Below are 57671 nucleotides of genomic sequence, written 5' to 3' on the forward strand. Positions count from 1 at the left end.
GACGTCCACCGAGACCTACCGCTGTCTACGACGCCAGCTCGCCCGCACCGTCTACAACACCCTCAACCACGGCATGGCAGCGGCACCCGACGCAGCCATGCCCGCCGCCGCTTGACATAGGAGATTCACGTGGACGACGTGACGCCGGACGAGAACGCCGGGCCGGGCGCGGCGGAGGACACCGGGGCGAGGGGGCAGCCGGTCGGCAGCGTCCCCCGCCTGGGCCAGGCCGTCCGCCTCGTGCGGCAGGGGCCCGTCGGGCGCGCGGCGACCGGGGGCTACCGGCACTGGGCGCTGCACCCGCAGTGGTCGATCGCCGCGAAGGGTGCCGTCGCCGCGGCGCTGGCGTGGTACGTCGGGCTCCTCGCTCCCGAGCCGTTCTCCGACTACCCGTACTACGCGCCGCTCGGGGCCGTGGTGGCGTCCACGAGCACGCTCGTGCGCTCGGTGCGCGAATCGGTCCAGGCGACCGTCGCGATCCTGCTCGGGGCCGCGATCGCCCGCCTGGTCGACCTCGTGCTCGTCCCGGGCGCGCTCTCGATCGCGGTCGTGGTGGGCCTCGCGCTCCTGGTCTCGGGCTGGGCGCGGCTCGGAGACATGGGCTTCTGGGCGGTGACGTCGGCGTTGTTCGTGCTCATCATCGGCAACACCGACAAGTTCGGGTTCGTCGGGGCGTACGCGGGCCTGGTCGCCGTGGGCGCGCTCGTCGGGGTCCTCGTGAACCTCGCCATCCCGCCCCTGCCGCTCCTGCCGTCGGAGGTCGCCATGGACCGGCTGCGCGACACCCTGGCGGCCCAGGCCGACGACCTCGCCGAGGGGCTCGAGCAGAACTCCCCGCCGTCGCGCGAGGAGTGGGAGGAGCGTCGGCAGGCCGTGGACGCGACGCTCGGGCAGGCCCGCGTCGCGGTCGCCCGCACGCGGGAGGCGACCCGCGCGAACCCGCGAGCACGCCGCTACCGGGAGTGGGCGCGGGCGCAGGTCCGTCGTGGCAGAGCGCTCGACGAGTCGGCCGACGTGACGGACACGCTCGTCCGTCTCGTGGCGGAGTGGGAGAACGCCGGGCGTGACGACCTCGCGCTGGGACCGCACCTGCGGCCCGACGCCGCGCGTGCGCTCCGGGCCTATGCGGACGCGCTGCGGGCGCCGTGGTCGCCCTCGTCGGACGAGCGCGGGGCGGACACCCCGAGCGAGAACGAGACGCGAGGCCGGCTGGACGACGCGACCGAGGGACTGCGCCGCGCGGTGCGGCGCTCGCGGCAGGGGGTCCAGGCCGACGGTGACCTGGACCCCCAGCACGACTACTTCGTCGCCGGAGCGATCGTGCTCGCGCTGCGGCGGGGCCACGAGGCGCTCGGACGCGGACTGGACGCGGTGTGAGCGACGACGGTGTCCTCGACGGTCCGTCCCGGCTCTACCCGTGCTGCCGAGGAGTGCGACCGACCGAGGACGGTTCCGTGGGGCTGACCACGTAGCTGCGCCCGTCGGGCCCGGTGACCCGCTCGAAGCTCGTGCGCAAGGCTCTCTCCCGTTCGCGCTCGAGCTCGGACACACCCCGGCCGTCGGCGTCGAGCCGGCTGATCTGTGCCGGACCGAGGATCGGGAGGAACCGGACGATGATCCGCGTGCGCAGCGGCCGGTCGTCGGCCTTCCTCGACCTGCGTCTCGTCATGCCTCACCTTCCTTGGTGCACCAATGGTTGGCACCCCAAGCATAGCCCGTTCGCGGTTAGGCTGACCACGTGACCGAGAACCCACCGGACCACGGGTCCGTCGACCCGCTCAGCCTCGAGGCTCAGGTGTGCTTCGCGCTCTCCGCGTCCGCGCGGGGGCTGGTCGCGCTCTACCGTCCGCTGCTCGCGCCGCTCGGTATCACCCACCCCCAGTACCTCGTCCTGCTCGCGCTCTGGGAGGACGACGCCGCGAGCGTGTCGACGACCGTGACCGCGCTCGCGCACCGGCTGCACCTCGATCCGGGGACGCTGTCCCCGCTGCTCAAGCGACTCGAGACGATCGGCTTCGTCGCGCGCGAGCGCTCCGCCGAGGACGCGCGACAGGTGCGGGTCGTGCTCACCGACGAGGGCCGTGCGAGGCGCCGGGACGCCGAGCGCATCCCGCCCGCGATCGTCGCGGCGACCGGGCTCGGGCTCGACGAGCTCGCCCAGGTGCACGCCGCCGCGTCCAAGGTCGTCCAGGCCGCCGTGCGGGCCGGCGTCTACTGACCCGCTCCCGCCTGCACGCGGTTCAGGCGTCGACGATGCGGATCCCCTCCGGCCCGGTGACGAACCGTACGACCGCGAGACCGGTCGCCACGGCGTCGGGCGCGGGGTCGGTGCCCGCGAGCTGGTCCGCGGTGTGCGTGCCCGTGACGGCCAGGACCGCGCAGCCGGCGGCGCGGGCGGAGGTGATCCCGGCCGGGGCGTCCTCCACGACGAGGCATCGGGTCGGGTCGACGCCGAGCAGCTCGGCGCCGAGCAGGAACGGGTCCGGGTCGGGCTTGCCGTGCGCGACGTCGTCCGCCGTGACGACCACCGGAGGAGGCACGAGCCCCGACGCGGCCATGCGGGCCGCGGCGAGCGGACGCGTGCACGAGGTGACGATCGCGTACCGCCCGAGCGGAAGCTCCGCGAGCACCCCCAGGGTCCCGGGCAGGATCGTCACGCCCGCGTTGTCGGTCAGCTCGAGCTCGTGGAGCCGGTCGAACGCGGGCAGGACGCGGTCGGGGGGCAGGAGCTCGGCGATGACGGTCCGAGCGGGCGTGCCGTGCGGGATCACGAGCTCCTCGGGTCCCGTGATCCCGTGCTCGGCCGCCCAGCGCCGCCAGCTCCGCTCCACGGCCGGCACGGAGTCGATGAGCGTGCCGTCCATGTCGAACAGGACGGCGTCGAACGTGCGGTCCGCGAACGCCGCACCGGGCGAGGGCAGGAGGAGGGGATCCGGCATCCACCGAGCCTATCGCCGGCCTCTCACCAGCCTCTCACCAGCCTCTCGCCGGCCTCTCACCGGCCCGTCCTCGCGGCCGTCGCCCGCCCGACCGCCACGTGTCCGACGTCGCCGCTATCGTGGTCGCCGTGAGCGCACCCGGGTACTTCATCTCGTTCGAGGGCGGCGACGGCGTCGGCAAGTCCACCCAGGCGCGGCTCCTGGGGCAGTGGCTCGGCGAGCTCACGGGGCGGGAGGTCGTGCTCACCCGCGAGCCGGGCGGCACGGCCCTCGGCAAGGAGCTGCGCGCCGCGGTCCTGCACGGGCAGGACATGGGCGCGCGGACGGAGGCGCTCATCTACGCGGCGGACCGGGCGCACCACGTCGAGAGCCTCGTGCGGCCCGCGCTCGCCCGTGGTGCCGTCGTCGTCACGGACCGCTACCTCGACTCCTCGGTCGCCTACCAGGCGGGCGGGCGAGAGCTCGGCGCCGACGAGGTCGAGCTGATCTCGCGCTGGGCCGTCCAGGACCTCATGCCCGACGTCACGGTCCTGCTCGACCTCGACCCGGCGGAGGCGTCGCGGCGGATCCGCCGCGAGCACGACCGGCTGGAACGTGCGGGCGCCGACTTCCACCGCCGCACGCGTGCTGCGTTCCTGGCCCGGGCCTCGGCCGACCCGGACCGCTGGCTCGTCCTCGACGCGACGGCGTCGATCGACGACCTCCAGGCGCAGATCCGGGTCGACGTCGTCGCGCGCCTCGCGCTGACCCCGGTCGTCGGGGAGGTGGAGGGCTCGGTCCGGTCGGAGCCCGACGACGGCCTCGACGAGCCGGACGTCGTCGAGGCGCACCCCGCATGAGCGTCTGGGACGACGTCGTCGGGCAGGAGCAGGCCGTCGCGACGCTCCGCGCCGCCGTGACCGACCCCGCCGCGATGACCCACGCGTGGTTGCTCACCGGACCACCCGGCTCGGGCCGGTCCAACGCCGCGCGCGCGTTCGCCGCCGCCCTGCAGTGCGAGGAGGGCGGCTGCGGGCGCTGCCAGGCGTGCCGCACCGTGCTCGCCGGGACGCACCCCGACGTCACGCTCGTCGCGACCGAGCTCGTGACGATCAAGATCGAGGAGGTCCGGGACCTGGTGACGGTCGCGAGCCGCACCCCGTCGCAGGGCAGGCGCCGCGTGATCGTGGTGGAGGACGCCGACCGCATGGTCGAGCGCACCACGAACGTCCTGCTCAAGGCGATCGAGGAGCCCGCGCCGCACACGGTCTGGATCCTCTGCGCACCCAGTCCTCAGGACGTGCTCGTCACGATCCGCTCCCGGTGCCGCGGTGTGGTGCTGCGGGTGCCGCCCGTCGAGGCCGTGGCCCGCCTGCTCACCGAGCGGGACGGCGTCGAGCCCGTGCTGGCCGAGCAGTGTGCGCGGGCCGCGCAGAGCCACATCGGCCTCGCGCGGCGACTCGCCCGGGACGCGGGTGCACGCGACCGACGCAGCGAGGTGCTCGCGCTCGCGCGCCGGATCCGGGGCGTCGGGGACGCCGTGCTCGCCGCGGGCGACATGGTGGACGTCGCGCAGTCCGAGGCCAAGGCCGCGACCACCGAGCGTGACGCCGCGGAGAAGGTGGAGCTGCTGCGCGCGCTCGGCGCCGTCGACGGCGAGACGCTGCCCCCGCGCCTGCGCTCGCAGGTGCGCGAGCTCGAGTCGGACCAGAAGCGCCGGGCGACGCGCTACCAGCGCGACGTGCTCGACCGCTCGATGGTCGACCTGCTCTCGCTCTACCGCGACGTGCTCGTGGTCCAGCTCGGCGCCGAGGTCGAGCTCGTCAACATCGCGATGGCCGACGCCGTGCGGTCGCTCGCGCAGGACTCCACGCCCGAGCAGACGGTGCGGCGCATGGACGCGATCGGCGTCGCGCGCGAGCGGCTGGGTGGGAACGTGGCCCCGCTGCTCGCGGTCGAGGCCATGGCGATCGCGCTGCGCCCGCAGGGCTGAGCCCGGCCGACGGGCGCAACCCCGCGGTCACGACGACGGCGCCGCCGCGCGCAGCGCCTCGAGCAGCGGGCCGGCCGCCTCGTCGAGGAACCGCTGCTGCGACTCGTCGCCGATCTGGACGAGCGCGACGTCGGTGAACCCCGCCTCCCAGTAGGCCGAGACGGACTCGACGATCGCGTCGAGGTCCGGTCCGCACGGGATGGACTCCGCGACGTCCTCGGGCCGGACGAACGCGCTCGCGCGGCGGAACGACTCCGTCGTCGGCAGGTTGGCGTTGACGGGCCAGCCGAGCCCGAACCAGCGGAACTGATCGTGCGCACGACGGACCGCGGCGTCGCGGTCCGGGTCCCAGCAGATCGGGATCTGACCGATGGCGCGCGACGGGTCGAGCGACGCGTCGGTGCGCAGCGCTCCCCACTGCTCCACGAGCTCGGCCTTCGGCTCGGTCGCGATCAGGTGGTCGGCGACGGTCGCGAACTGGCCGACGGACTGCTCGCCGGACACCGCCACCCCGATCTGCGGAGGAGAGTCCGGGAGGTCCCACAGCCGCGCGGAGTCGACGTGGAAGTGGTCGCCCACGTAGGTGAGGAGCTCGCCCGTGAACAGCTCGGTGATGATGTCGACGGCCTCGGCGAGCATCGCGTGCCGCTCGTCCACCGCGGGCCACCGTTCGCCGACCACGTGCTCGTTGAGATTCTCACCGGCCCCGAGCCCGAGGGTGAAGCGACCGTCGGAGAGCACCCCGAGGGTGGCGGCCTTCTGCGCGACGACGGCCGGGTGGTAGCGCACGGTCGGGCAGGTCACGTACGTCATGAGGTCGACGCGCTCGGTCGCGTGCGCGACCGCGCCCAGCACGGACCACGCGTAGCCGGAGTGGCCCTGCGTGTCGAGCCACGGGAAGTAGTGGTCGCTCGACACCTCGAAGTCGAAGCCGACCCGCTCGGCGGCCACCGCGTACTCGACGAGCGACGCGGGGCCGGACTGCTCGGTCATGAGGGTGTAGCCGAATCTGGTCATGCTCCGAGCGTGGGACGGGCCGGGGTCGCCCGCACGTCGTGCGGCGGCCCCGGCCCGTCGTGGGCTCGCGAGGAGCCCTGGTCGTGCCTCGGCGTCAGGCGAGCGCCTTCGCCTTGAGCTGGTCGAACTCCGGCTGCGAGATCGTCCCGGCGTCCAGCAGGGCCTTCGCGCTCGCGATCTGGTCGGCCGGCGAGCTCTTCGTCGCGACGTCCCGGATGTACGAGTCGGTGTCCTGCTTCGCCGCGGCGACCATCGCGGCCTGGCGGCGGGCCATCCCGCGCCCGCGCGCGATCAGGTAGATCAGCGCGGTCAGGACCGGCAGGAAGATGAGGAAGATGATCCACACGGCCTTCCACCAGCCCGACAGCTCCGTGTCGCGGAACAGGTCGGCGATGATCTGGAAGAGGACCATCAGGTACGCGATGAAGAAGAAGCTCCAGACGAGGAGCCAGAAGTACTGCCAGAAGTCCACGGCGGGGCCGCCCTTTCTCGACGTGCTCGGGTGCGCGGCGGGACGCCGCGCATCAGGGTCTACAGCGCAGAACCTAGCGGTTCTCTGCACGGGACGCGCACTGGCACGCCGCCCTTGTCCGCTTCGTCACACGGCATCTGCGCCGATCTGGGTGTCTCGTCCTATTGATCCCGTGTCGCGCACCCGACCCGGTGCGCCGAAGATGGAGAGCAGGAAGCCGACGACGACGAGGAGATCCCGTGGAGCGACGTCCGGGTACGCCGACCTGGCGCGGGCGGCCGGGTCGATCCGGCGCGCAGGCGCGGCGGGTCCTGCCTCGGCGAGGAGCGGGGTTGGTCTGTGCGGTCTGCGTGGCGTGTGCTCTGGGGGCGTGCGCGTCCCCGACCGACCCCGGCGCCGAGACGCCCTCGGGCTCGACCACGACCGCGGACCCGACGTCCGAGCCGACGTCCGACGGCTCGGACGAGGGAGCAGGCCCGATGCCCGAGGCGGCGACCATGACCCTCGAGGCGGGCGCGCGGGGCCGCGGCCTCCCGCCGGGGGTCGACGGGCCGGCCGACGGCGGCACGGGTGCGGCATGGTCGGCGGAGCCCGGTCTGCTGTACGTCGTGACCTCCGGGTCGAGCACGTGCCCGCTCGTCGCGGAGCCGGACGCGTCGGTCCGCGAGGGCGAGGTCGTCGTCACGTTCGAGGACCTGCCCGACGGCCCCTGCACCATGGACTACGTGCCGACGACGTCCGTCGTCGCGGTCCCGGACGAGGTCGACGCGAGCACCGGGGTCACGATCGTGCTCGGGCGCGAGGGGACCGTCGCCGTGGGACCCGCGGTCCCCGGCGCGACCGGGGAGGCCACCTGGGTGGACGCGCCGTCGCTGCCCTGAGCCGGTCGCGGCCGCGCCGACGGCGCGTCGGCGTCTCGCGGTGAAGAGGCCGTGAAGGGCCCGAGGGCCTCCGGTCCGACGGCCGACCGGGCCGGCCCGAACCGCTACCGTGTCCGGGTGAGCTCACCCACCGTCCGGCGTGCCGTCGCGTGCGCGTCGACCCTCGTCCTCGCCGTCCTGGTCGCGTCCTGCTCCCCCCAGCCCAAGCTGCAGACGCCCGCGGACGAGGCCGGCTCCGCGCCATCGGGCACGAGCACGCCCGGGGGCGGCGCCCCCGAGGGGTTCGAGGACTACTACACGCAGTCCCTGGCGTGGGAGGACTGCGGCGGGGGCTTCGAGTGCACGACGGCGCGTGCCCCCGTGTCGTGGGACGACCCCGGTTCGGGAGACGTCGAGATCGCGCTCAAGCGGATGCCCGCGGCCGGGGAGCGGATCGGGTCGCTGCTCACCAACCCCGGCGGACCGGGCGCGTCGGGCGTCGACTTCGTGAGCGGCCTCGCCACCACCGTCGGGGAGCCCGTGGCGGACGCCTACGACCTCGTCGGGTTCGACCCGCGCGGCGTGGGTGAGTCGACCCCGGTCGTCTGCCTCGACGACACGCGCAAGGACGAGGCGCTGTCGCGGGACTTCGCGACCGACGCGGCGGGGCTCGAGGAGAGGGCCGCGGCGAGCGAGGAGTGGGCTCGGGCGTGCGACGAGAACACGGGTGACCTGCTGGGCGAGGTCGACACCCAGAGCGCGGCGCGGGACATGGACATGCTGCGCGCGGCTCTCGGCGACGAGACGTTGAGCTACCTCGGGTACTCCTACGGGACACAGCTGGGAGCGACCTACGCGGGTCTCTTCCCGGACCGCGTGGGCCGGCTCGTGCTCGACGGTGCGATCGACACCTCGCTCACCCCCGACGAGATCTCCGAAGGGCAGGCCGTCGGCTTCGAGAACGCGCTGCGCGCCTACGTCGCGGACTGCCAGGCCGGCGCCGAGTGCCCGCTCTCCGGTGGCACCGACGCGGGCATGGCGCAGGTGCGCGCGCTGCTCGACCGCGCGAAGGCGAACCCGCTCCCCACGGACTCCGACCGCCGCGTCACCCAGACGCTCGCGTTCTACGGCATCGCCCTGCCGCTGTACAACGACGCGAGCTGGCCCGTCCTCACCGAGGCCCTCACCGAGGCGATCGGTGCGGGGACGGGCAACAGCCTGCTGTACCTCGCCGACTACTACAACGACCGCAACCCGGACGGGACGTACTCGTCGAACTCCGCCGAGGCGTTCCGCGCCGTCAACTGCCTCGACGGGCGTCAGGACGACGACCCCGGGGCCATGCAGGACCAGCTCGAGCGGCTCGAGGAGACGGCGCCGACGATGGGCTCGTTCTTCGCCTACGGCGGGCTCGTGTGCGAGGGCTGGCCCTACCCGGCGGTGGCGCAGGACTTCGACCTGCACGCCTCGGGCGCGGCGCCGATCGTGGTGATCGGCACGACCAACGACCCGGCGACCCCGTACGTGTGGTCCGAGGGGCTGGCCGACACGCTCGACTCGGGCGTCCTGGTGACCTGGGAGGGCGAGGGCCACACCGCCTACGGTCGGTCGAACGCGTGCATCGGCGACGCCGTCGACGCCTACCTCGTGGAGGGTACGGTGCCCGAGGACGGCCTCACCTGCTGAGCGTCCGGGTCCCGCCGGTCCGCTTTGGATTCTGGGTCGATCGCCAGGTACAGTTGGCGATCGTTGCGCCGGACCGCGAGAGCGGCTCGTACCGCAGCACGCCGCCTTAGCTCAGTCGGTAGAGCGATTCACTCGTAATGAATAGGTCATCAGTTCGATTCTGATAGGCGGCTCCATCAGTGCAGGTCAGGCCCGGTCCTCGGACCGGGCCTCTTGCGTTGCCGGACATCGACCCACCGAAGACCCACCGCTCTCAATCCGAGAGGCGCTGCCGGACGTCGCTCTCACATCCGGCACTAGGTCGGCGGTCTCGACGTAGTGCCGGGTCGTGATCGGGTGTGAGCCGGGCCGCAGCGTCGCCGGTCGGCAGCTCCCGATAGCCGACTGTCGCGACCGTCTTGCGGAACGTGTGCGGCGGCGCCCACTTCCATGCGCCGTTTCGCTCACGGAGCATCCGCCACCTGCCCACGGCTCAGCGCCAGCGGGACCTGCGCGACCACACCGCTGGAGGCTGACGGTCACCCACGACAAGACTGAGACCAGCACGACGGCAGAGATCACGTCGAGCACCATCGACGCACTCTGCCGAGAGGTACACGGACTCGGCGTCCGACTCAACGGATTCCCGAACCCGATGCCGGCAAGAGTGCCGAGCCGCGGTCGTAGACGGAGTCCTGGTCAAGGTCCCCGAGTGGTAGATGCCGAGCTGCAACCTCAAGTCGTCGCTTCCCGCGCAGGCGTACGCCCTGCGAGGCGACCAAGGCGAACGACACAGATCCCAGCGAACCCCAGCGGGAGTAAGAGGAGCAGCCCGATGCTTGTCCACCCACTCGTCGCGCCCGAGGGGTGAATCTCCGGTTTCACCCGGTATCGACGACCTCCTCGCCATTGCGGTGCGGCACCCTCGTTGTACACCTGCACTGAAGGAGAAAGTTGATCATGACCACCCCGTCCGTTCCGCCTCCGCCGCCCGCTTCCAGCGTCGCCGAGTCCCCGGCCTCGCTCAACCAGAAGCGCGGCCGCGGTGGCACGGTGGCCGCCCTCCTCGCCCTGTTCCTCCTCGTGACGACGATCATCGCAACGTCGCTCTGGATCTGGAACTACAACAGCGCCAGGTCGTGGGAGGAAGCAGCGGCGGATGCCCGTGTGGAGCGCGATGTGGCCGAGAGCGAGCTCGCTGGCGCCGAGAGCAAAGCCGAGACGCTCGAGGCCGCGTCCAGCACCATGCGGGACCAGATCAGCACGCTCGAGGGCGAGGCGGCAGGCGTGGCCAAGCAGGCGGCCGACCTCGAGGAGCAGGAGGCGCGGCTCGCGGAACGTGAGGCCGCGGTGACGAAGACCGAGGACCAGGTCGCAGCAACCACCATCACTGAGGGTGTCTGGACCGTTGGGGTGGACATCGAAGCGGGTAACTACCGGGTCAAGGAGTCACCAATCGATTGCTACTGGGCGATCTATACCACCGGCACGAACCAGGACGACATCATTCAGAACGACATCGTGACTGGCGGCATGCCCACGGTGACGATCCGCGAGGGCCAGGACTTCGAGAGCAACCGATGCGGCTCCTGGATCAAGCAGTGAGATCGTGTCGAGCGTTGGCGATGGTGCTCTGCACGACCATGCTCTCTGCGGGCTGTTCCGCGAGCTCTTCGGCGGCGCCTGGGTGACTTGCAGCAAAGGCATGGGCGAGCGTCTCGCGGCTCGATGCCGGTCCGCGAGGCTCTGGACCCACCGTCTACCGGCGGAATCGACGGGGTAAAGCAGGAACCGCTGGGAACGATCGTCCACCGGGCTCGTGCGTCAGCGAGCGCGGCGCAGGAGCAGCATCGCGCCGGCCGCAGCCGCGGCGAGGCCGCTCAGACCGACGACGGCGAGCGTCGGGAACGTGCCCGCCGGTGGGGGCGGGGGAGCCGCCCGTTCGTCGGAGCGCAGCAGGCGCTCCGCGCCGGTGGCCACCGGGTCGTCGGAAGCGGTCGTCGAGGCGGTGGCGGGCTCGGGTGTCGTCGGCTCGTCCGTCGCGGTCGCCGTCGCCGTCTCGGCCGGGCTCGACGTGGCTGACTCGGCTGACTCGGCCGGCTCGGTGGGCTCGGCGGTGCCAGGCGTCGCCGCCGGAGCGGGGTCCGCAGCGGAGGACGCGCTACCGTCCGCAGCGGCGTCGGCGGGAGTCCGGCCGGCACTGCCCGCGCCCGTGGGGTCGTCGACCGTGTCGTCGGGGTCGGCGCTGTCGGTGCCCTCGGGGGACGGAGCGACCTCCGGCGGCTCGGGCTCGACCGTCGCGACGGGCTCGGGCTCGGCGCCGGTGCCCGTGCACGCGGGCCGGTCCCCTGCCCACGCCGCGAACTGGTCGTCCACGCCCGTGAGGTGCACCCAGGCGATGCAGTAGCCCTCCTCGTAGGCCCGTCCGGGTGCCTCGAACGACAGATGGCCGTCGCTCGTGTCCCGGCGGGAGTACGTGTCGCCGAGGTAGCGGGGCCTCGAGCCGTCGAGCCTCGTGACGGCGTAGCCGAACCAGCCGCCGTCGTCGCTGAGGCGCGCGGCGTCGAACGACACGCCCTCGGCGGACACGACCAGCTCGCCGCCGCGGTCCCGGTCCGCCGCCGCGGCGGGCGCCGCGACGAGTGCGGCGAGCGCTACCGAGCACGCGATCGGCGCAGCACAGGTCGCGACGCGCATGCTCACCTCCGGGACGGTTCGGGTGGTCGGTCGCCGCACATCGTACGCAGTTCGGGCGCGGCCGTCGGCAGCTCGTCGCCCGGTCGGGACGCGCTCGGGCGACGTGCTCAGCCGACGGCGTCGGGCAGGTGCTCGAGCCAGGACACGAGCGCGCCGCACACCGCGGCGTCCTGGCCCCTGAGGTCGTGCGCGCCGGGCAGCTCGACCCGCGTGACGCGGCCGGGGATCGCCGCCGTGTGCTCGACGAGCTCCTCGGGGGTGGCGAACGGGTCGGTGCGGCCGGAGACGAACAGGACGGGGACGTCCAGGCCGGGCAGGTGCTCGGTGCGCAGCCGCTCCGGCCTGCCCGGCGGGTGCAGGGGATAGCTGATCAGGGCGAGGCCTGCGGCGGACAGCCCTTCGGCCACGGCCATCGAGCACATGCGCCCGCCGTAGGAACGTCCACCGAGCACGAGGTGGTCCGTCGTGGTGCCCAGCTCGTCGGCGAACGCGGCGGCCTGCTCGCGCAGGTGCGCGACGGCGACGGGTGGTCGGTCCGGCATGCGCCGGCCCGCGATCCGGTACGGGAAGTCGACGCGTCGCACCGGGACGGGGTCGGCCAGCGCGGCGAGCGCGTGCTCGATCGCGACGAGCGTGCGGTGGTCGCGGCCCGCGCCAGCACCCGGCGTCAGCAGGACGCCCTCGACGGGCCGGGCCGGCGTGCGCGGGGTGGCGTGCATGGCACCAGTCTTCCAGCCTGGTCGATGCGGCGGGGAGCTCGCGGTTGCCGGGACCGGCGCCGCGGCGCACGGTAGGCGCATGCCCGGCGATCCCTCCCTCGTCCCCACGCTCGTCCGTGCCGTCGCGCTCGGGGCTGCCGCGGGTGCCCGCGCCACCCTCGGCGTGGCCGCCCCCGTCCTGGCGTCGGCCGTCGCGCCCGGTGCGGGCGGGTCGGACGGCGCGACCGCCCGGTGGCGCACGGCGGGTCGCGCTGCCGCGGGGCTCGCGGTCGTCGGTGAGCTGGTGGGCGACAAACTGCCGCGCACGCCGAGCCGCCTGGAGGGGACCGGGCCGGCCGGGCGGTTGGTCAGCGGCGCCGTCGGTGGTGTGCTGCTGGCCCGACGCCGCGGGCAGGGCTCCGTCGCCGGGCTCGCCGCGGCCGCGGCGGCCGGCGCGACCGGCGCGGCCGCCGGGACGTGGGGCGGCGCCGCGTGGCGACGGCTCGCGGTGGACCACGGACGGGACTGGCCCCGCGCGATCGTGGAGGACGCGTCGGCGATCGCGCTGGCGGCCTGGGCGACGACGCGCTGAACCGGCGGCGCTCAGGGGCGGGGGATGCTCGTGACCGTCGTGAGCAGGAACGCGCAGTCCTCGAGGGCCAGGACCGCGTGGCGGTCGTGCGTGAGGACACGCAGCTCGCCGTCACCGAGCTCGGTGTCGCCCTCGAGCGCCGTGACGCGCACCCGGCCGGCGAGCACCTGGATCGATGCCGCGGGCGGCGAGTTGTGCTCGCCGAGCTCGGTGCCCGCGACGAGCGCGATGATGGTCTGGCGCAGGGGTCCGTCGTGCGTCACCACCTCGGCGCTACGGCCGTTCTGCGCGGCGCGTGCGCCGGTCAGGTGGGCGTCGGTGAGGAGCTGGACGTTCGTCATCGGTTCTCCGAGCTGTCGGGGCGCTCTCCGGACGGGTGCGTGGCGTGCGGCGGTCGGACGACCGTGACGGGGCAGTGCGCGTACTCCACGGCGTGGCGGGTGACCGAGCCGACGAGGAGCCGGTCGAAACCGCCGGCGCCGCGGTTGCCGAGCACGAGCCGACCGGCGTGCGAGGACGCCTCGATGACACCCTTCGGCGGGGTGACGTGCCGCACCGACCGGACCACGCGGTCGTCGGGCAGCCCGACGCCGGCCGTGTCGAGCACCTCGTCGAGCCGCACGGCGGCGAAGCGTTCGTAGTCGTCGATCGGTGGTGCCCACCCCCACGAGTCGGGGAGCGGTGCGAGCGACGTGATCTGCCAGCAGAGCAGGACCTCGAGCGCGGCTCCGGTGCGGAGCGCGACGGCGGCCGCGTGCCGCACGGCGTGCACGGAGGTCGGGGAACCGTCCACCCCGACGACGACCGGACGCCCCGGCCCGAGGCCCGGGCCGCGGACCACGGTCACCGGCACGGTCGCGTGCTGCACGACGGCGGACGGGACCGACCCCAGCACCAGCCGTCCCAGCCGTCCCCGGCCCGTGCGCCCGACGACGAGCGCGTCGGCGGGCCCGGCGTCCTGGGAGAGCCGGAGGAGCGTGGCCGCCGCGTCGCCGCGCGGTGCGTGCGCGGTGGCGTCCACCCGGGCGGCGGGCTCGCCGGCACGTGCACGCGCGGCGTCGAGCCAGGCGCGGACCCGTTCGAGCCGCTCGGCCGCGACGTCCGCGGGGACGTCGGCTCCCGCCGCGCGCGGCCCGTCGTGCCAGGTCGGCTCCCACGCGTGCACGACCGTCAGCGGTGCGTCGAGGGACGCGGCCTCGCGCAGCGCCCAGTCGAGCGCGTACCCCGCCTCGTCCGACCCGTCGACACCGACGATCACGCCCTGCACGTCCTCACCCGGCCCCGCGGTCGCCCTCGGACGTCATCCGTCGCCCTGGAGGATGCTGCGCAGCGGGCGGGTGACCACGTCGACGCGGTCCACCAGCCCCCGCGGCCCCGAGACGACGAGCGCGCGCTCCGCCACCGGTACGTACACGGCCGCGCTCGCGCGCAGCACGAGCCGGACCGACGGGGCCGGTCGTCCGTCGACGACGAACATCGTCTCCTCGGCCGGCAGGGTGTCGACCTCCTCGACGATGGCCCGCATCGCGGCGCGGTACTCCGCGTAGGAGTCGACGAACGCGTCGTCGTCCCCGTCGTCGGGCAGCCCGCCGGAGGTGTCGCCCTGCAGCGGCGCGGCGAGCGCGCTGCTCAGCGCGGTGCGCACGACCTCGAGCACGTGGGCGTCGTCGCCCGGCCGGGAGTGCAGCGTCTCGACGTCCAGGGTCTCACCCGCGAAGGACAGGTAGGAGCGCAGGAACCGCTCCTGGACAGGATCGACGTCGTGGGCCGAGGCCCCCGTGAGGGTCTCCTCGTCCAGGTCGAGGCCCCACGTGAGGGGGTCCGCCACCTCGCCGACGGGGCCCCGGAAACGTTCGACGACCAGCTCCCACGGCGCCGCGCCGTCCGTGGGCTCGCGCCTGCGGCCCCCGCCGGCGCCCTCCGGTCCGCCCGGACCGGTACGACCGGTCGCCTCGTCCGGCGGCTGCTCACCGTGCTGCATCGCCTCGCCGCCCTTCGCCTCGGGGTCCGTGCCACCGTGCCGCGCGGGCACGCTGTCCGCGCGGCACGGGCAGGACCGTAGTGCCGAGCGTGCCCGTGCCGGGCGCCGCGGTCAACGTCCGCACGGCGTGTCGGACCCGGATCGTGACCGGAGCCCTCCCGCGGCTGCGTGCGCGAGGTCACGGGACGACCCCTCTTTCACGCCCCTGGCGAACAACGGCATACGGAGGGGGTGTGCCTGGTTCGAACCGCATAGAGTCAATGCGGTCAGGCTGTACCCGTCGTCCGGCGGGCAGGTGTACGCCGCTCGTGAGGAGCAGCACATGTTCGAGAGATTCACAGACCGAGCCCGTCGGGTCGTCGTCCTCGCCCAGGAAGAGGCGCGGATGCTCAACCACAACTACATCGGTACCGAGCACATCCTCCTCGGCCTCATCCACGAGGGTGAGGGTGTCGCGGCCAAGGCCCTGGAGTCCCTCGGGATCTCCCTGGACGGCGTGCGCACCCAGGTGACCGAGATCATCGGCGAGGGCCAGCAGGCCCCGAGCGGGCACATCCCGTTCACGCCGCGCGCCAAGAAGGTGCTCGAGCTGTCCCTGCGCGAGGCGCTGCAGCTCGGCCACAACTACATCGGCACCGAGCACATCCTGCTCGGCCTCATCCGCGAGGGCGAGGGCGTCGCCGCCCAGGTACTGACCAAGATGGGTGCCGACCTCAACAAGGTGCGCCAGCAGGTCATCCAGCTCCTGTCGGGCTACCAGGGCAAGGAGCCCGTCGCGGCGGGCGGGCCCACCGAGGGCCAGCCGTCCGGCTCCGCGGTGCTGGACCAGTTCGGCCGGAACCTGACGCAGGCCGCGCGCGAGGGCAAGCTCGACCCCGTGATCGGCCGCGCGCTCGAGATCGAGCGCGTCATGCAGGTGCTCTCGCGCCGCACCAAGAACAACCCCGTCCTCATCGGCGAGCCCGGCGTCGGCAAGACCGCCGTCGTCGAGGGTCTCGCCCAGGACATCGTGCGCGGGGACGTCCCCGAGACGCTCAAGGACAAGCAGCTCTACACGCTCGACCTCGGCGCTCTCGTGGCCGGCTCGCGCTACCGCGGTGACTTCGAGGAGCGCCTGAAGAAGGTCCTCAAGGAGATCCGCACACGCGGCGACATCATCCTGTTCATCGACGAGATCCACACCCTCGTCGGGGCCGGTGCGGCCGAGGGCGCGATCGACGCGGCGAGCATCCTCAAGCCGATGCTCGCGCGCGGCGAGCTGCAGACCATCGGTGCCACCACGCTCGACGAGTACCGCAAGCACGTCGAGAAGGACGCCGCGCTGGAGCGTCGCTTCCAGCCTATCCAGGTGGCCGAGCCGTCGCTCGTGCACGCGATCGAGATCCTCAAGGGTCTGCGCGACCGCTACGAGGCGCACCACCGGGTCTCCATCACGGACGACGCGCTCGTGTCGGCCGCGACGCTGGCCGACCGGTACATCAACGACCGGTTCCTCCCGGACAAGGCGATCGACCTGATCGACGAGGCCGGTGCACGGCTGCGCATCCGTCGCATGACGGCCCCGCCGGAGCTCAAAGAGCTCGACGACGAGATCGCCGACGCACGCCGTGACAAGGAGTCCGCGATCGATGCGCAGGACTTCGAGAAGGCGGCGAACCTGCGCGACACCGAGAAGCAGCTCACCGCGAAGCGCGCGGACAAGGAGAAGGCCTGGAAGTCCGGCGACCTCGACACGGTCGCAGAGGTCGACGAGGAGCTGATCGCCGAGGTCCTCGCGATGTCGACCGGGATCCCGGTGCTCAAGCTCACCGAGGAGGAGTCCGGCCGCCTGCTCAAGATGGAGGACGAGCTGCACAAGCGCGTCGTCGGCCAGGAGGCCGCGATCAAGGCGCTCTCGCAGGCGATCCGTCGTACTCGTGCGGGGCTCAAGGACCCCAAGCGCCCGGGTGGGTCGTTCATCTTCGCCGGCCCCACGGGCGTCGGGAAGACCGAGCTGGCCAAGGCGCTCGCCGAGTTCCTGTTCGGGGACGAGGACGCGCTCATCCAGCTCGACATGTCGGAGTTCTCCGAGAAGCACACGGTCTCGCGGCTGTTCGGCTCGCCCCCCGGCTACGTCGGGTACGACGAGGGTGGTCAGCTCACCGAGAAGGTGCGGCGCAAGCCGTTCTCCGTCGTGCTGTTCGACGAGGTCGAGAAGGCCCACGCGGACATCTTCAACTCGCTCCTGCAGATTCTCGAGGACGGCCGTCTGACCGACTCGCAGGGCCGTGTCGTGGACTTCAAGAACACCGTCATCATCATGACGACCAACCTCGGCACGCGAGACATCGCGAAGGGCGTCCAGACCGGCTTCAACGCGGGCGGCGACCTCGTGACGTCGTACGACCGCATGAAGGCGAAGGTCAACGACGAGCTCAAGCAGCACTTCCGGCCCGAGTTCCTCAACCGTGTCGACGACGTCGTGGTCTTCCCGCAGCTCTCGCAGGACGAGATCATCCAGATCGTCGACCTCATGGTCGCCAAGCTCGACAGGCGGCTGCAGGACAAGGACATGGCGATCGAGCTCACGTCCGCAGCCAAGCGGTTGCTGGCCGAGAAGGGCTACGACCCGGTGCTCGGGGCACGTCCGCTGCGGCGCGCGATCCAGCGGGAGATCGAGGACGTGCTGTCCGAGAAGATCCTGTTCGGCGACCTCAAGTCCGGCGAGATCGTGCTGGTCGACGCCGAGGGCGAGGGACTGCTCGGGGAGTTCACCTTCCGGGGCGTGCCGAAGGGCGAGCACGACCGTGGTCCGGTGAGCGTGGGCGCCACCGCGGCGCTCGACGCCCCGACCGGCGTCTCGGTGCACGACCTGCCGCCGACGGGGGAGCTGCAGGCCGGGGCGGAGTGAGCCACCCGGTCCCGGTCTCCCGACCGGCCTGACGACGACGGCCCCGGATCCTCCTGACGGAGGGTCCGGGGCCGTCGTTGTGCCCAGGGCTCCGGGCAGCTCGTGAACCGAGCGGTCATCGGCAGACCCTGCACCAATATGCCCGTTCTGCGGCTCATCTGACGGTCGATGCGCGCCATTCGATGCTATACATTGGATGAATCGTTAGCGCAGAGGAGGAACGGGTGCACGAGGTCGTGGACGCCCACCATCACCTGTGGGTGCGCGCCAGGACCCCCCAGGGCTGGATCGACCCCCGGTCCATGGGGGCGATCGACGCGGACTTCACTGCGGCGGACCTGCCCGCCCGTCGACACGGGGTCGCGTCGACGGTCGTCGTGCAGTCCGCGAGCCTGTGGTCGGAGTCCCGTGAGCTCCTCGAGACCGCCGCGTCGACCGCGGGTCGTGCCGCGAGGATCGACGGTGCGGTCGTCTGGGCGGACCTCGTCGCGCCTCACCTGGGCGACCGGCTCGCCGAGCTGTGCGCCGGTCCCGGGGGAGCCCACCTGGTCGGTGTGCGGTCGATGGTCCAGGCCGAGTCGGACCCTGCCTACCTCGATCGTGCCGACGTGCGCGCAGGTATCGCCGCCGTCGGGCGCGCAGGGCTCGCCTACGACCTCGTCGTGCGTGCCGATCAGCTCCCCGCCGCCGCGAGGCTGGCCGCCGCGCTGCCCGACGTCCGGTTCGTGCTCGACCACCTCGGCAAGCCGCGCCTCGAGCGCTCGGCGCCCAGCGGTACGGGAGGGCCCGACGAGGCGCGCGACGCCGATGACCACCTCGCGTCCTGGCGACGCGACCTCACCGAGCTCGCGGCCGCCCCGAACGTCACTGCCAAGCTCTCGGGGCTCGTGACCGAGGCCCGCTGGGACTCCTGGACGCTGCAGGACCTGCGCCCCGCCGTCGACCATGCTCTCGCCACGTTCGGCCCTCACCGCCTCATGTTCGGCTCCGACTGGCCCGTGTGCCTGCTCGCGTCCGGGTACGGGCGCTGGCTCACGACCGCGACCGAGCTGCTCGCCGGACTCTCCGACGCCGAGCGGGGCGCGGTGCTGGCCGGCACCGCGCGTCGCGTCTACGACCTCCCCCGCCCCGCGTCGTCGTCCCCGGCGACCGCACCCGAGCCCGCCACCGAGGAGGCACACCCGTGACGACCGCCGCCACACCGACCACCCACGATCCCCGAACCGGCGAGCTCGACGGCGTGCGCGCCCTCGTGACCGGCGGTGCCTCGGGGATCGGCGCCGCGATTGTGACGGCGATGCTCGCGCGCGGTGCGCGGGTCACCTCCGTCGACCGCACGACGCAGGGCGTGCCCGACGGCGCGCACGCCGAGGTCGCGGACGTGACGGACGACGCCGCCGTCCGCGTCGCGGTCGAGAACGCGGCCACCGCGATGGGCGGTATCGACGTCGTCGTCAACAACGCGGGCATCGGCGCACAAGGCACCGTCGCGGACAACGACGACGCCGAGTGGCTGCGGGTGCTCGACGTCAACGTCCTGGGGATCGTCCGGGTCACCCGCGCGGCGCTGCCGCACCTGCGGGCGTCGGGGTGCCCCGCGGTCGTCAACACGTGCTCGATCGCCGCGTGGACCGGGCTGCCCGCGCGCGCCCTCTACTCCGCGTCGAAGGGTGCCGTCCAGGCGCTCACGCTCGCGATGGCTGCCGACCACGTCACCGAGGGCGTCCGCGTCAACTGCGTCAACCCCGGCACCGTCGACACCCCGTGGGTCGGGCGCCTCCTCGACGCAGCGGCCGACCCCGCCGCCGAGCGCTCCGCGCTCGAGGCCCGGCAGCCGACGGGCCGGCTCGTCAGCGCCGAGGCCGTCGCGCACGCCGTCTGCTACCTCGCGAGCCCGCTCGCGAGCGCGACGACGGGCGAGGCGCTCGCCGTCGACGGCGGGATGCACAACCTGCGGGTCCGCCCGCAGGGGCAGTCCTGAGGAGCGTCATGACCACCACGAGCAGGGCACGCGGGGCTGCGGGGTCGTCGACGGCCGCCCGGACATCGGTCCGCGCGACGACGGTCCGCGACACCGAGGTCCGGCTGACGAGCCTCGGGTACGGGGCAGCGCAGGCCGGCAACCTCTACCGGCCGACGACCGACGCCGAGACCTGGTCGGCGTTCGACACCGCCTGGGACGCGGGGGTGCGCTACTTCGACACCGCCCCGCACTACGGCCTCGGGCTCTCCGAGCGTCGCCTGGGTACCGCGCTGCGTGACCGCCCGCGCGACGAGTACGTCGTCTCGACCAAGGTGGGCCGGCTCCTCGTCCCCTCGCCCGAGACCGCGCACGAGAAGGACCCGGACATGTTCGACGTCCCGGCCGACGTCCGCCGGGTCTGGGACTTCTCGCGCGAGGGCGTCCTGCGCTCGCTCGAGTCGAGCCTCGAGCGCACCGGCCTGGACCGCGTCGACGTCGTCTACCTGCACGACCCCGACGACCACTGGGAGCAGGCGTCGCGCGAGGCGCTCCCCGCGCTCGTCGAGCTGCGCGACCAGGGCGTCGTCGGCGCCGTCGGGGCGGGCATGAACCAGTCGGCGATGCTCGCTCGGTTCGTGCGCGAGACCGATGTCGACCTCGTCATGTGCGCGGGTCGGTTCACGCTCCTCGAGCAGCCTGCGCTCGACGACCTGCTGCCGGCGGCGGTCGAGCACGGCGTCGCGGTCGTCGTCGCCGGCGTCTACAACTCCGGTCTGCTGGCGCACGACGTCCCACCCGACGACGCGACCTACGACTACGCGCAGGCGCCCACCGAGCTCCTGGACCGCACCCGCCGCATCGCCGCGGAGTGCGCCGAGCACGGCGTCACGCTGCCGCAGGCCGCGCTCGCGTACGTCCGCGCGCACCCCGCCGTGGCGAGCACCGTCGTCGGGCTCCGGACCGCCGACCAGGTACGGCAGGCGGTCGACCGGCACACGACCACGGTGCCGTCGGAGCTGTGGCCCGCGCTCGTGGACGCCGGCCTGCTCGACCCCGGTGCCGTCCCCGCCGGGCTCGCCTGAGGACGGCGCGCACCCGACCACCGGTGCCGACGACGTCGGGCCGGACCCCACCAACGAAGAGGACACGATGCACCTGCTCCGCCTGGGCCCTGCCGGCCAGGAGATCCCCGCCGCCACGCAGGACGGGACGACCTACGACCTGCGCCCTCTGACCGCCGACGTCGACGGCGCGTTCCTCGCATCCGACGGTCTCGCGCGCACGCGTGCGGCGCTCGCGGCGGGTGGGCTGCCCGTGCTCGAGGGCGCGGACTCGCTGCGTCGCGGCAGCCCCGTCGCACGACCACCCGCCGTGATCTGCATCGGGCAGAACTACGCCGCGCACGCCGCGGAGTCGGGTGCCCAGCCGCCGTCGACCCCGATCGTGTTCCTCAAGCACCCCAACACCGTCGTGGGCCCCGACGACACGGTGCCCATCCCGCCCGGCTCGGCGCGGACGGACTGGGAGGTCGAGCTCGGTGTCGTGGTCGGCCGTCGCACGAGCCGACTGGCCTCGCCGGACGAGGCGCTCGCCCACGTCGCGGGATACACGGTGGTCGACGACGTGAGCGAGCGGGCGTGGCAGCTCGAGGACTCGCTCGGGCAGTGGTCGAAGGGCAAGTGCGGGCCGGCCTTCGCGCCCACGGGGCCCGCGCTCGTGCCCGCGGACGAGCTCGACGCCGGCGACCTGCGCCTGCGCTCGTGGGTGAACGGAGAAGTGCGCCAGGACTCCTGGACGAGCGACATGATCTTCGACGTCGCGTTCCTGGTGCACCACCTGTCGCACTACATGACGCTCGAGCCCGGCGACCTGATCTGCACGGGTACCCCGCAGGGCGTCGCGCTCTCCGGACGCTTCCCCTACCTGGACGACGGGGACGTCGTCGAGATCGAGATCGAGGGCATCGGGCGCCAGCGGCACGTGTTCTCCCGGGACGTGGGGCGGTGAGGGTCGCGTGCTGCGCTACGAGCTCCTGCACCCCGGCCTGATCGCCGCGCTCGCCTCCGCGGGGCACGGCTCGCGGGTCCTGCTGGCGGACGCCAACTACCCGCACTCGACCGGCGCCCGACCCGGGGCGCCCCGGGTGCACCTCAACGTGCGGCCCGGGCTGCTCAGCGTCGACCAGGTGCTCGAGGTGCTGCTCGACGCGGTACCCGTCGAGTCCGCGACGGTCATGGTGCCCGGGGGAGTCGACGGTGACGTCGAGGCGGCGGGCCGACCGGTGCCGGCGCACGCCGGGTACCGGGCCGCCCTGACGGAGGTGGTGGGTGCGAGCGGTGTCGTGTGGCACGAGCTCGACCGTTTCGCGTTCTACGCCGCGGCCAGGTCCGACGACGTCGCGCTGCTCGTCGCGACCGGAGATCAGCGCGTCTACGCCAACCTCCTGCTGACCGTCGGCGTACGACGACCGAGCGATGCTCCTCGGCCGTGAGCAAGACAATCATCTGATGTACTGCCTGCAACCCCTGGTCAAGGTCACGGTTCTGTCGCGAATTCGGCGAGAGAGAGGTGGCAGTGCTTGAAATGCATCTGATGTATGCGGTAGAACTAGTCAGTCACATCGTCAGGCAAAGGGGCTTCACGTGAGCACGGACGCGACAGGCGCCGAGAACGCCGAGAGCGTGGCGGCCACGACGGGTGCGGGGACGACCCCGCCGTCGGGCCCCACTCTCCTCCAGGTCGAGGGGATCACCAAGACGTTCCCGGGTGTCAAGGCTCTCGACGACGTCCGCCTCGACCTGCGCCACGGCGAGGTCCTCGCGCTCGTCGGCGAGAACGGTGCGGGCAAGTCGACGCTGATGAAGCTTCTGTCCGGCATCTACCAGCCGGACGTCGGGACCATGGAGCTCGACGGCGAGCCGCTCCACGTGTCGAGCACGCGCGAGGCGAACGAGCGCGGCATCAGCATCATCCACCAGGAGTTCCACCTCATGCCCGACCTCTCGGTCGCGCAGAACATCTACGCGGGGCGCGAGCCGCGACGTCTGGGCTTCATCGACGACCGCGAGCTCGTGCGACGCGCCGACGCGTTGTTCCGACGTCTTGAGATCCCGCTCGACCCGCGTCAGCAGGTCTCGCAGCTCAGTGTCGCCGGCCAGCAGATGGTGGAGATCGCCAAGGCGCTGTCCTTCGACGCCAAGGTCCTCATCATGGACGAGCCCACCGCGGCCCTGAACGACACCGAGGTCCGGACCCTCTTCCGGCTGATCGAGGGCTTCGTGAGCCCGACGACCGGGGTCATCTACATCTCGCACCGCATGGACGAGATCAAGGAGATCTCGGACCGCATCACGGTCCTGCGCGACGGACAGTACATCGACACGCTCGACACGCCCGGTACCGAGGTGGGCGACGTCATCTCGCGCATGGTAGGCCGCGCGATCAAGACCGACGTGCGACCGTCCGCCTCCGGGACCGACAGGCCCGTCGTGCTGTCCGTCCGTGGACTGAGCACGCGCAAGCTGCTCAAGGACGTCTCGTTCGACCTGCACGAGGGCGAGATCCTCGGCTTCGCCGGCCTGATGGGTGCCGGCCGTACGGAGGTCGCGCGCGCCGTCGTCGGGGCCGACCGCAGCACCGGCCGGCTCGAGGTGCGCGGACGCACGGCGCGGGTGCGCAACCCTGCCGAGGCCGTGCGCCACGGGATCGGGTACCTCTCCGAGGACCGCAAGCGCTACGGGCTGCTGGTCGACCAGGACGTGACCGCCAACGTCGCGCTGGCCTCCGTCGGCCGGGAGTCCCGGGCCGGCTTCGTGCGCGACGCCTGGAGCCGTCGGGTCGCCGCCGAGATGGTCGAGCGGCTCGGGGTCAAGACGCCGTCCGTCCGCCAGCGGGTGAAGAACTTGTCGGGCGGCAACCAGCAGAAGGTCGTGCTCGCCAAGTGGCTCGTGCGGGACTGCGACGTCCTCATCGTCGACGAGCCGACGCGAGGTATCGACGTGGGCGCGAAGGAGGAGATCTACGAGCTGCTCGAGTCTCTCGCCGCGCAGGGCAAGTCGATCGTGATGATCTCCTCCGAGCTGCCGGAGGTGCTGCGCCTGTCCGACCGCGTCGTCGTGATGTGCGAGGGCCGGGTCACCGGAGTCCTCGACAACGCCGACGCCACGCAGCAGAACATCATGGAGCTCGCGACGCAGTTCGGCGGAGCAGAGCACCTCCTCGCCACGACCGGAGCCGCCTGATGAGCACGACGACCACCCCCGTCACCGACACCCTGCCGGAGTCCGTGACGTCGCCGCGGGGCCCCCGCTACCGCCAGGGTCTCCAGCAGATCCTCGCGTTCGCCGGCCTCGTGGCGATCTTCGCCTTCTTCTCGATCGCGAGCCCGTACTTCCTCGACTGGGCCAACATGAAGGGCATCCTGCTCGCGAGCGCCGTCACCGGGATCATGGCGCTCGGTGCGACGTTCGTCATCGCGACCGGGGGGATCGACCTCTCCGTGGGTACCGGCATGACGCTCTGCTCCGTCATGACCGGCGTCTTCCTCACCAACATGGGGCTCCCGCTCGTCGTGGGGGTCCTCGGCGGCATCGCGACCGGGGCGCTGCTCGGCCTCGTCAACGGCGTCAACGTGTCGTTCCTCGGGATTCCCCCGTTCATCGCGACACTCGCGATGATGATGGTCGCCCAGGGACTGTCGCTGGTCATCTCCGGCACCAAGCCCATCTACTTCTCCGACGTCGACGGCTTCACGCAGATCGCGCTCGGAGAGCTCGTGCCCGGGCTGCCCAACGCGGTCCTGATCTTCTTCCTCGCCGCCGTGGTCGCCGGCGTCCTGCTGAGCAAGTCGTTGCTCGGCCGGTACGCGCTCTCGATCGGCTCCAACGAGGAGGCGACCGCGATCTCCGGGATCGACGTCCGGCGCTGGAAGGTCCTCGTCTACACCGTGGCCGGGGTGTTCACCGGCCTCGCCGGTGTCGTCATGGCGTCCCGCCTCAACTCGGCCCAGCCCGGGCTCGGCCTCGGCTACGAGCTCGAGGCGATCGCCGCCGTCGTCATCGGTGGCACGTCGCTGCGCGGCGGCAAGGGCACCGTCCTGGGCACCGTCATCGGCGCGCTGATCATGGCGACGCTCACGAACGGCCTGCGGATCATGTCGATCCCGCAGGAGTGGCAGAAGGTCGCGGTCGGCATCGTGATCCTCCTCGCCGTGTTCACCGACATCCTGCGGCGCGGGAAGGACGCCTGAGCGTCCACCGCGCGGAACGACACCGTACCGACGTCGTCGGTACGCCGACCGAGCACGTCCTCCTCGTCCCTGGACGACGACGTCGAACCGAAGGAGAAGTCCGACATGTTGCACACGAAGTCCGCACGACTGAAGTCCACGGGGGTCGCGGCAGCGGCCGCCCTCCTGCTCGCCCTCGGTGCGTGCAGCTCGGGAGACGACGGTGATGCCGGCGGCTCCGGCGAGGGCGGCGGCGACACGCCCTACGTCGCGCTGGTCTCGAAGGGCTTCCAGCACCAGTTCTGGCAGGCGGTGAAGCAGGGGGCCGACGACGCGGCGGACGAGCTCGGGGTCGAGGTCACCTTCGAGGGTCCCGAGACCGAGACCGAGGTCGACAAGCAGCTCTCGATGCTGCAGACGGCCCTCGACAAGAACCCGGACGCCATCGGGTTCGCGGCGCTCGACTCGGAGGCGTCGATCCCGCTCATGACGGATGCGCAGTCGCGCGGCATCCCGGTCGTCGCGTTCGACTCGGGTGTCGAGTCCGACGTCCCGGTCACGACGGTCTCGACCGACAACGCGGCTGCGGCGGCCGAGGCGGCCAAGCACATGGTCGACCTGATCGGCGGCAGCGGGAAGATCGCCGTGCTCGGGCACGACCAGACCTCGCAGACGGGCCAGCAGCGCGTGACGGGGTTCGTCGACTACATCGAGCAGAACGCCCCGGACGTCGAGATCGTCGACACCCAGTACGCGGGCGGCGACCAGCTCAAGTCGGCCGACGCGGCGAAGTCGATCCTGCAGGCGCACCCGGACCTCAAGGGGATCTACGGCACGAACGAGGGCGCGGCGACCGGCGTGGTCAAGGCCGTCCAGGAGCAGGACATGGCCGGGGAGCTCACGGTCATCGGGTTCGACTCCGGCAAGGCGCAGATCGACGCGATCAACGACGGCCTCATGGCCGGTGCGATCACGCAGAACCCGGTCGGCATCGGCTACGAGACCGTGAAGGCGGCGGTCGCCGCGATCGACGGCGAGGACGTCGAGCCGGTCATCGACTCGGGCTTCTACTGGTACGACGCGGACAACATCGACGACCCGGAGATCGCCGCGGTCCTGTACGAGTAGTCCGTCCCGACGGGCCCCCGCGGTGCGTCCTGCCGCGGGGGCCTCGTGCGTGTCCCGGCGGGCAGCGCTCAGGGTGTGTCGTCGGGGGCGTCGTCCGGCACCCCGGGGAGCGACTCCTCGACGCCGAGGAGGTGGTTCGCCATCCGGATGCGGGCACGGTCGGCGTCGCCTGCGACGAGCGCCCGCCAGATCGCCTCGTGCTCGCCGTGCGTGCGCTGCTCGGCGCCCTCCTCGTGGAGCCCGCGCCACAGGCGTTCGCGCACGGTCCTGCTCGCCAGGGACTCGATGAGCGCGGTGAGGACGGGGTTGCCCGTGTGGGCGGCCACGATCCGGTGGAACGCGATGTCGGTCTCGATGAAGCGGTCGTGGTCGACCGGGGCGTGGCCGAGGATCTCGTCCACCTGGTCGAGCACGTCCCGCGCGTCCGCGAGCGCCTCGGGCGTGATCCTGGCCGCTGCGAGGCCTGCGGCCTCGGTCTCGAGGAGGCGGCGCACCGCGTGGAAGGGCCGCGCGCTGCCGTCGCCCTGGAGGTCCACGACGAAGCCCATGGGGGCGAGCAGGCGGCCGGGGTCGAGGTTGGTGACGTAGGTGCCGTCGCCCTGGCGCGTGTCGACGATGCCGAGGATGGACAGCGCCCGCACGCCCTCACGGAGCGAGCCGCGCGAGACGCCGAGCGTCTCGGCGAGCTCCTTCTCGACGGGCAGACGATCCCCGGGGCCGAGCTCCCGGTCCAGGATCATCCGCTTGATGCCGTCGACCACCTGATCCGTGCGAGACATGGTGGACAGTATGACCTACCGGAGCGCTCCGGCGCGGGATTCCTCAGATGACTCCGCGCTGCTGCCGTTGCGCGGCGCGGCCGCCCAGAAGTCGCCGCCGGGGAAGCGGTACCGCTCGACCGACACCTCGTGCATCTGCGTCGAGTACCCGGGACGCGAGGGCAGCACGTAGCCGCTCCCGGCCCCGGTGTCGGCGACGACGCACGGGTCGGTGAAGTGCTCGTGCAGGTGGTCGACGAACTCGGTGACCCGGTCGGTGAGGTCCCCGGCGATCGCGACGTAGTCCAGCACGGAGACGTGCTGGACCATCTCGCACAGCCCGACGCCGCCGGCGTGCGGGCACACCGGCACCCCGAACTTGGCGGCCAGCAGCAGGACGGCGACGATCTCGTTGATGCTCGCGAGCCGGCCCGTGTCGAGCTGGCAGTAGTCGATCGCCTCGGCCTGGAAGAACTGCTTGAACATGACGCGGTTGTGGCAGTGCTCGCCGGTCGCGACGCCGATCGGCGCCACCGCCCGGCGGATCGCGGCGTGGCCGAGCACGTCGTCGGGGGAGGTCGGCTCCTCGATCCACAGCGGGTCGAACCGGACGAGCTCGGACATCCAGTCGATCGCCTGCGGCACGTCCCACACCTGGTTGGCGTCGACCATGAGCCTGCGGTCAGGTCCGATGACCTCGCGCGCGATCGACAGTCGTCGGACGTCGTCCTCGAGGCTCGCGCCGACCTTCAGCTTGATGTGCCCGTAGCCGGCGTCGACGGCCTCCTGGCACAGGCGGCGCAGCTTGGCGTCGTCGTACCCGAGCCAGCCGGCCGACGTCGTGTACACGGGGTACCCGGTGCGCTCGAGGTGGGCGATGCGCTCGGCCTTGCCGGCCCGCTTGGCCTCGAGGATCGCGACGGCCTCGTCGCGGGTGAGCGCGTCGGAGAGGTAGCGCAGGTCCGCGACGTCGACGAGCTCGGCGGGGGTCATGTCCGCGAGCAGACGCCACAACGGCTTCGCGGCACGGCGCGCGACGAGGTCCCACGTCGCGTTGAGGACGGCTGCGAGGGAGAGGTGGACGACGCCCTTCTCCGGCCCGAGCCAGCGCAGCTGCGAGTCCGACGTCAGCGCCCGGTACACCCCGCCCATGTCGGCCGCCACCTCGTCGACGTCGCGCCCGACGAGCACGGCGCCCTGCTGGCGCGCGGCCGTGGCGACGATGTCGTTGCCGCGACCGATCGTGAACGTCAGGCCGTAGCCGGCAAGCGGTTCGCCGAGCGAGTCGGTGGCGTCCGTCCGGACGACGACGTAGGCCGCGGAGTAGTCGGCGTCCTTGTTCATCGCGTCCGACCCGTCCGCGGTGAGCGACGTGGGGAAGCGGACGTCCTCGACCGTGATGCTGGTGATCCTCGCCATGCCTACCCTCGCGCTCTTCCGCAGCCTTGCGGAAATACATCTGATGACTGACTCAGGCTAGAGGAGCAGATGGGCGAGGTCAAGCGACGAAGGCCGCTCTGCGGGCGCGAGACATCGAACGACTGGAGGCATGGAACGATGACGGTGTGGGAAAGTCCGTGGGTGAGGGTCTCAGCTCGCCCGGCGGGCCTCCGGGAGCCGACGCCGCTGCCCGGGCGCGGCTGGTCGCCAGGCTGCGGGGGGCCGGGTGCGTCTTCGCCGAGGACGAGGCGGCGCTGCTCCTCGCGGCGTCCGACGACGGCCGACGGCTCGAGCGGCTCGTCGCACGACGGGTCGCCGGCGAGCCGCTCGAGCAGGTGCTGGGCTGGGCGGAGTTCCGCGGCCTGCGGGTACGGGTCGCGCCGGGTGTCTTCGTCCCCCGGCGCCGGACCGCGCTGCTGGTGACCCGGGCTCTCGCGCTGCTGGGGGTCGGTGCCGTGGACCCGGAGGACGGCGGGGCCCCGTCGGGCCGCGCGGGGGCGACCGGTCACGGGCGGGCGCGTCGACCCGTCGTCGTGGACCTGTGCTGCGGCACCGGCGCGCTCGGCATGGCTCTCGCTGGCGAGGCGGCTGCAGCGGGCTTGTCCGTCGAGCTGCACGCGGCGGACGTCGACGCGGCAGCGGTCGCGTGCGCGGCCGGCAACCTCGCCGGTGTCGGGGCCGTGCACGCGGGCGACCTGTTCGACGCGCTGCCCCTCGGGCTGCGCGGGCGTGTCGACGTGCTGCTCGCGAACGTGCCCTACGTGCCGTCCCGCGAGATCGTCCACCTGCCGCCCGAGGCGCGCGATCACGAGGCTCGCGTCGCGCTCGACGGCGGCCCCGACGGCCTGGACGTCCTGCGGCGTGTCGTCGCGGGCGCCGCGCACTGGCTCGCGCGCGGCGGGTCGCTGCTGAGCGAGGTCAGCGAAGCGCAGCTCGACGCTGCGGTGTCCGTGCTGCGCGGCGCCGGTCTCGACGCGCGCCCGGTCCACGACGACGCGACCGGCGCGACCGGCGTCATCGGGTCCCGCCCAGAAGCCGGGCCGTCGTGACGGGCATGTGCAGCGAGTCGGTTCGCACGGTGGCCCGCACACATTGATCAGATGAGATGGCGGCTCTTGCTGCACTTCTGCTCGGAAGTCCTTGACCTGACCGGGCAAAGGTCGCCATGCTGGGACCTACACATCGGATGTTTCATGGTTCCGGCGTAGTCCGAGCGCCGCCACCGACCGACCGCGGCACGCTGGTGTGCCGCCCTGGAGGCCACTGATGTCCCCTGTCCGACCCCCTGCGCGCCGACCCGGCTCCCGCCGGCTCGTCGCGATGTCCACGGCCGGAGCGCTGGCGGTGCCGCTCGCGCTCCTGGCCACACCTGCCGTCGGCTCCGGCGGGCCCGTGCCCACCGCCGTCCCGGCCGCGATCCCCGCCGACGCGCCGACGATCCCCGGCGACCCTGACACCATCTGGTTCGACGAGCCGCTCGACACCGGCGCCGGCAACCTCCAGCAGGAGTGGGAGCAGCGCGCGCTGCCCATCGGCAACGGCGCGATGGGCGCGACCGTCTTCGGCGGGATCGAGCGCGAGCAGCTCCAGCTCAACGAGAAGACCCTCTGGTCCGGCGGGCCGGGGGCGTCCGGGTACGACTACGGCAACTGGACCAGCCCGCGACCGGACGCGATGCAGGACGTCCGGGACGAGATCGCGGAGAACGGGTCCGCGAGCCCCGAGTGGGTCGCGGACCAGCTCGGGCAGCCGAAGTCGAGCTTCGGCTCCTACCAGACCCTCGGCGACCTCGTCCTCGACATCCCCGGGGTCGACCCGGGGCAGGCGACCGACTACCGCCGCGCTCTCGACATCGGGGACGCCGTCGCCACCACGACGTACGTGCTCGACGGCACGACGTTCACGCGCGAGTACTTCGCGAGCGCGGCGGACGACGTCGTCGTCGTCCGACTCTCCGCGGACGAGCCGGGCGCCGTCGCGTTCGAGGCCGGGCTCGACGTCCCGGCAGGACGATCGGGCGTCACGCAGACCGCCGCGGACGGGCGCATCACGACCGCAGGAGCGGTGAGCAACAACGGGCTGCGGTTCGAGTCCCAGGTGCAGGTCCTCGCCGACGGCGGGACGCGCACCGACGGCGACGGGCGCGTCGTCGTCGAGGGCGCCGACTCCGCGACCCTGGTCCTGTCGGCCGCGACCGACTACGCGGGCGTCTACCCCGACTACCGCTCCGGGGGCGACCCGCGCGAGGTCGTCACGCCGGTCGTCGACGCCGCCGCGGGCAAGGGCGGTGACGCCCTGCTCGACGCCCACCTCGCGGACTACCACGAGCTGTACGAGCGCGTCCGCCTCGACCTCGACGCCGAGCTGCCCGACGTCCCGACCGACGAGCTGCTCGCGGAGTACCGCGCCGGTGCGTCGCCCGCGAACCAGCGGGCGCTGGAGGCGCTGTACTTCCAGTTCGGGCGCTACCTCCTCGTCTCGTCGTCGCGCGACGGCTCCCTGCCCGCGAACCTGCAGGGTGTGTGGAACCGTGTGAACAACCCACCGTGGGACGCGGACTACCACGTGAACATCAACCTCGAGATGAACTACTGGCCCGCGGAGACGACGAATCTCTCGGAGACCACGGCGCCGCTGTTCGACTACGTCGACTCGATGGTCGCACCGGGCGAGGTCACGGCGAGCGAGATGTACGACTCGCGGGGCTGGGTCGTCGGCAACGAGACGAACCCGTGGGGCTTCACCGGCCTGCACGAATGGGCGTCCTCGTTCTGGCAGCCGGACGCCGCGGCGTGGCTCGCCCAGCACTACTGGGAGCACTACCAGTTCACCGGTGACGACGAGTTCCTCACGGAGCGCACGTACCCGATGCTGAAGTCGATCGCGCGGTTCTGGTTCGACTTCCTCACCGTCGACCCGCGCGACGGCTCGCTGGTCGTGTCCCCCAGCTTCTCGCCCGAGCAGGGCCAGTTCACCGCGGGTGCCTCCATCTCGCAGCAGATCGTGACGCAGGTCCTGGCGAACACGGCCGAGGCGGCCGCGCTCGTCGGCGAGGACGACGCCACCTTCCTCGACGAGCTCGAGTCCACCCGCGCGGAGCTCGACCCGGGCCTGCGCATCGGGTCGTGGGGTCAGCTCCAGGAGTGGAAGGAGGACATCGACGACCCGAACAACACGCACCGGCACGTGAGCCACCTGTGGGCGCTCTTCCCGGGCGACGCGGTGTCCCCGGCCAGCACGCCCGAGCTCGCGGCCGCGGCGCGCACGTCGCTCGAAGGTCGTGGGGACGGCGGCACCGGGTGGAGCAAGGCGTGGAAGATCAACTTCTGGGCGCGTCTGCTCGACGGCGACCGGGCGCACAAGCTCCTGGGCGAGCAGCTCAGGAGCAGCACGCTCGACAACCTGTGGGACAACCACCCTCCGTTCCAGATCGACGGGAACTTCGGCGCCACGTCCGGCGTGGCGGAGATGCTGCTCCAGAGCCAGGACGGCGTGGTGGACGTGCTCCCGGCGCTGCCCAGCGCGTGGGCCGACGGTTCCGTCAGCGGGCTGGTCGCCCGTGGGGGCACGGAGGTGGACGTGACGTGGGCGAGCGGTTCGGCGTCCGAGATCGTCCTGCACCCGACGGCCGACGGGGACCTGACGGTCCGCAACCCGATCTTCGCGACGGGCGCGTACACGCTCGTCGACTCCGACCAGAACCCCGTCGAGCATGAGCGCGACGGCGCAGAGGTCACGTTCGCCGCGACGGACGGCGGGGTGTATTCGGTCGCGGCCCTCGCGTCGGTGGTGGTCGACGCCCCGGCCACCGCGACGTCGGGCGACGTGGTCGACGTGACGGCCACGGTGACGGCTCTGGGCGACGCACCGGTGCCTGCCGGTCGTGCGGAGATCGTGCTGCCCGACGTGGACGAGGGCCAGGAGGCGTGGTCCGCGGAGCCGACGAGCGTCGAGGTGCCCGAGGTGCCCGCGGGCGAGTCCCGGGAGGTGTCCTTCGCCGTGACGGTCGGGGCCGGCGACGCGTCCGGCACGTCACCGGTGACGGTCCGGCTCACCACGGGTGACGCGGTGATCGAGGGCCGGGCCGCCATCGCGGTGCGGGCACCCGCGCCGTGCGCAGTGCCACCTGCCGACGGCGCGCTGCTCGCGTGGGACCTGGGTGAGGACCCGTTGACCGACGCGTCGGGCAACGATCGCGTGCCGCACGTCGAGGGCAGCGGCGGGGTGGTCGAGGAGGGGCCGACCGGGTCGGCCCAGACCCTCGGTCAGGACCAGTACGTCGCGAGCGACCCCTTCGCGCTCGGCTACCTCTACGAGGTGAGCTTCGCGGGCGAGTTCCGCATCGACTCGGGCCAGGCGTCGTACCGGCGCCTGTTCGACGCGATGCCCTCGGGCCAGGACGCGGACGGCATCCTCGTCGACCTCACACCGTCGAACGCCGTGCGCGTCAACACGGCGGGCAGCAGCCTCACGACCGGCGTCACGGTGCCCACCGACCGCTGGATCGACCTCGTCGTGACGATCGACGCCCAGGGCGCGGTGACCGTCTACGTCGACGGGGAGGCCAGCTCCGGGGGGACGCTCGGCGGCTACGAGGCGGTGCTGGGCTGCGGTGAGCGACCGTTCCTGGTCGGTGCGAACCAGAACGGTTCCGAGCGGCAGCGTGGCGCGGTGGACCGGGTGGCTGCGTTCGGCCGCGCACTGACGGCCGAGGAGGTCGGTACGTGGCAGGACCTGGCGTTCGACGACGGCGGTGACGGCCCGGAGGTCGACGTCCAGGCGGTTCCTCGCTGCCTGGCCGGGACCGTCTACGTCGCGGTGCGGGGCACGAACAGCGGCGACCGGCCGGTGGACGTCACGCTCACCACCCCGTTCGGCTCGAGGTCGTTCGACGGCGTCGAGCCGGGGAAGAGCGCCTACCAGGCCTTCTCTGCCCGGTCGGCGAGCGTGGACGAGGGGACGGTGACCGTCACCACCCAGGTGTCCGACGACGGCCCGTCCGCCGAGCAGGTCGTCGCCTTCGAGGCGCACGCCTGCTGACCAGGTCATGCGTGCCCCGACCGCCGACGTGCGCTCGGGGCACGCATGCCCGTCCGGCACGACGTGACCCGCGACCCACGCGACCGACGCAAGCCCTCGTCAGAACGCGCGGGCGTGCGCCACCAGGCGGTCGAACGCGGTGTCGAGCTCGGGGTCCACGGCCTGCAGCTCGGGGTGCGCGTCGAACCACTCGACCTGCTCGACGGCGCCAAGGTCGTACGTCGTGGTGGTGGCGAACCCGGGGACGAGCGCACGCAGTCGCGACGTGTCGAACACGACAGAGTGCGCCTTGTCGCCCAGCAGCCCGGGTCCGAGCTCCGGGACCGCGCGCGCGATCGTCTCCGACGCGACGTGCACGAGCTCCGGCTCCACGCCGGCCGCGGCACCGAGCCAGGTGTAGATCTGGTCCCACGTCGGCGCGTGGTCGCCCGTGACGGTGAAGGCGTCGCCGATCGCGTCCGCTCGGCCGAACAGCCCGGCGATCCCGACCGCGACGTCGTCCGCGTGGGTGAGCGTCCACAGGCTCGTGCCGTCGCCGTGCACGACGACAGGTCGTCCCGCCCGCATCCGTGCGACGTCGGTCCAGCCCCCGAGGGTCGGGACGCCGGTGCGGTCGTACGTGTGCGAGGGCCGGACGATCGTCAGGGGGAAGCCGGTCTCCCGGTACGCCCCGACCAGGACGTCCTCGCACGCGATCTTGTCGCGCGAGTACTGCCAGAACGGGTTGCGCAGCGGTGTCGCGTCGTCCACGGGCAGGCGCGCCGGCGGCTTCTGGTAGGCCGACGCCGAGCTGACGAACACGTACTGACCCGTGCGCCCGGCGAACCGCTCCACGTCGGCCGTGACGTGCTCGGGCGTGAAGGCCATGAACTGCGCGACGACGTCGAACTCGCGCCCACCCACCGCCGCGGCGACCGACCCCGGGTCGAACAGGTCGGCCGTCAGCTGCGTCACGCCGTCGGGCACGGCCCGAGCCGACCGCCCGCGCGTGACGATCGTGACGCGGTGCCCGAGAGCGAGCGCCCGAGCGACGGTCGCGGAGCTGATGGTCCCGGTACCACCGAGAAAGAGGACGGAGAGAGCCATGTCCCCCATCCTCACACCGCCGAGCACGACATGGAGGTCGTCCTGGCCGCCGTGGCGACCTTCGGAACATGGTCGACGGCGCGTGGTGACGTTCTCGGGGTCAGGCCGTCAGGAGTGCGCGGACCTCGGCCTCCGCCTGGGTCGGGGACAGCGGGCGGCAGCCCAGGGACGTCCAGCGCCGGTTCAGTGCCGGCTCGGCGCGCAGGAGCGCCCAGCCCCGACGGACCAGCGTGTGCGGGGGTTTGCGCATCTCCGCGAGGTCGCGCAGCAGCCGGAACCAGAATGTCACCAGACGCGGACGACGCAGGCAGATCGCGTCGGCCAGGATGTCCTGCGCTCGGCACGCCGCGACGATCTCGGCGGCGAAGATCCCCTCCGCGACGACGACGCGCGAGCCCGTCACGTCGATGTGCGTCGTGCCGGTGCGGCGCGAGGTGGGGATGTCGTAGACCGGGACGTCGGTGTGGCCGGTGCGGGCCAGCTCCACGAGGGCGGCGACGGCGCCGTCGGCGTCCCACGAGCGCGGGTCGTCCCAGTCCACGATCCCGAAGCGCTCCGGCAGCCCCGGGTGGTCGTGGTCGAGGTAGAAGTCGTCGAGCGCGACGACGGGCAGCCCGAGGCGACGGGTGAGCGAGGTCTTGCCGGACCCGGACGCACCCGTGAGCAGCACGACCCGCGTCGGTACCTCGCGCGCGCCGGGCGGCAGGTCGAACAGGGCGGGCTCCGCGCCCGTCACGGTCGGGTCCGTGTCGGTCGGGTCGGGATGGCTGGCAGTCACGGGAACCCATTGTCCCAGGCCTGGCGGGTGCGACGTAGCCTGCTCGGATGACGTCGCCCGACACCTCTGCTGCTCCCGGGCCCGCGGACGCGGTCGCCCTCGACGCGCTGAGTCGGCTCGAGCGCTTCCACCCCGCCGATCCTGGGCAGGCGGCGCTCGCTGCTGAGTACATCGAGTTCGTGCGCGGGGACGGGGAGGGTGCCAGGGTCGACGCCGTGCGCCGCGACGGCGGCCCCGAGCACCTCACGGCGAGCTGTTTCGTGCTCAGCCACGACCTGGCGCACGTGCTGATGTGCTTCCACCGCAAGGGACAGTTCTGGGTCCAGGTGGGCGGGCACGTCGAGCCCACCGACACGACCCTCGCCGGCGCTGCGTACCGCGAGGCGCGCGAGGAGAGCGGGCTGGCAGATCTTCGACCCTTCGAGCCGGACGGCGTCGGGCCGCTGCCCGTGCCCGCGCCGCCCGTCGACCTGCACCGCCACGACCTCGCCGCGGCGTTCGGGTCGTGCCGCACGCACTGGGACGTCGGCTTCGTCGCGTTCGCCGACCCTGGCGAGCGCACGACGGTGAGCGACGAGAGCGAGGACGTCGCGTGGTTCGCGGTCGACGACCTGCCCGCTGGCACGCCGACCGACTTCCCCGAGCGGCTGGCCACCGTCCTCGCGGAGGTCCGCCACCGCCGTCGGGCGGCGACGTAGCACTGCGGTACTACCTCGCGCAGCTGCGGTACTACCTCGCGCACCTGCGGTACTACCTCGCGCACCTGCGGTACTACCTCGCGCAGCTGTGGTGCTACCTCGGCGGGGCGAGGATCACGTGGAGCGTGCGAGGGCCGTGCACGCCCTCGACGCGTTGCAGCTCGATGTCGCTCGTCGCGCTCGGACCGCTGATCCACGTCTGCGGCCGTTCCGGGTGCGGCGCCAGCAGCCGCACCCCTTCCGGTACCGAGTGCACCACCTGGTCGGTGCGGACCACGCACACGTGCAGGTCCGGCACGAGCGTGATCGCGCGGCGTCCCTGGTCGGGCTCGCCGTCGAGCACGATCGTGCCGGTGTCCGCGATCGCCACGCACGCCGCGGTCACGACCGCGTCGACGGCGTCGAGCTCGTCCGCCGTGCGCGGGTCCTCGCGCGAGTCCGCGACGCGCGTCGTCGCGGTCGGGAGCGCGCCGAGCCACGTGTCGTCGAGGCCGGACGGGACGACGACGGCCCGGGCGTCTGCGAGCAGGTCGCCCACGATCGTGGCGACGTCGACGGTCGTGGTCGCCCGGTGCACGTGCGCCCGGTAGTCGACGAGCCGGTCGACGAGGACCTCGACCGCCGCGTCCGACCCGGGCGCGAGCTCGCCCCGGCTGCGGTACGCCCGGGGGACGTCGGTGGCCGACGCCGCGTGCCCGCCCCCCGTCGTCGGGCCACCGCCCCCCGTCGGGCCGGTGCCCGTCGTGGTGCCCAGGGCGGTCCGGACGCGGGTCAGGACGTCGTCGCGCGCGCTCATCGGGCCCCTCCTTCCGCGTCGGACCCCGGGTCGCCGCCCGAGGGCGGCACTGACGGGGGCACCGCCCGGGGGTCGGCGGGAGGGTCGGGCGCGACGTGCTCGGTGCGCCACCAGTCACGGAACGTCTGCTCGGCGGGGGCCGGGAGGTCGCGCGAGCGGGTCCACGCGCTCGCGGGCGGCGGCAGCGTCGAGATGCGGCCCTTGGGCCCGGCGACCATGCGCCCGAGGCCCGCGGCCTTCTCCGCGAGCTCGAACCGCCTCGCGTCGGACATGACGAACGACGCGGCCTTCATCGCCGCGCCCCACCCGGTCGGCAGGCCGCCACGGTCGGCGTCGACCTCCCGCGCCCGCAGCTCCACGAGGATCGACGGGATGTCGATCTTCACGGGGCACACCTCGTAGCACGCGCCGCACAGCGTGGAGGCGTAGGGCAGCGAGGCGTTCGGGTCGCCGTGTCCCCCGAGCCCGCCGGAGCCCTTCGTCAGCTGCGGCGTGAGGATCGCGCCGATCGGCCCGGGGTAGACGGACCCGTACGCGTGCCCGCCCACGCGCTCGTAGACCGGGCACACGTTGAGGCACGCCGAGCAGCGGATGCAGTGCAGCGCGGCGCGGCCGACCTCGTCGGCGAGGACGTCGGTGCGGCCGTTGTCGAGCAGCACGAGGTGGAACTCCTGCGGCCCGTCGCCGGGCGTCACGCCCGTCCACAGGGACGTGTACGGGTTCATGCGCTCGCCCGTGGACGAGCGCGGCAGGAGCTGGAGGAACACCTCGAGGTCGGTGTACGTGGGCACGATCTTCTCGATGCCCATGACGGTGATGAGCGTCTCGGGCAGGGTGAGGCACATGCGTCCGTTGCCCTCGGACTCCACGACGGTGAGCGTCCCCGTGTCCGCGACGCCGAAGTTCGCACCGCTGATCGCGACCTTCGCCGAGAGGAACTTGCGGCGCAGGTGGGCGCGCGCGGCCATCGCGAGCTCGCGCGGCACGTCGGAGAGGTCGGGCGGGACGTCGCCCATGCGCTCGAGGAAGATCTCGCGGATCTCCGCGCGGTTGCGGTGGATCGCGGGCACGAGGATGTGCGACGGCATGTCGTCGGCGAGCTGCACGATGAGCTCTGCGAGGTCCGTCTCGTGCGCCGCGATGCCCTCCGCGGCGAGCGCCTCGTTGAGCCCGATCTCCTGCGTCGCCATCGACTTGACCTTGACGACCTCGTCGGCGCCCCTGGCCTTGACCAGGTCCGCGACGATCCGGTTCGCCTCGTCCGCGTCGCGCGCCCAGTGCACCACGCCGCCCCGCGCGGTGACGTTGCGCTCGAGCTCTTCCAGCAGCTCGGGCAGCCGCGCCATGACGTCGGTCTTGATCGCCGACCCCGCGTCGCGCAGCGCCTCCCAGTCGGGCACCTCGCCGACGACGGCGGCGCGCTTCGCGCGGATCGTCGACGTCGCGTGCGCGAGGTTGCGGCGCAGCTGCGTGTTCTGCAGGGCCTGGCGTGCGGCCGCGGGGAAGTCCTCGCCCCAGCGCAGCGGCTCGTCGGGGTGCGGGACGGCGCCGAAGGGCTCGTCCGCGACAGGTGCGTGGCCGCGTCCGCGCGACCGGGGGATGCCGAGGAACGTGCTCATCGGGCGCCCCCGGCCCTGGTCGTCGTGCCCGACGAGCCCGTCGTCGCCGCGGCCGGTGGCGTGTCCCTCGTCGACGCGAGGACCTCCGCGAGGTGCAGCGTGCGCACGCCGGCGCGGATGCGGGACAGCCCGCCGCCGATGTGCATGAGGCACGACGAGTCGCCGGCCGTGAGCACCTCGGCGCCCGTGGACTTCACGGACGTCATCTTGTCGGCGAGCATCGCGGTCGACGTCTCGGCGTTCTTCAGCGCGAACGTCCCGCCGAACCCGCAGCACGACTCCGCCCCGGGCAGCTCCGCGAGGTCGATGCCCTCGACGGCGCGCAGGAGCCGGAGCGGTTTGTCGCCGACGTGCAGCATGCGCAGCGAGTGGCACGTCGGGTGGTAGGTGACGCGGTGCGGGAAGTAGGCGCCGACGTCGGTCACGCCGAGCACGTCGACGAGCAGCTCCGACAGCTCATAGGTCTTCGCCGCGACGGCCTCGGCGCGCGCGCCGAGCGCGTCGAGGCCGGCACGCCGGCAGACCATGCCCTGCTGGTGCCGGATCGACCCCGTGCACGAGCCGGACGGCACGACGACCGCGTCCCACTCGCCGTCGAGCACGGGGGAGAAGGCCTCGACGTGGTTGCGGACGACGGGGACGGCCTCGGCCATGTACCCGGTGTTGACGTGCATCTGCCCGCAGCACGCCTGCCCGTCGGGGACGTGGACCTCGTGGCCGAGGCGTTCGAGCAGCCGGACGGTGGCCCGGGGGGCCTGGGGGAACATGACGTCCCCGATGCAGGTGGCGGCGAGGGCGATGCGCATCGGTGCTCCGGGGGAGAGGCGAGTCCGGTCCAGTCTCGCCGGGCGGCGACCGCGCCGCCCGGCGGGACTCCTCGCCGACGCCGGCGAGGTGTGGTCTGACCACACCGTAGGCCATGTGGTCCGACCACATCCAGCCGAGCCGCGACCGCTCGCCTACGCTGGCCCCGTGCGCACCCACGAACGCGTCCTCGCCCGCATCGAGGCCGACCTCGCCGCCGGTCGCTGGGCGCTCGGCGAGCGGCTCCCGGCCGAGCGGGCGCTCGCGGAGGAGCTCGGGGTCTCGCGCCCGTCCGTGCGCGAGGCCCTCCGCGTCCTCGAGACCATGGGCATCGTCCGCACCGCGGTGGGGTCGGGGCCCGATGCCGGCGCGACCGTGATCGACCGGCCGGCAGCCGGTCTCGGGGCGGCCGTGCGGCTGCACGTGGCGTCGGGGACGCTCGCGGTGCGGGACGTCGTCGAGACGCGCGTGCTCCTGGAGACCTGGGCGGTGCGGGCCGCGGCGCAGACCGCGGGCGTGGGCGGTGCAGGGACAGCTCCTGCCGCAGCGCAGCTCGCCGAGGCGGGCTCGCTGCTGGATCGCATGGACGACCCCGACCTGTCCGCCGCGGAGTTCCGCGTCCTCGACGCGTCGTTCCACCTCGTGCTCGTCCGGCTCGCGGGCAACGCCCTGGTCGAGGCGGTGATGACGGGGCTGCGCGGCGCGGTCGAGTCGTACGTCGCCGTAGGGAGCGCGGCGCTGCCCTCGTGGGAGCGCACCGCGACACGGCTGCGGACCGAGCACCGGGCCGTCCTGGCCGCCGTCGTGGCCGGCGAGGCCGACGCGGCGGAGCGTGCGGTCCGCACGCACATCGAGGGCTTCTACGCCGAGACCGGCCTCTGACGTGTCGTCGCACCCTCCTCGTACGCACCGACGAACGTCCAGCCCGGGTCCAACCCCTCGCCGAAGCCCTGGCTGCGGACGGTGAGCGCGCCGTCGTTCCCGACGTGCAGGCGCAGCCGCACGACCGCGGGCTCGTCGTCGACGATCCAGCACACGACGTCGAGAGCTCGCGGCGCCGTCCACCCGGACGTGACGACGGCGGGTCGTTCTCCGGGTCCGGCCGGCTGGGGGAGCGCGGCACCGAGCGCGAGGTCGAGGTGCCATCCGCCGGTCACCGAGACCAGCCGACCACCGTCGGCGTCGAGGTCGAGCGCGAGGTCGGCGAGGAACGCGTCGGCGTCCGCCGCCCGGTAGGTGCCGACGACGGGCTGCACGGACGCGGCGTCGTGCCGGGGAAGCGGCCACGCGAGGTCCCGGGTCGTCCGCGGCTCCGGCGGGTCGTCCTCGTGCGCCGCCCTGCCCGGGACGGCGCGCTCCGCGCCAGCGGTGACGGGCGCCACGAGGTGCGCCAGGACCAGGTCCGTCAGGCGTTGGTCGCCGCTCTGGCACGCCTGGGCGTCGGCCGTGACGACGAGCGCGAGGCGGTGCTCGGGCTCGGCCAGCACGATCTGCCCCCCAAGCCCGAACATCAGCAGCCCGCCGTCCGCGGGGAGCCAGAGCTGATACCCGTAGCCGCCCCGGAACGGCGTGCCCCACGTCAGCGTGGAGGTGTCCGCGTGCGGGGTCGTCGCGGCGCGCAGGAAGTCGGGCGGCAGCAGCGTCCGGCCCTCGTGGACACCGCCGTCGAGCAGCAGCCGCGCGAGGCGGAGCAGGTCGTCGGGGCGGCAGACCAGCCCGGACCCGCCGTGGCTGTACCCGTCGGGACCGGTGCGGAAGCGCAGGTCGCGGCTGATGCCGAGCGGGTCGAGCAGCCGCGGCCGCAGGTAGTCGGCCAGGGTCGACCCGCTGACCCGCTCGACGAGGGCCGCCAGGACGTAGGCCGCGCTCGTGTCGTACGTGAACGCCGTGCCCGGCGGGTGCGTGGGCGGCACCTCGAAGTACGAGTCGAGCCACGCGTCGTCGTGCAGCGTGAACGTCGCGGCGGCGTGCGGTCCTCGCATCTCGAGCAGGTGCCGCACCGTGGTCCGCTCGAGCCACCGGTGGCCCGGGCCGATGCCGGGGAAGTGGCGGCACACGGGCTCGTCCAGGTCGAGGCGCCCCTCGCCCGCGAGGATGCCGACCGCGAGGGCCGTGAGGGTCTTGGACACCGAGTACATCCGGTGCGGCACGTGCGGTCCGAGCGGCGCGCAGCCCGCCTCGAGCACGGGCTCGTCGTCGACGCTGAGCTGGACCGAGTGCAGGGCGATCCCGCTCGACGCCGCGTGGTGGGCCAGCGCGTCGAGGTCGGTCACGCGGCCCTCCGGTGGAGCGGCGCGGTCGCCGCCGAGCTCACCGTCCGGGCGCGGGGTAGGAGGCGCGCGGCAGGTGGTAGGCGAGGTCGACCGCGGTCTCGATCGCCTCGTCGAGGTCGAGACGGTGCTCGGCGACGAGGCGCGCGAGGTGGCCGGCGTCGATCCGGCGGGCGAGGTCGTGGCGGGCCGGGATCGAGCAGAACGCGCGCGTGTCGTCGACGAAGCCGCTCGTGTTGTAGAAGCCCGCGGTGTCCGTCGAGGCCTCGCGGAAGCGTCGCATCCCGTCCGGGGTGTCGAGGAACCACCACGGCGCGCCGAGGCGCAGCGCCGGGTAGACCCCCGCGAGCGGCGCGAGCTCGCGCGAGAACGACGTCTCGTCGACCGTGAACGCGATCATCCGGAACCGCTCGTGGTGGCCGAACGCCTCGAGCACCGGGCGCAGCGCGCGCACGTACTCCGTCTGCTCGGGGATGTCGTAGCCCCGGTCGGGACCGTAGGCGCGCGCGACACCGTCGCAGTGGTCGCGCAGCACGCCCGGGTGCAGCTGCATGACGAGCCCGTCCTCGGCGGACATCGCCGCCATCTGGAAGAGCATGTGCGCCGAGAACGCGTCCGCCTCGGCCGGTGTGGCGGTGCCGCGGAGCGCGGCGTCGAGGATGCGGGTGGCGTCGGCGGCGTCGAGCGGCGTGGTGTCGGCGCGGAGGTGCCCGTGGTCGGTGGCCCGGGCGCCTGCCGCGACGAATGCCGCTCGGCGGGAGCGGAGGGCGTCGAGGTACGTCCGGTAGTCCACGACCTCGGTGCCGGCGGCCGAACCCAGCGCGGCGACCTGGGCCGCCCAGCCGGGGCGGTCCACGTGCAGGAGCGGGTCCGGGCGGAACGTCGGCACGACGCGATCGCCCCAGCCGTCGGCCGCGAGGCGCGCGTGGTCGGCGAGCGGTGACTGCGCCGGGTCCGTCGTCGCGAGGATCTCGATCCCGAAGCGTTCGAACAGCGCGCGCGGGCGGAACTCGGGGCGGGCGAGCCGCTCGACGAGGTGGTCGTAGAGCGCGTCCGCGGTCTCGGCCGACGGCCGGGCGTGGGCCTCGAACACGTCGACGAGCGCGTGCTCCGTCCAGTAGCGCGTGGGCGTGCCGCGAAACAGGTGCCACCCGGCGCAGAACCGGCGCCAGATCTCGCGCGGGTCGGTCTCGGCCGTGGCGGTCCCGGCGGGCGCGGAGGCGAGGGGTGCGACGCCGAGGTCCTGGACGCCCCGCACGCCGGGAGCGCCGTGGGGCGACGTGCTCTGGGCGACGAGCATGCGCACGAGGTAGTGGTCGGGCGTCACGAACAGCTCCGCCGGGTTGCCGAACGGGGCGTCGTCGGCGAGCAGAGCCGCCTCGACGTGCCCGTGCATCGAGACGATCGGCAGTCCGCGCGTCGTCGCGTAGAGCTCACGCGCGAGCGGACGCAGGACGGGGTCCGCGGGCAGCGCGCGGTCGGGGTGCAGGGACCACGGCGCCGTCGCGGTGGTCGGGACACGATGGGCCGTGCTCGTCACAGGTCCTCCAGGAATTGATGCGAACGTTTGCATACTACGTGAGAGAGGTGACTGCATCCCAGTGGGATAACGGCAGCAATCGTTCGCAGCAGACTCCACGATGCCCGGGTCCGTCCCTCGTGACGAGGGACGGACCCGGGCGCCGTCCGGAGCCGTCAGCCGCAGGTGGGCTGAGCGTGCTCCGGCCTCGTGACGGTCTCCCGCTCGTCAGAGCCGTCGGACGGTCGAGCGGTGACGGTCACGGAGTCGGCCGCCGGTTCGACGTCGCGCACCGCGAACGACTGGTACGCGTTCTTTCCGGGCGCCACGTCCGTGAAGGACCTGGTCCCGTACGGGGTGGTGACGTCGACGTCGACGTCCACCGCGTCGTCGTTGACGACCCGGACCGCGACGTAGGGGCGACCTGCCAGGCACCGGACCTCGGAGGTGGCGGAGACCGCGACCTCCTCCGGCCCGGCGTCGTCCTGCCCCGAGAGGCGTTCGATCCAGATGTTGCGGAACATCGGGTTCAGGCCGGGGTCACCGTGGTCCTGGAGCTTGATGTGACCGGGGGTGGGCCCTTCCTGCTGCCCGTTCCCCGTCTTCCCGGTGACGGCCACGTCGTCGTGCACGACCTGCCCGTTCCACACGACCGTGATGCGTGCGTCCTCGGTCTTGTTCCCGTCGGCGTCGAACCGTGCCGACCGGAACGTGATGTCGTACGTCTGCCACGTACCCATCGGCGTCGCGGCGTTCACGTCCGGTGCCTTCTGGAGGTAGATCGAGCCGGCGTCGTTCGTGGCCGGCGGGTCGATGCCGAAGGACTCGAGCACCTGGAGCTCGTAGCGCTCCTGGATGTAGATGCCGCTGTTGCCGCGGGACTGGCCCGTGACGTCCGGGGCGTGCTCCGGCTGGTACCACTCGGCGTGCATCCGGAAGTCCTCGAACGTCTCCTTCGTGCGGATGTCACCGCCGAAGGACTCCATCGTCCCGTCCGCGACCGGCCAGGTGGCCGGGCTCCCGTCGGTCTTCTCCCACGCGTCGAGGTCGCTGCCGTCGAACAGCGTGATGCGCTCCGTCGGTGTGACCGTGAGGTTGTCGAGGTTGACGTGCCCGCGGTCGTCGTCCTCGTGCACGTAGGCGATCGTGTTGGCGCCAGCCTTCAGCGTCACGGTCTCGACCTGCGTCTGCCAGTTGTCCCACTGGACCGTGCTGGGGAGCCAGGTCTGCTTGACCTTCTCACCGTTGACGTAGAGGCTCAGGTTCCTCGGCGTCGGCTGCGGGTCGCTGTTCTGCCCGTTCGCGTACCGCAGGGCGAGGTCGTACGAGCCCGCCTCGTCTGCACGGACGGCGAACGTGGTGCGCGCGCCCGGCTCCCAGTTGCGGTCGACGAACCCGGATCCCGTGTAGCCCGCGTGGTTGGAGTTCCAGCCCGCGCCGCCCTCGATGTTGGCGGCCTCGGCCTCGTACACCGGCGGGGGGACCGAGCCGTCGGGGAGCCGGTTGAGCGTGTACCAGGCCTCGGTGCTCCACAGCTCCTGCCCGCTCTCCGACGCGAACGGTCGCGGGGAGTGGACGTGCACGACGCGCCCGGGCTCGAGCCCGTCGATCGCCAGGGTCACGGTCTTGCCGTCCTCGGACAGCGTGGCCGACGTGACGTCGAGGTCCTCCTCGTCGACCTTCGGGCCGCCGTACTGCGGGGTGGCGACGTAGCGCCACTGCGCGGCCGTGTACTTCGCGGCGAGATCCTGCGCCGTCTCCTCGGACAGCGGCTGGGTGTACTCGATCTCGAACCCGCCGTCGACAGCGCGCATCTCGAGCATGTCGAACGCGTTGTTGTCGTCGTAGGTCAGCTTCTGCAGCCCGTAGCCGAGCTTGCCCGCCTGCCCCCAGTTGCCCGACCAGCCGATCCCGCCGACGTAGATCGAGCCGTCCGGGCCGATGCTGGTCCGGCTCACGCCGGACTCCAGGCCCTGGGTCATGCGGAACACGGCGCCCTGCTCCTGGCCCGCGACGTCCTCGAGGTACGCGCGCTGCAGACCGCCGTACGTCACGTCGCCGATCGCCAGCTGCCCGGCGAAGACGCCCTCGGTCAGGACGACGGGGTTGCTCGGCGAGTTCGAGATCTCGCCGTGGGGCATCCACAGCACGGGCTCGGTCACCGGCTGGTCGTCGTACGGGCCGTCGGGGTTGGTGAAGTGGTTGTAGAACGCGCCCTCCTCGACCTTGACGAGCTTGGAGGTCGGGATGCGCACACCCTGGTTGTCGGCCACGTACATGCTGCCGTCGGTGCCCCAGCCCAGGCCGTTCGGCGTGCGCAGACCGCCGGCGACGTACTCGACCTCGCCGGTGTCCTTGCTGATCTTCATGACCGAGCCGCGGTTCTCCGCGAGCTGCGGGTCGAGCGAGTTGCCGCCGGGCACCATCGCGATGCCGGTCGTGATGTAGAAGTAACCGTCCTCGTACAGAAGACCGAACGCGAACTCGTGGTAGTTCTCGCCGAAGGGCCAGGTCGCGAAGGTGTCGTACTCGTCGGCGACCTCGTCGCCGTCGGTGTCGCGCAGGGCGGTCAGCCCGTCCTTCTCGGACACGTAGATCGTGCCGTCGACGTACTTGATGCCCATCGGCTCCGTGAGGTTCTCGGCGACCTTGGTGTAGGTCACGTCCTCCGCGGTCCCGTCGCCGCTCGCGCCGTCGATCAGGTAGACCTCGCCGAGCTCGGTCAGCCGGTCACCGCCCCAGGTCGAGATGACCATCCGGCCGTCGGGCAGCCAGTCCATGCCCGTGACCTGCGGCTCGAAGCCGTCGGGGCGCAGGTCCGTCAGCGTGTAGTCGGGGTGGACCTCGGCCAGGGGCAGCCCGTCACCGGGGGTCTCGCTGATGTTCTCGCACGACTTGCGTCCGGGCGACGTGACGCGCGTGACGTCGGCGTCGGTGCTCAGGACGCTGTTCGGCACGACGACGAAGTCCTGCGAGCCCGGCGGTCGCCACTCGAGCAGGAGCCGCTGGCCGAACGCGTTGTCGAAGTGGTCGATGAGCAGCGCGTTGTAGCCGGCCTCGAGGTCGACCGACCCCTCCTCGGAGAGGACGCCGTGCGCGCCGGGGTTGTCCACCACCTCGGTGCCGTCGAGCAGGAGCCGGGCCCCGTCGTCGCTGGTGATCCGGAACTCGTACGTCCCGGCCGTCTCGACGTCCAGGTACCCGGTGACCTCGGTGACGAACTGGTCCGTGAGCCCGAAGTCCTCGTCCGAGGTCCAGTCGATCGTCGGCATGATCTTGTCGACGTTGGGGGTCGAACCCGGCTTGAGCGTGCAGTACTCGTCGAGGGGGATCTGGACGTCGAACACCCGCAGCGTCACGCCGGGCTCCTGCGGTCGGATCTCGTCCTCCGCAGCGGCGGAGGCCGCCGGGCCGGCCGCTTGTGCCGTCGACTGGACCGGCAGCAGCACGGCGAGCGGGAGGGCGAGAGCGGATGCCATCGCGACCACCGACCGTCTGCGGCGCGTCGGGTGACCGGCCCACCGTCTCGGTGTGCGTACGGGAAGGGAATGGGTCGAGCGTTCCATCTGCCTGCCTCTCCATCGAGGACCTCGCGTTCGGCACCTGCGCGCGGGGCGCGTCAGGGTGCGCTTGTCGTCGCCACTATGGAGGCCGGCAGGACCGAGGACAACGAGTTGCCACTTGTTGCACCTGACGTCTCTGCCCGAGCCGAGCCGAGCCGCAGACGGCGGCTGCTGCTACCCGAGCTGCGCGGTGGAGCCGCGCTCCACGAGCTTGGCCGGGAGCAGCGCGGGCCCCTGCGAACCGCTCGAGGAGGGCCGCAGCTGACCCAGGAGTCGTTGCATCGCGAACGCCCCGAAGTGGCGCAGCGGGGCAGCGACGGTCGTCAGCGGCGGGCTGCAGAAGTCCGACCCGAAGATGTTGTCGAACCCGACGACGCTCATGTCCCGCGGGACCTCGACGCCGAGGCGCACCAGTCCGCGCATGGCGCCGATCGCGACGAGGTCGTTGTACGCGACGGCCGCCGTGGCGGAGTGCCTGGCGAGGGTCTTGGCCGCCGAGAGCCCGCCCGCGAGCGTCGGCGCGAACGGACCGAGGCGCCGGGCCTTCAGGCCGAGGTCCCGGGTCGCCTCGCGGAAGGCGCGCCAGCGCATCCCGTCGGCCCACGACGCCTCGGGCCCGGCCAGGTACGCGAGGCTCGTGTGCCCCAGGCCGGCGAGGTGCTCCACCGCGCTGCGCATCCCCTGCGCGTTGTCCGTGAGCACGCTCGGGACGTCGGTCATCACGCGGTTCATGACGACGGTCGGGCGCTGCTTGGCGACCACCCGGATCGAGGAGTCCGAGAGCCGCGACGTCGCGAGGATCACGCCCTCCACCAGCGGGAGCGTGCGGTCGAGGGCCTGCCGCTCCGCCTCGTCGGACTCCTGCGCGTCGGCCACGAGGAGCGTGTACCCGGCGTCGGTCGCGGTCTTCTCCGCGCCTCGGATGATCTCGAAGAAGAACGGGTTGGTGACGTCCGCGACGACGATCGCGAGCAGCGCGGTCCGGCCCGTCGGCAGTCCGCGCGCGAGCGGGTTCGTCCGGTAGCCGAGCTCGTTCGCGATCCGGCGGATGCGTTCCGCCGTCTCCGCGTTGACGCGCCCGGGCCGCGAGAAGGCACGGGAGACGGTCGACGTCGCGACGCCCGCCGCCTGCGCGACGTCGTAGATGGTCGGGCTGGGGCTGCTCGTGCTCCCTGGGTCCTCCATGCGGCGGGAGCGTAGTGCGCTCACGCCCGGATCGACAACCGGTTGTCATCGCGGTGGCTCCGATGGCGGCACGAAACTCTCCGGGTGCGGGGCAAGTCGTGGCAACCGCTTGACGGCCTCCGGGCCGCGCCCTGCAATGGCTGGGTGAGCCGACGGACCCTGCCCCCGATCCCTGCGTTCGCGTCACCGACCGACGAGATCGTCGAGACGGTGATCACGACGATCGCACGCGTCGGCGCGAGCGGGCGGGTCGGGGTCGCCTACGCGGGGGACGCGGGCTCCGCGCTCCTGCTCGAGCTGTCGGTCCGCGTGGTCGGCAGGTCCCGCGTGGTCGCGCTCGTGAGCACCGGTCCCGACGCGGCGCCCGCGCGCCGGTGCGCCGTCGCGCAGGCGGCGAACGCGTGCGGGGTCGCGACCTTCGACGTGCTCGAGGGACGTGTCGACGACGTGGCCCGGATCCTCGAGCTGTCCGCGGTCGTCGTGCCCGACGACACCGACGGGGCGGTGGCCGCGCCGGCCGATCCCGCGGCCACCGCCCCGTTCCTCGAGGCCGGTCTCGACCGCGCGACCGTCGCTCGGCTCGCGCACGACCTCGACCTCCCGGAGCCCGACCTGCCGGACGCCACGGCGCCGGTGCGCGTCGACGTGCCTCCCGGAGCGGGCCCACGCGCCCCGGGACGCTCTGCGACGGAGGACGCCGTGCAGGTCGAGGCGGCCGAGAGCGAGCTGCGCAGGCTGGGTCTCGACGACCTGCGCGTCCACCACCACGGTGACCTCGCGCGGCTCGGCTCGTCCCGCTCCGACCTCCTCGGCGTGACGGCGGAGCCGCTGCGCGGGGAGGTCGTGAGCGCCGTGCGCTCCGCGGGCTTCCGGCTGGTCGCGCTCGACCTCGGCTCCGCGTCGGACCCGCGCGACGCCTGACGACTTCCAACCCTTGCCAGGTCTGCTCACGGCAACCTCCGGCAACTCGGGTGCACGTCGGCGAGATCGTTCGCAGGCCGGTGACCAGCACCGCAAAGGGCGTCGGTGCAACAAGTGGCAACTCGTTGCCCACCCGGTGGGTGCCCCCTAGTGTCCAACGCAACGCACGACGACCCGCCCCGGTGGGTTGCCAGACCTCGACGGAGAGGCAGTCCGATGGAGCACGACGTGAGCGGTGGACCGCCGCGTCGTGCCTCGGCCCTCCGGAAGGTCCGGTTCCACTGACCGACCGGCACCGGGCTCGGTGCCACGGACGGTGTCGACGTCGACACCGATGATGAGAAGGAGGACCCGTGGTCTGGACACTGTCCGGCTTCGCGGACGAGATCTCGCCCGACCTCGCGACGCAGTGCGAGGTGGCCGTGCGGCTGGGCCTGCGCTTCGTCGAGTTCCGGAGCGCGTGGGAGACCAACGTCCTGGACCTCGACGAGGGTCAGCTCGGCCGCGTCGGCGAGATGCTCGGCCGGCACGACCTGCAGGTCTCCAGCGTCGGCTCGCCCATCGGGAAGATCTCGGTGGACGAGGACTTCGAGCCGCACCTCGCGCGGATGCGTCACGCCGCGCGTGTCGCGCGCCTGCTCGGCGCCCCGTACATCCGCGTGTTCTCCTTCTTCGTCCGTCCCGGCGAGGACCCGCGCGCGTCGCGGGACGTCGTGCTGCGACGCATGACAGTGCTCGCGGAGGTGGCGGCCCAGGCCGGTGTCGTCCTGCTCCACGAGAACGAGAAGGACATCTACGGCGACACGCCGGAGCGCTGCCTCGACGTCGTCGAGTCGGTCGGGTCGGAGCACCTCCGCCTCGCGTGGGACGCGGCGAACTTCGTCCAGGTGGGGGTGCGTCCGTTCACCGACGGCTTCCGCATGCTGCGTCCGCACCTCGAGTACGTCCAGATCAAGGACGCGGTGCGGGGAACAGGTGAGGTCGTCCCGGCCGGTCGGGGCGACGGCGAGGTGGCCGAGACGGTGCGGGCGCTGCACGCCGACGGGTTCGACGGGTTCTTCTCGCTCGAGCCGCACCTGGGCTCGGCGCACACCCTCGGCGGGTTCTCCGGACCGGAGCTGTTCACGGAGGCATGGGAGGCCTTCACGGGGATCCTCGACGCCGAGCAGGTGGCCTACGCATGACCGACGACCCGTCCTCGGACACCACGACGAGCTCGGCGACGCGCTCGACGACGACCAGCTGGGAGAACCGCGCCATGACGACCACCCACGGAGTGCGACCCGCACCACGGGCCCGACGGGCGGCCGCGGCCTCGGGCGGGACGCGGCCCGAGTCGCCGGCCCGCGGCGGTCGGGGTGCCACGACCGTCACGAGCGCGGGGCCGTCGATCGGGAGCCGCGTGCTCTCCCTGCTCTCGGCGTCGTGGCGCCCGGTCGCCGTGCTGCTCGTGCTGTTCGCGGCGTGGTGGTTCGTCGCGTGGCGCGAGATGGTCCCGGCCTACCTGATCCCGTCGCCGGGAGCGGTCTGGCAGACGATGGTCGACGACTGGGCGATGCTGCTCGAGCACACGTGGGTCACGACGATGGAGACCATCATCGGGTTCGTGCTCGCGGCCGTGATCGGCGTCGCGACGGCCGTGCTCCTGGTGTACTCCAAGACTGCGGAGAAGGCGCTGTACCCGTTGATCCTCTTCGCGCAGGTCATCCCCAAGATCGCGATCGCACCGATCCTCGTCGTCTGGTTCGGCTTCGGGCTGACGCCGAAGATCGTCCTCGCCGTGCTCATCGCCTTCTTCCCGGTCGTGGTGTCCGCCGTCGCGGGACTGCGCTCGGTCGACCCCGAGCTCCTGGAGCTCTCGGCGACCATGGGCGCGTCCCGGTGGAAGACGTTCCGGAAGATCCGTTTCCCCGGTTCGCTCCCGCAGCTCATGTCCGGTCTGAAGGTCGCCGTCACCCTGGCGGTCGTCGGTGCGGTCGTGGGGGAGTTCGTCGGGGCCGACCGCGGGCTCGGCTACATCCTGCTGCTCGCGAGCGGCAACCTCGACGCACCGCTGCTGTTCGCGGACCTGATCCTCATGTCGATGATCGGCGTCGTCCTGTTCCTCCTGGTCGAGGTGCTCGAGCGCGTCCTCATCCCGTGGCACGCGTCGCGTCGGGGCAACCTCGCCCTCGCGTCCTCGTGATCTGACAAGCACGACTTTCCGGCAGTTCCCCGCCGTCCGAGCGGACGGCACGAGAAGAAGGGCTCTCCCCATGCGTGGTGGCAAGTTCGCAGTGTCGCTGGCCGTGGCCGGCGTCGTCGTAGCAGGAACCTCGGCCTGCGGGCAGTCCGGGACCGACGGCGGGGACTCCCCGGGCGGGCAGGGGGCGGAGGGCCTGACCGAGGTGACCGTCACCCTCAACTGGGTGCCCTACGGGGAGCACGCCCCGTTCTACTACGGGGTCGAGCAGGGGATCTTTGAGGACGAGGGCATCGACCTGACGATCCAGCCGGGCAACGGTTCCGGGAACACGGTGCAGCAGGTCGCCCAGCAGAACACCGACTTCGGGTGGGCCGACACGCCGCCCCTGGCGAACGCGATCACGTCCGGCATGCCGGTGCGCAGCGTCGGCGTCTTCCTCCAGACCGGGCCCAGCTCGGTCGAGTTCTTCGCCGACCAGGGCATCACCGAGCCCGCCGACCTCGTGGGCAAGACCGTGGGCGGGACCCCCGGCGACGCCATGTACGGCACGTTTCCCGCGTGGCTCGAGATCAACGGGGTCGACCCCGCGGACGTGACCGTGGTCAACGTCGACGCCGCGGGCAAGATCGCCGCGCTCATCGAGGGCAAGGTCGACGCGATCCAGGGGTTCTACCACGACCAGGCGCCCACGATCGAGAACCAGACCGGCGAGGAGGTCGACGCGCTGCCGTTCGCCGACTTCGGCATGAACCTGCTGGGCACGGGACTGGTGGCCAACGAGTCGCTCATCGCCGACGACCCGGACCTGGTCGAGGCGATGGTGCGCGCGACGTCGCGATCGTTCCTCGAGGCGTCGGAGAACCAGGAGGCCGCGGTCACCGCGATGGCGGAGGGCGCCGAGCAGGCCCCGGACGAGAGCGTCATGGCCGCCCAGCTCGAGACGACGGTCGACCTGCTCGACCTCGACAACGCCCCGGCCCCCGGCGTCAACACCGAGCAGCAGTGGACGGACACGCTGACGTTCCTCGCGGACAACACGGACTTCGACGGAGCCGTCGCGCCCACCGACTACTGGGACGCGTCCTTCGGGGAGGACCTGTGACGACGGCGGCCGCGCTCGAGGCGTCAGGACCCGCGGTCGACACCGAACCGATCATCGAGGTCTCGAACCTCTCGATGCGGTTCAGGTCGAAGCGGTCCGAGACGCTCGCGCTCGACGACGTCTCGCTGTCGGTCATGCCGGGCGAGTTCGTCACGATCGCGGGACCGTCGGGCTGCGGCAAGTCGACGCTGCTGAAGATCATCGCCGGCCTCACGCTCGTCACCGACGGCGAGGTCCGCCTCTACGGCGAGCGGGTCACCCGGCCGCAGCGCGAGATCGGGTTCGCGTTCCAGCGGTCCGCGCTGCTCGAGTGGCGCGGCGTGCGCAAGAACATCCTGCTCCAGGCCGAGATGCGCGGGATGGATCGGCGGCACGCGGAGGAGCGGGCCGAGCACCTGATCGAGCTGACCGGGCTCACCGGCTTCGAGAAGGCGCTCCCGCACGAGCTGTCCGGTGGCATGCAGCAGCGCGTCGCGCTGTGCCGTGCGCTCCTGCACGAGCCCCGCGTGCTCCTCATGGACGAGCCGTTCGGTGCGCTGGACGCGCTGACGCGCGAGCAGATGAACATCGAGATGAACCGGATCTGGCGCGAGACGGGCACGACCGTCGTCCTCGTCACCCACTCCGTCCCGGAGGCGGTGTTCCTGGGCAGCCGGATCGTGGTCATGAGCCCACGGCCCGGTCGCATCGTGGAGACGCTCGTGCCGGGGCTTCCGGACGAGCGCGAGTACAGCACGACCCTCACCGACCCGCGCTTCACCACGGCCGCGGAGCGGCTGCGCGACCTGCTCGGTGCGAGCCACGTCGCCGAGTGACCGGCGACGGCGGGTACGGCAGGTGCGTGAGGGACGACACGAGGAGCAGGAGGACGACGGCATGAGCACGGACCGCCTCGGCGTCGGAGTCGTGGGCATGGGCGGTATCGCCACGATGCACGCGCGGGCGCTGCGTGAGCTGGGGGAGCGCGTGCGGCTGGTGGCCTACAGCGGCGGGGCCGGTCCCGCGCGCGAGGAGGCGCTCGCGGGCTGGCCCGCGGCGCACCTCGCGCCGCAGGAGGTGATCTCCCATCCCGAGGTCGACGTCGTGGCGGTCTGCTCGCCGAGCGGGACGCACGCGGAGCTGGCGCTCGCGGCCCTCGAGGCGGGGCGGCACGTCGTCGTCGAGAAGCCGCTCGCGCTGGACGTGGGAGACGCGCTGCGCGTCGCCGAAGCCGCCCGGGAGCGGGGCCTGATGGTCTCGACGATCTCCCAGCGGCGCTTCGAGCCCGAGCACGTCGCGCTCAAGAGAGCCGTGGACACGGGGGCACTCGGGGAGGTCCGGCTCGCGACGACGCACGTCCACTGGTTCCGGGACGACGACTACTACCGCGCGGCCGGGTGGCGGTCCACGACGGCGCAGGGCGGGGGGTCGTTGATGAACCAGGGCGTGCACAACCTCGACCTGCTCCGTTGGCTGTGCGGCCCGGTCGACTCCGTGACCGCGCAGCACGGGACGCTCGGGCACGCGATGGAGGCCGAGGACACGACGGTCGCCACCGTGCGGTTCACGTCCGGTGCGCTCGGGGTCGTCACGACGACGACGACGACACCGCCCGGCTTCCCGGCCACGATCACGCTGCTCGGCGCGCGGGGGGCCGTGGAGCTCGGCCAGGGCGACGTGCTCCGGTGGGACGTCCCCGGCGTCCCGGCGCCGGGCTCGGGAGCGATCGCGAGCGGAGCGGCCGACCCCCTCGCGATCGGCCACGCGGGCCACCTCGCCCAGTGGCGGCAGATCGTCACGGCGCTCGACTCGGCGTCGCCGGTCCCGGTGGGCATCGACGACGCCGTCGAGACCGTCCGCCTCCTGTGCGCGATCTACGCGGCGGCCGAGACCGGCGCGACGGTCCGTCCGTCCGAGCTGGCCACGCCGTCCCGCCAGATCCAGGACCGATCGTTGCGAACGATTGCAGAATGACCCAAGATCACCGCTCTGAACGGGAGCGATAGAGGCTACAATCGTTCGCAGATCTGCGCTCGGACATCCCGCGGCGCCAGAGCATTGTCCCACCAGAACCCGCCGTCCGAGGAGAGTGCCGTGGTCACAGCCCGTGACGTCGCCCGAGAGATCGGGGTGTCGGTCTCGACGGTCTCGCGTGCGCTCGCCGAGCCCGACCGGGTGGCGACCGAGACGCGCGACCGTGTCGTCGCCGCGGCGTCCCGGCTCGGCTACCGGCCGAATCGGGCGGCGAGCGGTCTCCGGGCCGGACGGACCGGGGCCCTGGGCCTCGTCGTCCCCGACCTCGAGAACCCCTACTTCGCGTCGATCACCAAGGGAGTGCAGGCGCGCGCCCGGCGGACGGGCCACGCGGTGTTCGTCGTCGATGCCGGGGAGGACCCGGTGCTCGAGCCCGAGCTCGTCGCGGGGCTGCGGTCGCAGACGGACGGGCTCGTGCTGTGCTCCCCGCGCGCCGTCGTCGCCGACCTCGAGGCCGCGCGCGACGCACCCGTCGTGCTGGTGAACCTCCGCATCGACGACGTCCCCTCGGTGTCGACGGACGACACGCGCGGTGTCGTGCTCGCGGTCGAGCACCTGCGCGCGCTCGGGCACCGGCGGGTCGCCTACGTCGGCGGCCCGGAGCGGTCGTGGTCGGACGGGCGCCGACGCGCGGGCCTCGAGCTCGCGCAGTCCCGCTGTCCCGACGTCGAGACGGTCGCCCTGGGCGCGTTCCGTCCGCGGGTCGAGGGCGGACGGGCCGCCGCCGACCTCGTCGTCGCGTCCGGCGCGACCGCGGTGCTCGCCTACAACGACCTGGTCGCGCTGGGTCTCGTCGCCCGGCTGCGCGAGCGCGGCGTGTCCGTCCCCGAGGACCTCAGCGTGGTCGGCTTCGACGACACGTTCGTCGCGACCCTCTCCTCGCCGCCGCTCACGACCGTCCGGACGGACCTCGCACAGCTCGGCGCGCGCGCCGTCGACCGCCTCCTCGCTGCGCTCGACGCGCGGCGTCCCACCCGTTCCACGCGAGCGTCGGACGACCACGCCGTCGACGGCACCGGCCGTCGTGCCCACGACGGCGCCGACGGCCCGACGGACGAGCTCCCCGTCGAGCTCGTCGTCCGCGGCTCGACGACCGTCCCGCGCGTCCTCGCCTCGACCACGGTGCCCTCCGGGGCACACCGCCCCACCACCGACCCGCAGGAGGCCGTGTGACCGCCCCGACCGCCACCCCCACCGACGTGCCGACCGCGGACGCCCGCCTGCACCGGGACGCACCGCCGCCGGGACTGCCCGCGCCGGTCCGCCCCACGCAGGTCGGGATCGTGCACCTCGGCATCGGCGCGTTCCACCGCGCGCACCAGGCGGTCGTGACGGAGGAGGCCGCGCTCGCCACGGGCGACGTGCTCTGGGGCATCCTCGGCGTGACGCAGCGCTCCGGGTCCGTCCGCGACCAGCTGCGCCCGCAGGGCGGCGTCTACACCGTCCTCACGGTCGGGCCCGACGGCGCGAGCGCGCGCGTCGTGGGGTCCGTGACGGACGTCGCGTGGCCGGCCGAGGAGACGCCGCGCGTCCTCGCGACGCTCGCCGCGCCGACGACGCACGTCGTGACGCTCACCGTCACCGAGAAGGGCTACTCGCGCGGGGCCGACGGCGGCCTCGACGTCGGGTCCGTGCGCGCGGACCTCGACGCCCTCGCCCGCGAGGAGCGGGTCGCGGAGCCCGGCGACGGGGCGGCGGCGGCGAGCGCCGTCGGGCTCCTCGTCCGCGGGCTCGCGGCCCGCCGTCGGGCCGGGGGAGCACCTCTCACGGTGCTGAGCTGCGACAACGTCGCCGACAACGGCCGTGTCCTCGCCGCGCTCGTGGGCCAGGCCGTGGACGCAGCCCTGCCCGGCGCGGACGGCGACGACCTGCGGGCCTGGCTCGCGGCGTCGGTCACCTTCCCGTGCTCCATGGTCGACCGCATCGTCCCCGCGACGACGACCGCCCAGCGCGACGAGGTCGAGGCGCTGCTCGGCGCGCGCGACGAGGGCCTCGTCGTCGCCGAGCCCTTCCTCCAGTGGGTGGTCGAGGACCGATTCGCCGGGCCGCGGCCGGCGTGGGAGCGGGGCGGGGCGACGTTCACGGACGACGTCGCGCCGTACGAGCGGGCCAAGCTCCGCCTGCTCAACGGCGCGCACTCGCTCCTCGCGTACGCGGGCTCGCTCGCGGGGTACGCCACGATCGCCGAGGCCGTCGCCGACCCCGTGCTCGCGGCCCGCGCCCGCGCCCTGCAGGGGGACGCGATCGCGACGCTCGACGCGCCGGACGGCATCGACCTCGCGACGTACGCCGAGCAGCTCCTCGAGCGGTTCGCGAACCCCGCGACCGGGCACACGACGCGCCAGGTCGCGATGGACGGGACCCAGAAGATCCCGTTCCGGTGGGGTGGGACGCTCGCCGACCGCCTCGCGGACCGGTCCGCGGGCGGGGATCCGCCCACGGGCGTCGTCACGGCGCTCGCGGCGTGGGCAGGGTTCGTCGTCGAGGAGGTCCGGGCCGGACGCCCGGTCGACGACCCGCGCGCGGAGGAGCTGCGTGCGCTCGTGGAGTCCGCGGACGACGACGGCGCCGCGGTCCGTGCGCTCGTGCGGCTGCCAGGACTCCTGCCGGGGATCCGTCCGGACACCGACGGCCGGGACCCGCTCGACCAGCTCGCCGATGCGGTCGCCGCCGATCTCGTCGCCGCCACGCGTGCCGGGGTGACGTCGTGAAGATGGGCTTCCGGTGGTACGGGGACGGGAACGACACCGTCACGCTCGACCACGTCCGTCAGATCCCGGGCGTCGAGACGATCGTGTGGAGCCTGCACGACAAGCAGGCCGGCGAGGCGTGGGCGCAGGCGGAGATCGACGCCGAGGTCGCGCGGATCACGGGGTTGTCGGACGAGGCTCGTGCTCGGGGCGTGACGCGGACGTTCGACGCCGAGGTCGTGGAGTCCGTCAACGTCCACGAGTCGATCAAGCTCGGCCGCACGGTGCTGGGCATGGGCCGGGACGAGGCGATCGAGAACTACGTCACGACCATCCGGCGCCTCGGCCGCGCCGGGGTGAAGGTCGTCTGCTACAACTTCATGCCGGTCTTCGACTGGCTGCGCACGGACCTGTGGCGCCCGCTGCCCGACGGCTCGACGGCGCTGTTCTTCGAGCAGGCCGTGGTGGACGCGACGTCGCCCGAGAGCCTCGTCGCGGACATGGAGGCGAAGACCCACGGGCTCACGCTGCCGGGCTGGGAGCCGGAGCGGCTCGCGAGCCTCTCCGAGCTCAGCGCCGCGTACGAGGGCGTGACGCACGAGGACCTGTACGAGCACTACCGGTACTTCCTGGACGCCGTGATCCCCGCGTGCGAGGAGGCCGGCGTCCGGCTCGGCGTGCATCCCGACGACCCGCCGTTCGACGTGTTCGGCTGGCCGCGCGTCGTCTCGACCAAGGAGGACCTCGCGCGCGTCCTGGCACTGCACCCGAGTCCCCACCACGGGCTCACGCTGTGCCTCGGCAGCTTCTCCGCGAACCCTGCGCACGACGCCGTCGACGCCGTGCGCACGTTCATGGACCGGATCCACTTCACGCACGTGCGCAACATCAAGCACCTCGGCGGCGGGGACTTCACCGAGGTCGCGCACCGGGCGTGCGAGGGCAGCGTCGACACGACCGGCATCATGAAGGCCTACGCGGAGGCCGGCTACCAGGGGTACGTCCGACCGGACCACGGGCGCCACCTGTGGGACGAGAACACGACGAACAGGCCCCGCCCCGGGTACGGGCTCTACGACCGGGCGCTCGGGGTGCAGTATCTC

Annotated in this window: 50 protein-coding genes and 1 tRNA gene (1 of these 51 running past the window's edge); 31 read left to right on the top strand and 20 right to left on the bottom strand. The window is 72.8% G+C overall.

Annotated features, from left to right (window positions below; genetic code table 11):
• Window positions 1–129 precede the first annotated feature (129 nt).
• Entirely contained in the window at window positions 130–1377 is a 1248-nt protein-coding gene (locus tag IF651_RS09810) for an aromatic acid exporter family protein (protein WP_191828941.1), read from the top strand.
• 34 nt (window positions 1378–1411) lie between these two features.
• On the opposite strand, the gene IF651_RS09815 is transcribed toward IF651_RS09810, so the two are convergent.
• A complete protein-coding gene (locus tag IF651_RS09815) occupies window positions 1412–1669 on the bottom strand; it encodes a hypothetical protein (RefSeq protein ID WP_241744324.1) in 258 nt (85 codons plus the stop codon).
• 69 nt (window positions 1670–1738) lie between these two features.
• On the opposite strand from IF651_RS09815, the gene IF651_RS09820 reads away from it, so the two are divergent.
• Window positions 1739–2218: a MarR family transcriptional regulator gene (locus IF651_RS09820; RefSeq protein WP_191828942.1), complete on the top strand. Its 480-nt coding sequence runs from the start codon at window positions 1739–1741 to the stop codon at window positions 2216–2218.
• Window positions 2219–2240: 22 nt separating this feature from the next.
• Here IF651_RS09820 and IF651_RS09825 read toward each other — a convergent pair whose 3' ends face one another.
• Window positions 2241–2939: an HAD-IA family hydrolase gene (locus IF651_RS09825; RefSeq protein ID WP_191828943.1), complete on the bottom strand. Its 699-nt coding sequence runs from the start codon at window positions 2937–2939 to the stop codon at window positions 2241–2243.
• A 128-nt stretch (window positions 2940–3067) separates the two neighbouring features.
• Here IF651_RS09825 and tmk point away from each other — a divergent pair, with 128 nt between their 5' ends.
• Both tmk and IF651_RS09835 read left to right on the top strand, forming a co-directional pair.
• A complete protein-coding gene (gene tmk / locus IF651_RS09830) occupies window positions 3068–3778 on the top strand; it encodes a dTMP kinase (RefSeq protein ID WP_191828944.1) in 711 nt (236 codons plus the stop codon).
• The gene (locus IF651_RS09835) at window positions 3775–4911 is read left to right on the top strand and encodes a DNA polymerase III subunit delta' (RefSeq protein ID WP_191828945.1); all 1137 of its coding nucleotides are present in this window, start codon (window positions 3775–3777) and stop codon (window positions 4909–4911) included. Before tmk ends, IF651_RS09835 begins: the two co-directional genes overlap by 4 nt.
• A 27-nt stretch (window positions 4912–4938) precedes the next feature.
• Here the strand turns inward: IF651_RS09835 and IF651_RS09840 are convergent, their stop codons facing one another.
• Window positions 4939–5928, bottom strand: coding sequence for an LLM class F420-dependent oxidoreductase (locus tag IF651_RS09840; RefSeq protein WP_191828946.1), 990 nt, complete (start codon window positions 5926–5928; stop codon window positions 4939–4941).
• Window positions 5929–6022: 94 nt separating this feature from the next.
• Window positions 6023–6400 carry a PLDc N-terminal domain-containing protein gene (locus IF651_RS09845; protein WP_338403886.1) on the bottom strand — a complete coding sequence of 126 codons (378 nt, stop codon included), beginning with the start codon at window positions 6398–6400 and terminating at the stop codon, window positions 6023–6025.
• A gap of 497 nt (window positions 6401–6897) precedes the next feature.
• Between IF651_RS09845 and IF651_RS09850 the strand changes: the two genes are divergently transcribed.
• The 4 genes from IF651_RS09850 (at window position 6898) to IF651_RS09865 (ending at window position 10530) form a co-directional block, all read left to right on the top strand.
• Complete coding sequence (locus tag IF651_RS09850; protein WP_191828947.1) at window positions 6898–7281, top strand: hypothetical protein; 384 nt, start codon at window positions 6898–6900, stop codon at window positions 7279–7281.
• Between the two features lie 117 nt (window positions 7282–7398).
• Entirely contained in the window at window positions 7399–8946 is a 1548-nt protein-coding gene (locus tag IF651_RS09855) for an alpha/beta fold hydrolase (RefSeq protein WP_191828948.1), read from the top strand.
• Between the two features lie 100 nt (window positions 8947–9046).
• Window positions 9047–9122 (top strand) — tRNA-Thr (locus tag IF651_RS09860).
• 763 nt (window positions 9123–9885) lie between these two features.
• Complete coding sequence (locus tag IF651_RS09865) at window positions 9886–10530, top strand: hypothetical protein (RefSeq protein WP_191828949.1); 645 nt, start codon at window positions 9886–9888, stop codon at window positions 10528–10530.
• A 219-nt stretch (window positions 10531–10749) separates the two neighbouring features.
• On the opposite strand, the gene IF651_RS09870 is transcribed toward IF651_RS09865, so the two are convergent.
• Window positions 10750–11628: a hypothetical protein gene (locus IF651_RS09870; RefSeq protein ID WP_191828950.1), complete on the bottom strand. Its 879-nt coding sequence runs from the start codon at window positions 11626–11628 to the stop codon at window positions 10750–10752.
• A gap of 101 nt (window positions 11629–11729) precedes the next feature.
• Window positions 11730–12341 (bottom strand): alpha/beta hydrolase family protein, encoded by a 612-nt coding sequence (locus IF651_RS09875; RefSeq protein ID WP_191828951.1) that lies wholly within the window; start codon window positions 12339–12341, stop codon window positions 11730–11732.
• A 79-nt stretch (window positions 12342–12420) separates the two neighbouring features.
• Between IF651_RS09875 and IF651_RS09880 the strand changes: the two genes are divergently transcribed.
• Window positions 12421–12912 carry a hypothetical protein gene (locus IF651_RS09880; RefSeq protein WP_191828952.1) on the top strand — a complete coding sequence of 164 codons (492 nt, stop codon included), beginning with the start codon at window positions 12421–12423 and terminating at the stop codon, window positions 12910–12912.
• Window positions 12913–12923: 11 nt separating this feature from the next.
• Here IF651_RS09880 and IF651_RS09885 read toward each other — a convergent pair whose 3' ends face one another.
• From IF651_RS09885 to IF651_RS09895, 3 genes are read right to left on the bottom strand one after another with little or no spacing between them, the layout of a single operon-like run.
• Window positions 12924–13253, bottom strand: coding sequence for a cupin domain-containing protein (locus IF651_RS09885; RefSeq protein WP_191828953.1), 330 nt, complete (start codon window positions 13251–13253; stop codon window positions 12924–12926).
• Entirely contained in the window at window positions 13250–14170 is a 921-nt protein-coding gene (locus IF651_RS09890; protein ID WP_338403887.1) for a universal stress protein, read from the bottom strand. The genes IF651_RS09885 and IF651_RS09890 overlap by 4 nt, the downstream gene beginning before the upstream one ends.
• A gap of 42 nt (window positions 14171–14212) precedes the next feature.
• On the bottom strand, window positions 14213–14944 hold the full coding sequence (locus IF651_RS09895; RefSeq protein WP_338403888.1) for a hypothetical protein: 732 nt from the start codon (window positions 14942–14944) through the stop codon (window positions 14213–14215).
• Between the two features lie 271 nt (window positions 14945–15215).
• Between IF651_RS09895 and IF651_RS09900 the strand changes: the two genes are divergently transcribed.
• From IF651_RS09900 to IF651_RS09940, 9 genes are all read left to right on the top strand, one after another.
• Window positions 15216–17783 carry an ATP-dependent Clp protease ATP-binding subunit gene (locus tag IF651_RS09900; protein WP_191828955.1) on the top strand — a complete coding sequence of 856 codons (2568 nt, stop codon included), beginning with the start codon at window positions 15216–15218 and terminating at the stop codon, window positions 17781–17783.
• A 224-nt stretch (window positions 17784–18007) separates the two neighbouring features.
• Window positions 18008–18970, top strand: a complete 963-nt coding sequence (locus tag IF651_RS09905) for an amidohydrolase family protein (RefSeq protein ID WP_191828956.1) — start codon at window positions 18008–18010, stop codon at window positions 18968–18970.
• Complete coding sequence (locus IF651_RS09910) at window positions 18967–19764, top strand: SDR family oxidoreductase (protein ID WP_191828957.1); 798 nt, start codon at window positions 18967–18969, stop codon at window positions 19762–19764. Before IF651_RS09905 ends, IF651_RS09910 begins: the two co-directional genes overlap by 4 nt.
• Before the next feature lie 8 nt (window positions 19765–19772).
• On the top strand, window positions 19773–20828 hold the full coding sequence (locus tag IF651_RS09915) for an aldo/keto reductase (protein WP_191828958.1): 1056 nt from the start codon (window positions 19773–19775) through the stop codon (window positions 20826–20828).
• A 67-nt stretch (window positions 20829–20895) separates the two neighbouring features.
• Entirely contained in the window at window positions 20896–21753 is an 858-nt protein-coding gene (locus IF651_RS09920) for a fumarylacetoacetate hydrolase family protein (protein WP_191828959.1), read from the top strand.
• Window positions 21754–21760: 7 nt separating this feature from the next.
• Window positions 21761–22237 carry an RbsD/FucU domain-containing protein gene (locus tag IF651_RS09925; protein ID WP_191828960.1) on the top strand — a complete coding sequence of 159 codons (477 nt, stop codon included), beginning with the start codon at window positions 21761–21763 and terminating at the stop codon, window positions 22235–22237.
• A gap of 151 nt (window positions 22238–22388) precedes the next feature.
• On the top strand, window positions 22389–23987 hold the full coding sequence (locus IF651_RS18220) for a sugar ABC transporter ATP-binding protein (protein ID WP_338403889.1): 1599 nt from the start codon (window positions 22389–22391) through the stop codon (window positions 23985–23987).
• A complete protein-coding gene (locus tag IF651_RS09935) occupies window positions 23987–24994 on the top strand; it encodes an ABC transporter permease (protein ID WP_191828961.1) in 1008 nt (335 codons plus the stop codon). The genes IF651_RS18220 and IF651_RS09935 overlap by 1 nt, the downstream gene beginning before the upstream one ends.
• 105 nt (window positions 24995–25099) lie before the next feature.
• Window positions 25100–26101, top strand: a complete 1002-nt coding sequence (locus IF651_RS09940; protein ID WP_191828962.1) for an ABC transporter substrate-binding protein — start codon at window positions 25100–25102, stop codon at window positions 26099–26101.
• Window positions 26102–26169: 68 nt separating this feature from the next.
• Here the strand turns inward: IF651_RS09940 and IF651_RS09945 are convergent, their stop codons facing one another.
• Both IF651_RS09945 and IF651_RS09950 read right to left on the bottom strand, forming a co-directional pair.
• On the bottom strand, window positions 26170–26880 hold the full coding sequence (locus tag IF651_RS09945) for a FadR/GntR family transcriptional regulator (protein WP_191828963.1): 711 nt from the start codon (window positions 26878–26880) through the stop codon (window positions 26170–26172).
• Window positions 26881–26895: 15 nt separating this feature from the next.
• On the bottom strand, window positions 26896–28278 hold the full coding sequence (locus IF651_RS09950) for an enolase C-terminal domain-like protein (RefSeq protein ID WP_191828964.1): 1383 nt from the start codon (window positions 28276–28278) through the stop codon (window positions 26896–26898).
• A gap of 146 nt (window positions 28279–28424) precedes the next feature.
• Here IF651_RS09950 and IF651_RS09955 point away from each other — a divergent pair, with 146 nt between their 5' ends.
• Together IF651_RS09955 and IF651_RS09960 are read left to right on the top strand one after the other, a co-directional pair.
• Window positions 28425–29348 (top strand): methyltransferase, encoded by a 924-nt coding sequence (locus IF651_RS09955; RefSeq protein ID WP_422110475.1) that lies wholly within the window; start codon window positions 28425–28427, stop codon window positions 29346–29348.
• Between the two features lie 217 nt (window positions 29349–29565).
• Window positions 29566–33339: a glycosyl hydrolase family 95 catalytic domain-containing protein gene (locus tag IF651_RS09960; protein ID WP_191828965.1), complete on the top strand. Its 3774-nt coding sequence runs from the start codon at window positions 29566–29568 to the stop codon at window positions 33337–33339.
• A gap of 99 nt (window positions 33340–33438) precedes the next feature.
• On the opposite strand, the gene IF651_RS09965 is transcribed toward IF651_RS09960, so the two are convergent.
• Both IF651_RS09965 and IF651_RS09970 read right to left on the bottom strand, forming a co-directional pair.
• Complete coding sequence (locus IF651_RS09965; protein WP_241744325.1) at window positions 33439–34425, bottom strand: NAD-dependent epimerase/dehydratase family protein; 987 nt, start codon at window positions 34423–34425, stop codon at window positions 33439–33441.
• 100 nt (window positions 34426–34525) lie between these two features.
• Entirely contained in the window at window positions 34526–35203 is a 678-nt protein-coding gene (locus tag IF651_RS09970) for a uridine kinase family protein (protein ID WP_338403890.1), read from the bottom strand.
• Window positions 35204–35250: 47 nt separating this feature from the next.
• Here IF651_RS09970 and IF651_RS09975 point away from each other — a divergent pair, with 47 nt between their 5' ends.
• Window positions 35251–35901 (top strand): NUDIX hydrolase, encoded by a 651-nt coding sequence (locus tag IF651_RS09975; protein WP_191828967.1) that lies wholly within the window; start codon window positions 35251–35253, stop codon window positions 35899–35901.
• A gap of 94 nt (window positions 35902–35995) precedes the next feature.
• On the opposite strand, the gene IF651_RS09980 is transcribed toward IF651_RS09975, so the two are convergent.
• From IF651_RS09980 to IF651_RS09990, 3 genes are read right to left on the bottom strand one after another with little or no spacing between them, the layout of a single operon-like run.
• Window positions 35996–36697, bottom strand: coding sequence for a LutC/YkgG family protein (locus tag IF651_RS09980; protein WP_191828968.1), 702 nt, complete (start codon window positions 36695–36697; stop codon window positions 35996–35998).
• Window positions 36694–38316 carry a LutB/LldF family L-lactate oxidation iron-sulfur protein gene (locus IF651_RS09985; RefSeq protein ID WP_191828969.1) on the bottom strand — a complete coding sequence of 541 codons (1623 nt, stop codon included), beginning with the start codon at window positions 38314–38316 and terminating at the stop codon, window positions 36694–36696. Before IF651_RS09985 ends, IF651_RS09980 begins: the two co-directional genes overlap by 4 nt.
• Window positions 38313–39122 (bottom strand): (Fe-S)-binding protein, encoded by an 810-nt coding sequence (locus tag IF651_RS09990; protein WP_191828970.1) that lies wholly within the window; start codon window positions 39120–39122, stop codon window positions 38313–38315. Before IF651_RS09990 ends, IF651_RS09985 begins: the two co-directional genes overlap by 4 nt.
• A gap of 166 nt (window positions 39123–39288) precedes the next feature.
• Between IF651_RS09990 and IF651_RS09995 the strand changes: the two genes are divergently transcribed.
• Entirely contained in the window at window positions 39289–40002 is a 714-nt protein-coding gene (locus IF651_RS09995; protein WP_191828971.1) for a GntR family transcriptional regulator, read from the top strand.
• Here the strand turns inward: IF651_RS09995 and IF651_RS10000 are convergent.
• From IF651_RS10000 to IF651_RS10015, 4 genes are all read right to left on the bottom strand, one after another.
• Entirely contained in the window at window positions 39981–41393 is a 1413-nt protein-coding gene (locus IF651_RS10000) for a serine hydrolase (RefSeq protein WP_191828972.1), read from the bottom strand. The genes IF651_RS09995 and IF651_RS10000 overlap by 22 nt on opposite strands.
• A gap of 37 nt (window positions 41394–41430) precedes the next feature.
• Complete coding sequence (gene uxaC / locus IF651_RS10005; protein ID WP_338403891.1) at window positions 41431–42930, bottom strand: glucuronate isomerase; 1500 nt, start codon at window positions 42928–42930, stop codon at window positions 41431–41433.
• Between the two features lie 155 nt (window positions 42931–43085).
• Entirely contained in the window at window positions 43086–46388 is a 3303-nt protein-coding gene (locus IF651_RS10010) for a 3-keto-alpha-glucoside-1,2-lyase-like domain-containing protein (RefSeq protein ID WP_241744326.1), read from the bottom strand.
• A gap of 258 nt (window positions 46389–46646) precedes the next feature.
• Window positions 46647–47657, bottom strand: coding sequence for a LacI family DNA-binding transcriptional regulator (locus IF651_RS10015; RefSeq protein WP_191828974.1), 1011 nt, complete (start codon window positions 47655–47657; stop codon window positions 46647–46649).
• 144 nt (window positions 47658–47801) lie between these two features.
• On the opposite strand from IF651_RS10015, the gene IF651_RS10020 reads away from it, so the two are divergent.
• From IF651_RS10020 to IF651_RS10060, 9 genes are all read left to right on the top strand, one after another.
• On the top strand, window positions 47802–48578 hold the full coding sequence (locus tag IF651_RS10020) for an adenine nucleotide alpha-hydrolase family protein (RefSeq protein ID WP_191828975.1): 777 nt from the start codon (window positions 47802–47804) through the stop codon (window positions 48576–48578).
• A gap of 353 nt (window positions 48579–48931) precedes the next feature.
• Entirely contained in the window at window positions 48932–49762 is an 831-nt protein-coding gene (locus IF651_RS10025) for a TIM barrel protein (protein ID WP_191828976.1), read from the top strand.
• Complete coding sequence (locus tag IF651_RS10030; protein ID WP_241744327.1) at window positions 49759–50763, top strand: ABC transporter permease; 1005 nt, start codon at window positions 49759–49761, stop codon at window positions 50761–50763. Before IF651_RS10025 ends, IF651_RS10030 begins: the two co-directional genes overlap by 4 nt.
• A gap of 70 nt (window positions 50764–50833) precedes the next feature.
• The gene (locus IF651_RS10035) at window positions 50834–51865 is read left to right on the top strand and encodes an ABC transporter substrate-binding protein (protein ID WP_191828977.1); all 1032 of its coding nucleotides are present in this window, start codon (window positions 50834–50836) and stop codon (window positions 51863–51865) included.
• The gene (locus tag IF651_RS10040; protein ID WP_191828978.1) at window positions 51862–52680 is read left to right on the top strand and encodes an ATP-binding cassette domain-containing protein; all 819 of its coding nucleotides are present in this window, start codon (window positions 51862–51864) and stop codon (window positions 52678–52680) included. Before IF651_RS10035 ends, IF651_RS10040 begins: the two co-directional genes overlap by 4 nt.
• Window positions 52681–52741: 61 nt before the next feature.
• Window positions 52742–53818 (top strand): Gfo/Idh/MocA family protein, encoded by a 1077-nt coding sequence (locus IF651_RS10045; protein ID WP_191828979.1) that lies wholly within the window; start codon window positions 52742–52744, stop codon window positions 53816–53818.
• Window positions 53819–53938: 120 nt separating this feature from the next.
• A complete protein-coding gene (locus IF651_RS10050; protein WP_191828980.1) occupies window positions 53939–55051 on the top strand; it encodes a substrate-binding domain-containing protein in 1113 nt (370 codons plus the stop codon).
• Window positions 55048–56589, top strand: a complete 1542-nt coding sequence (locus IF651_RS10055; RefSeq protein WP_338403892.1) for a mannitol dehydrogenase family protein — start codon at window positions 55048–55050, stop codon at window positions 56587–56589. The genes IF651_RS10050 and IF651_RS10055 overlap by 4 nt, the downstream gene beginning before the upstream one ends.
• Before the next feature lie 2 nt (window positions 56590–56591).
• On the top strand, window positions 56592–57671 hold the 5' portion of the coding sequence (locus IF651_RS10060; protein ID WP_194720103.1) for a mannonate dehydratase. 36 nt of this gene lie beyond the right edge of the window; 1080 of the gene's 1116 nt are visible here — the first part of the coding sequence; it begins with the start codon at window positions 56592–56594; the stop codon falls past the right edge of the window.

This window comes from Cellulosimicrobium arenosum (assembly GCF_014837295.1).
Classification (GTDB): Bacteria; Actinomycetota; Actinomycetes; order Actinomycetales; family Cellulomonadaceae; genus Cellulosimicrobium; species Cellulosimicrobium arenosum.

Coding starts and splice junctions, on each gene's coding strand:
- IF651_RS09815 (WP_241744324.1), bottom strand. CDS start 1,669: ATGACGAGACGCAGGTCGAGGAAGGCCGACGACCGGCCGCTGCGCACG.
- IF651_RS09825 (WP_191828943.1), bottom strand. CDS start 2,939: ATGCCGGATCCCCTCCTCCTGCCCTCGCCCGGTGCGGCGTTCGCGGAC.
- IF651_RS09835 (WP_191828945.1), top strand. CDS start 3,775: ATGAGCGTCTGGGACGACGTCGTCGGGCAGGAGCAGGCCGTCGCGACG.
- IF651_RS09840 (WP_191828946.1), bottom strand. CDS start 5,928: ATGACCAGATTCGGCTACACCCTCATGACCGAGCAGTCCGGCCCCGCG.
- IF651_RS09850 (WP_191828947.1), top strand. CDS start 6,898: ATGACCCTCGAGGCGGGCGCGCGGGGCCGCGGCCTCCCGCCGGGGGTC.
- IF651_RS09865 (WP_191828949.1), top strand. CDS start 9,886: ATGACCACCCCGTCCGTTCCGCCTCCGCCGCCCGCTTCCAGCGTCGCC.
- IF651_RS09875 (WP_191828951.1), bottom strand. CDS start 12,341: ATGCACGCCACCCCGCGCACGCCGGCCCGGCCCGTCGAGGGCGTCCTG.
- IF651_RS09880 (WP_191828952.1), top strand. CDS start 12,421: ATGCCCGGCGATCCCTCCCTCGTCCCCACGCTCGTCCGTGCCGTCGCG.
- IF651_RS09885 (WP_191828953.1), bottom strand. CDS start 13,253: ATGACGAACGTCCAGCTCCTCACCGACGCCCACCTGACCGGCGCACGC.
- IF651_RS09900 (WP_191828955.1), top strand. CDS start 15,216: ATGTTCGAGAGATTCACAGACCGAGCCCGTCGGGTCGTCGTCCTCGCC.
- IF651_RS09915 (WP_191828958.1), top strand. CDS start 19,773: ATGACCACCACGAGCAGGGCACGCGGGGCTGCGGGGTCGTCGACGGCC.
- IF651_RS09920 (WP_191828959.1), top strand. CDS start 20,896: ATGCACCTGCTCCGCCTGGGCCCTGCCGGCCAGGAGATCCCCGCCGCC.
- IF651_RS09935 (WP_191828961.1), top strand. CDS start 23,987: ATGAGCACGACGACCACCCCCGTCACCGACACCCTGCCGGAGTCCGTG.
- IF651_RS09940 (WP_191828962.1), top strand. CDS start 25,100: ATGTTGCACACGAAGTCCGCACGACTGAAGTCCACGGGGGTCGCGGCA.
- IF651_RS09945 (WP_191828963.1), bottom strand. CDS start 26,880: ATGTCTCGCACGGATCAGGTGGTCGACGGCATCAAGCGGATGATCCTG.
- IF651_RS09950 (WP_191828964.1), bottom strand. CDS start 28,278: ATGGCGAGGATCACCAGCATCACGGTCGAGGACGTCCGCTTCCCCACG.
- IF651_RS09960 (WP_191828965.1), top strand. CDS start 29,566: ATGTCCCCTGTCCGACCCCCTGCGCGCCGACCCGGCTCCCGCCGGCTC.
- IF651_RS09965 (WP_241744325.1), bottom strand. CDS start 34,425: ATGGCTCTCTCCGTCCTCTTTCTCGGTGGTACCGGGACCATCAGCTCC.
- IF651_RS09975 (WP_191828967.1), top strand. CDS start 35,251: ATGACGTCGCCCGACACCTCTGCTGCTCCCGGGCCCGCGGACGCGGTC.
- IF651_RS09980 (WP_191828968.1), bottom strand. CDS start 36,697: ATGAGCGCGCGCGACGACGTCCTGACCCGCGTCCGGACCGCCCTGGGC.
- IF651_RS09985 (WP_191828969.1), bottom strand. CDS start 38,316: ATGAGCACGTTCCTCGGCATCCCCCGGTCGCGCGGACGCGGCCACGCA.
- IF651_RS09990 (WP_191828970.1), bottom strand. CDS start 39,122: ATGCGCATCGCCCTCGCCGCCACCTGCATCGGGGACGTCATGTTCCCC.
- IF651_RS10010 (WP_241744326.1), bottom strand. CDS start 46,388: ATGGCATCCGCTCTCGCCCTCCCGCTCGCCGTGCTGCTGCCGGTCCAG.
- IF651_RS10015 (WP_191828974.1), bottom strand. CDS start 47,657: ATGGAGGACCCAGGGAGCACGAGCAGCCCCAGCCCGACCATCTACGAC.
- IF651_RS10030 (WP_241744327.1), top strand. CDS start 49,759: ATGACCGACGACCCGTCCTCGGACACCACGACGAGCTCGGCGACGCGC.
- IF651_RS10035 (WP_191828977.1), top strand. CDS start 50,834: ATGCGTGGTGGCAAGTTCGCAGTGTCGCTGGCCGTGGCCGGCGTCGTC.
- IF651_RS10045 (WP_191828979.1), top strand. CDS start 52,742: ATGAGCACGGACCGCCTCGGCGTCGGAGTCGTGGGCATGGGCGGTATC.